This window comes from Pseudomonadota bacterium, from assembly GCA_026390555.1.
Classification (GTDB): Bacteria; Bdellovibrionota_C; UBA2361; order UBA2361; family OMII01; genus OMII01.
Window position 1 is genome coordinate 1 of record JAPLFS010000036.1, and the last position, 44,931, is coordinate 44,931.

General features: G+C 50.7%; 32 protein-coding genes and 2 pseudogenes. 14 read left to right on the forward strand and 20 right to left on the reverse strand.

Going from position 1 to position 44,931, the window contains the following annotated elements; translation table 11 throughout:
• Window positions 1–97: 97 nt before the first annotated feature.
• From NTV65_05395 to NTV65_05410, 4 genes and pseudogenes are all read right to left on the reverse strand, one after another.
• Entirely contained in the window at window positions 98–754 is a 657-nt protein-coding gene (locus tag NTV65_05395) for a hypothetical protein (GenBank protein ID MCX6114637.1), read from the reverse strand.
• A 1,008-nt stretch (window positions 755–1,762) separates the two neighbouring features.
• Window positions 1,763–2,017, reverse strand: a pseudogene (locus NTV65_05400) (acyltransferase).
• A 41-nt stretch (window positions 2,018–2,058) separates the two neighbouring features.
• Window positions 2,059–3,813 (reverse strand): hypothetical protein, encoded by a 1,755-nt coding sequence (locus tag NTV65_05405; protein MCX6114638.1) that lies wholly within the window; start codon window positions 3,811–3,813, stop codon window positions 2,059–2,061.
• Complete coding sequence (locus NTV65_05410; GenBank protein ID MCX6114639.1) at window positions 3,810–5,894, reverse strand: DUF2298 domain-containing protein; 2,085 nt, start codon at window positions 5,892–5,894, stop codon at window positions 3,810–3,812. Before NTV65_05410 ends, NTV65_05405 begins: the two co-directional genes overlap by 4 nt.
• Window positions 5,895–7,780: 1,886 nt before the next feature.
• Here NTV65_05410 and NTV65_05415 point away from each other — a divergent pair.
• Window positions 7,781–9,877 (forward strand): hypothetical protein, encoded by a 2,097-nt coding sequence (locus NTV65_05415; GenBank protein ID MCX6114640.1) that lies wholly within the window; start codon window positions 7,781–7,783, stop codon window positions 9,875–9,877.
• Between the two features lie 405 nt (window positions 9,878–10,282).
• Here NTV65_05415 and NTV65_05420 read toward each other — a convergent pair whose 3' ends face one another.
• A complete protein-coding gene (locus NTV65_05420; protein MCX6114641.1) occupies window positions 10,283–12,223 on the reverse strand; it encodes an acyltransferase family protein in 1,941 nt (646 codons plus the stop codon).
• A 539-nt stretch (window positions 12,224–12,762) separates the two neighbouring features.
• On the opposite strand from NTV65_05420, the gene NTV65_05425 reads away from it, so the two are divergent.
• From NTV65_05425 to NTV65_05435, 3 genes are all read left to right on the forward strand, one after another.
• Window positions 12,763–13,806 (forward strand): IS110 family transposase, encoded by a 1,044-nt coding sequence (locus tag NTV65_05425; GenBank protein ID MCX6114642.1) that lies wholly within the window; start codon window positions 12,763–12,765, stop codon window positions 13,804–13,806.
• 1,265 nt (window positions 13,807–15,071) lie between these two features.
• Window positions 15,072–16,349 (forward strand): SGNH/GDSL hydrolase family protein, encoded by a 1,278-nt coding sequence (locus NTV65_05430; protein MCX6114643.1) that lies wholly within the window; start codon window positions 15,072–15,074, stop codon window positions 16,347–16,349.
• A gap of 53 nt (window positions 16,350–16,402) precedes the next feature.
• Window positions 16,403–17,560: an AAA family ATPase gene (locus NTV65_05435; protein MCX6114644.1), complete on the forward strand. Its 1,158-nt coding sequence runs from the start codon at window positions 16,403–16,405 to the stop codon at window positions 17,558–17,560.
• Here the strand turns inward: NTV65_05435 and mnmG are convergent.
• Window positions 17,557–19,455: a tRNA uridine-5-carboxymethylaminomethyl(34) synthesis enzyme MnmG gene (gene mnmG / locus NTV65_05440; GenBank protein MCX6114645.1), complete on the reverse strand. Its 1,899-nt coding sequence runs from the start codon at window positions 19,453–19,455 to the stop codon at window positions 17,557–17,559. The two genes, NTV65_05435 and mnmG, sit on opposite strands and share 4 nt — an antisense overlap.
• 222 nt (window positions 19,456–19,677) lie before the next feature.
• Between mnmG and NTV65_05445 the strand changes: the two genes are divergently transcribed.
• The gene (locus NTV65_05445; protein ID MCX6114646.1) at window positions 19,678–20,439 is read left to right on the forward strand and encodes a transglycosylase SLT domain-containing protein; all 762 of its coding nucleotides are present in this window, start codon (window positions 19,678–19,680) and stop codon (window positions 20,437–20,439) included.
• A 52-nt stretch (window positions 20,440–20,491) separates the two neighbouring features.
• The gene (locus NTV65_05450) at window positions 20,492–21,223 is read left to right on the forward strand and encodes a pseudouridine synthase (GenBank protein MCX6114647.1); all 732 of its coding nucleotides are present in this window, start codon (window positions 20,492–20,494) and stop codon (window positions 21,221–21,223) included.
• Window positions 21,224–21,434: 211 nt separating this feature from the next.
• Here the strand turns inward: NTV65_05450 and NTV65_05455 are convergent.
• Window positions 21,435–22,760: pseudogene (locus tag NTV65_05455) on the reverse strand (ATP-grasp domain-containing protein).
• A gap of 47 nt (window positions 22,761–22,807) precedes the next feature.
• Between NTV65_05455 and trxB the strand changes: the two are divergent.
• Complete coding sequence (gene trxB, locus NTV65_05460) at window positions 22,808–23,758, forward strand: thioredoxin-disulfide reductase (protein ID MCX6114648.1); 951 nt, start codon at window positions 22,808–22,810, stop codon at window positions 23,756–23,758.
• 261 nt (window positions 23,759–24,019) lie between these two features.
• On the opposite strand, the gene NTV65_05465 is transcribed toward trxB, so the two are convergent.
• Complete coding sequence (locus tag NTV65_05465) at window positions 24,020–24,322, reverse strand: ATP synthase F0 subunit C (GenBank protein ID MCX6114649.1); 303 nt, start codon at window positions 24,320–24,322, stop codon at window positions 24,020–24,022.
• Between the two features lie 52 nt (window positions 24,323–24,374).
• Entirely contained in the window at window positions 24,375–25,106 is a 732-nt protein-coding gene (gene atpB, locus NTV65_05470; protein ID MCX6114650.1) for a F0F1 ATP synthase subunit A, read from the reverse strand.
• Between the two features lie 344 nt (window positions 25,107–25,450).
• Here atpB and dnaA point away from each other — a divergent pair, with 344 nt between their 5' ends.
• The 4 genes from dnaA to gyrB all read left to right on the forward strand — a co-directional run bounded on the left by dnaA (window position 25,451) and on the right by gyrB (window position 32,353).
• Complete coding sequence (dnaA, locus tag NTV65_05475; GenBank protein ID MCX6114651.1) at window positions 25,451–27,067, forward strand: chromosomal replication initiator protein DnaA; 1,617 nt, start codon at window positions 25,451–25,453, stop codon at window positions 27,065–27,067.
• A 387-nt stretch (window positions 27,068–27,454) separates the two neighbouring features.
• On the forward strand, window positions 27,455–28,615 hold the full coding sequence (gene dnaN, locus NTV65_05480; protein MCX6114652.1) for a DNA polymerase III subunit beta: 1,161 nt from the start codon (window positions 27,455–27,457) through the stop codon (window positions 28,613–28,615).
• 13 nt (window positions 28,616–28,628) lie between these two features.
• Complete coding sequence (gene recF / locus NTV65_05485; GenBank protein MCX6114653.1) at window positions 28,629–29,732, forward strand: DNA replication/repair protein RecF; 1,104 nt, start codon at window positions 28,629–28,631, stop codon at window positions 29,730–29,732.
• A gap of 179 nt (window positions 29,733–29,911) precedes the next feature.
• A complete protein-coding gene (gyrB, locus tag NTV65_05490) occupies window positions 29,912–32,353 on the forward strand; it encodes a DNA topoisomerase (ATP-hydrolyzing) subunit B (protein MCX6114654.1) in 2,442 nt (813 codons plus the stop codon).
• 248 nt (window positions 32,354–32,601) lie between these two features.
• Here gyrB and NTV65_05495 read toward each other — a convergent pair whose 3' ends face one another.
• The 3 genes from NTV65_05495 to NTV65_05505 form a co-directional block, all read right to left on the reverse strand.
• The gene (locus NTV65_05495) at window positions 32,602–33,702 is read right to left on the reverse strand and encodes an FAD-dependent monooxygenase (protein MCX6114655.1); all 1,101 of its coding nucleotides are present in this window, start codon (window positions 33,700–33,702) and stop codon (window positions 32,602–32,604) included.
• Window positions 33,703–33,714: 12 nt separating this feature from the next.
• Window positions 33,715–34,116: a VOC family protein gene (locus tag NTV65_05500; GenBank protein MCX6114656.1), complete on the reverse strand. Its 402-nt coding sequence runs from the start codon at window positions 34,114–34,116 to the stop codon at window positions 33,715–33,717.
• An 84-nt stretch (window positions 34,117–34,200) separates the two neighbouring features.
• Entirely contained in the window at window positions 34,201–35,046 is an 846-nt protein-coding gene (locus NTV65_05505) for a glycerophosphodiester phosphodiesterase family protein (protein MCX6114657.1), read from the reverse strand.
• A gap of 24 nt (window positions 35,047–35,070) precedes the next feature.
• On the opposite strand from NTV65_05505, the gene NTV65_05510 reads away from it, so the two are divergent.
• Window positions 35,071–36,528, forward strand: coding sequence for a hypothetical protein (locus NTV65_05510; GenBank protein MCX6114658.1), 1,458 nt, complete (start codon window positions 35,071–35,073; stop codon window positions 36,526–36,528).
• Window positions 36,529–36,572: 44 nt separating this feature from the next.
• Here NTV65_05510 and NTV65_05515 read toward each other — a convergent pair whose 3' ends face one another.
• Genes NTV65_05515 through NTV65_05545 form a run of 7 tightly spaced genes read right to left on the reverse strand, consistent with a single transcriptional unit; the run spans window position 36,573 to window position 41,774 of the window.
• On the reverse strand, window positions 36,573–37,889 hold the full coding sequence (locus NTV65_05515; GenBank protein MCX6114659.1) for an MFS transporter: 1,317 nt from the start codon (window positions 37,887–37,889) through the stop codon (window positions 36,573–36,575).
• 11 nt (window positions 37,890–37,900) lie between these two features.
• A complete protein-coding gene (locus tag NTV65_05520; protein MCX6114660.1) occupies window positions 37,901–38,383 on the reverse strand; it encodes a ribonuclease HI in 483 nt (160 codons plus the stop codon).
• Window positions 38,383–38,973, reverse strand: a complete 591-nt coding sequence (locus NTV65_05525) for an ABC transporter substrate-binding protein (protein ID MCX6114661.1) — start codon at window positions 38,971–38,973, stop codon at window positions 38,383–38,385. The genes NTV65_05520 and NTV65_05525 overlap by 1 nt, the downstream gene beginning before the upstream one ends.
• A 27-nt stretch (window positions 38,974–39,000) precedes the next feature.
• Window positions 39,001–39,537 (reverse strand): outer membrane lipid asymmetry maintenance protein MlaD, encoded by a 537-nt coding sequence (locus tag NTV65_05530; GenBank protein MCX6114662.1) that lies wholly within the window; start codon window positions 39,535–39,537, stop codon window positions 39,001–39,003.
• A complete protein-coding gene (locus NTV65_05535) occupies window positions 39,515–40,264 on the reverse strand; it encodes an ATP-binding cassette domain-containing protein (GenBank protein MCX6114663.1) in 750 nt (249 codons plus the stop codon). Before NTV65_05535 ends, NTV65_05530 begins: the two co-directional genes overlap by 23 nt.
• A 3-nt stretch (window positions 40,265–40,267) precedes the next feature.
• Entirely contained in the window at window positions 40,268–41,059 is a 792-nt protein-coding gene (locus NTV65_05540) for an MlaE family lipid ABC transporter permease subunit (GenBank protein ID MCX6114664.1), read from the reverse strand.
• Window positions 41,060–41,075: 16 nt separating this feature from the next.
• On the reverse strand, window positions 41,076–41,774 hold the full coding sequence (locus tag NTV65_05545; GenBank protein ID MCX6114665.1) for an RlmE family RNA methyltransferase: 699 nt from the start codon (window positions 41,772–41,774) through the stop codon (window positions 41,076–41,078).
• Between the two features lie 89 nt (window positions 41,775–41,863).
• Between NTV65_05545 and NTV65_05550 the strand changes: the two genes are divergently transcribed.
• Together NTV65_05550 and NTV65_05555 are read left to right on the forward strand one after the other, a co-directional pair.
• On the forward strand, window positions 41,864–42,037 hold the full coding sequence (locus tag NTV65_05550; protein ID MCX6114666.1) for a hypothetical protein: 174 nt from the start codon (window positions 41,864–41,866) through the stop codon (window positions 42,035–42,037).
• A gap of 209 nt (window positions 42,038–42,246) precedes the next feature.
• Window positions 42,247–44,604: a UvrD-helicase domain-containing protein gene (locus tag NTV65_05555; protein MCX6114667.1), complete on the forward strand. Its 2,358-nt coding sequence runs from the start codon at window positions 42,247–42,249 to the stop codon at window positions 44,602–44,604.
• A 72-nt stretch (window positions 44,605–44,676) separates the two neighbouring features.
• On the opposite strand, the gene NTV65_05560 is transcribed toward NTV65_05555, so the two are convergent.
• Window positions 44,677–44,931 (reverse strand): IS3 family transposase (locus NTV65_05560; protein ID MCX6114668.1); only part of this gene is annotated, 255 nt, incomplete at its 5' end.

The window sequence follows — 44,931 nt, forward strand, 5'->3', positions numbered from 1 at the left end:
ACGTGCTCGAATGAAGCTCACAACTTATCAACAAGTTATGAGTCTCCCCCCTCGAGCACCCCCCTCCAGCCCCTGCGGGGCTGAGGAACAGCCGATGCTACTGATTTAAGACTATGTGTTCAAAGAAAGGGGACCTTGACAGAAGTATAGACCCATTTTTAGCCACGCGTTCTCTACGAATTTTTGGTGGCAGATGATCGAGTTCGTGGCGAAGTACTTCAAATAATTCGAGTCGTTGGGCATCATAGGGTCGGCCGAGAACTCGAGCCTGGGAACGTGGCGAGGTAAGTTCACTTGTACGCGAGGACAGAAGCGTTCCTACCAATTTGTCGAGCTCTTTGAATTGCTTGGTAAGCTCCAGTACGCCGGCGATGCCGCGTGCTTCATCCCGAAGTCGATTAAGCTCAGTCGGGCCATGACGGGACAAAAGATCCTCTAGAAAATCTTCCATCTCCTGACGTCCAAGGGTTCTCGGTGTCGCCCCGTCGCGGGAACGTGACTCTCGAAAGTTCTCGAGGCAGGCTCGGGCAGAAGAGGAGAGCTTTAGTCCACCAACAAAATCGCGATCAGTCGCTAGTGCTGTTGCTCCGCGCCGGGGGCGGAGCACGATTCCCGGAAGTGTGAGTGGATTTTTTTTCCCCGAAATCAGAAACACTGAGCCGTCGGCGGCTGGTCTATTCTCAATCGCTGTCCGATCCGCAATTAAGGCCCCTGGAAATAGTGCCGCTACCAAAACCCAGAGATTTCGACGCACAATCGTCTCCGGTGCATCACTCAGATTTGTAGAGTAGACCCGGGAAGCCAATTTTCTGATGTTCCCCCGCTTAAATTCCCGGGCAACCAGGGACGCAATTTCTGAAGTGGACACAAATGCCTCCGGCAACGCCGAGGGCATTTTTTTGGGTGATAAGGCTCCGGTTTTTGTCTCTTTTGTCATTTTTCTGGGTTTAACGAGGTGTGGTTGTCATTTTTCTGGGTTTAAGGAGCAAACCATACACGGGGAATTGGGGCAACATTTTTGTGAGTCGCTATATAGGTAGGACTTTTGCACTTTTCCACAGGGTGACCGATTTTTCTGCGCGCAAGCATGAAACCAGGCTGATGCTTGATCTGCCCCGAGCAGCGCTATTTTTAGCGCTCTCTCAACTAGCTCTATCGAGTGCTCCGTCATTGACCTAAACACCGAGAACTTTTCGAGTAAAGCGTTCCATAACCGTTGCCAAGTCTGAAGGTCGTCTGCTAGACGTTTATGCCCGTAACCAGGATGCTTCAGCATCACCGCTTTAATGCTACGCCTGAGCGCTTCATCTTTGTCAGGCTGCTTGTGCCGGTAGTGCAGCATGCCACGAGATACGCCTAGCTCCCTAGCTAGTGCGCTCTTGTTTCCTCTGGGTGCCAACTATCCTTTAAACTCCTCCTAATGTTGCTAGGAGCCGGTAATAAGATCTGAGCTATAGCTGTCCTATACCTTAAGAGCTGCATCCGCTGTAAAACCCACGACCAAGAGCTTGGTAAATAGCAAAACTGGGGCGATAGATCGGCGGCCTTCATGTCTGAAATTATGAATTATGGTGGAAACGAGTTTGCGCGATGTTTTGCGCGGTTGATAGAGCAGGAGTGACCCCGTACCAATGATCCTAGAGAGTAATATTCTGAAAAAACAGGCCGGACGAAAAGATGTGCCAGCCGAGTAGCCGATATTCCTCCGGCCCAAGGAGAAGCCATCCAGCAACGAGGACCGCAATCAACAATCAACAATCAACACGGCTAACAGCGCTGGAAAAATTCGGCGAATACGGCGGTGATAGAATCGCAGGATGGAAAAGCGCTGCGAGTCGAAGTCATCGAGGATGATACGTGTAATTAAGAACCCCGAGATAACGAAGAAAACATCGACCCCAATGAAGCCACCCGGACACCACTCGGGAAAAGCATGAAAGGCGACGACGATAAGCACCGAGACAGCCCGAAGGCCGTCGATGTCCCTCCTATAGCTCGAAACCGATTCGTGTGACATGGCACCCTAAACACAACCTACCATATGCCCTGAGCCTCTCTCTATTGAGATGTGAGCTCCTCTGGGGTGGGCAGTCGAGTAAATGAGAACGCTGTGAGCGGCTGATTGGAGTTTGTTACCTGCGGCACTCGAATCACCTGCACTATCTCGATTCCCTCCGACAGAGGCTGTGCCCCAGAAATGATAGGCTCGACCTCTGAAGCGCCCCCCACAAACAACCCGAGAAACGGATCCGTTGGCTTGAACCATGGCGGAACAGTGGGCAGATCAGCGCGGGTCCACTTGGCTTCCGGGAAATAGTACGACGCGAAATCAGGGAATGTCTTCCGGGCTCGATCGACATTGAAAAAGCCACCAATTATGACGTGTTTTATATTTTTATCAGCCAACTGGGAGTAAATATGGTCCAATACTTCGGCATGAGGAAAGGTGGCTCGCTGCCGAACTGCGAGGTCCGGCGCAAAGCTCTTCGCCTGCGACGTTGCAAGAGAGAGGTGTAGCAGGAGCAATAATGAGCAGATTGCGGGAAAGATATACCTGGGCCCCTTGTTCCGCAGCGTCCCGAAACCGAAGAAGATGAGCAACCCGAGTACGGGGAAAACGGGTACGGCCCGATGTAGAGAAAAGGGGATGGGGGGAGCTGCATATCCCTTGGCATAGGCGGCCAATAGCACATGAGCGATGCTCCATGCGAAGGCGCACACTGCCATGATGACGATCTTGCTGTTTTTCAGCCGCAGCAGCAGAAAGAGCGCAATCAGGACACACGCCATTGAATATGCGCTGGCATGGACCGCTTTGGCGCCCCACGGCAGGTAGAAGATGGCCCGCAGAAGGGGAGCGATGGTTGATGGGGCATCAGGCAGTGGTGAGCTTGAAACCACTTTCGCCAGCTTAATGTCAAACCGATGCGCAAGGCTTAGCGCGAAGTGCACCAGAGACCAGGCGCTAACCGCCACGAATGCGACTATCCCCGATCGCCTTGTAGGCAGACAGTTAAGTGCGAGTAGGGCAAGCATTCCTGCAGCGAAAAAATACACCGATAATGCGGGCGTATAAGAGAAAAGGAGGTACTGAATCGAGAGAAGCGCAAGCCCAACGTTCCAGGCGGTGAAGGCGAATGAGGCTTGGAGAAGGATTCCGAGCGTCAAGAGCGTTAGGCAAAGGGGGAAGATAGATTGCTCATACACTGAGGTTAAGAAGAAGTAGAAAGTGGATTGTAGCGGCATGAGCAGCGCAGTGCAAAGAAGGACATATCCTCCATATCCTCGCGCCACTGCCTTTCCCAGGCCTACCGCGTACGCACCGAATCCCAGGGCCAAACAAAAGACGTACACGACATTAAGATTGAAGGTGCTCGGGCCAAAAAAACGCCATAGGAACGCCTGGGGTATGTATTGCCGAGTGTTATAGCCCAGGAAGCACCAGGAATAAGCAATTTCACCGAGGCCACCCTCCTTGAGCCACTTGCCGCTCGCGCATGCGGCTTGTCGGGCCGCTTCCGGATTCATGGTGCTTGGTCTGCCAAACTCAGAGAGCGGTGTGGCCAAAGCAAAGCCGATGATCGCTAAGACTGACAAACAGGTGAACAGATGTATGGGAGTCCAATACGAACGTCTTCGCAATGGCTCAATCAAGGACCACATGACCGAGCCGGTGACAATCATCAGGCTGAGTCCCCACAAGAAGAAGGCAAGAGAAGGCTTAACTGTCCATCGTGGGGTGAGCGAGGAGACTACCTGAATGACGTCGAGGGCGAATATGGAAATAGCGAGTGCAAGTGGCGTGTACCTCATGGGCTCTGAGGGGCATACAAGGCAGCCCCTCCCTCCCGATGAATTAGGGCGAATAGCTGTGGATTCACCTCAAATTTTTGAAAAGGTGTAGACGCGCTGACTTCAGGGTACGTGCGCCTCTCCGTCTCTGAAACAACAAAGAAATTAATTCCATTTACAACAAGAATTTCATGGGCGCGCATAGCGTCGTCCGTTCTGTAAAATTCGTTTATCAGCTCCTTGCGCCTCAAAATCTCTTGGTGAGGCACCCCACGCTTTACGGTGTGGGCCTCCCAGTGGGCAAAATCTGGAAAGCCCAGGTTCATCGTGACTCTCCCTAGCCCGCCGGCTCCCCAGGCGTCTAAGATGCGAGGAAATCCCTGAATGTTTGCGGACATCCATTGCAGCAGTTTTCCCATATCCCTCTCGGAGCTAAGCAGTGGCGCTATGCTGTCTAGGTTAGCCGCCCGCAGTCGCTTTGTGAAGTCGGGAAGTATTGATTTTATGAGAACAGCCCCGGATGCGAGAGAGACGCATACGATGCCAACCTGAGCGACCCGCATCAGCCGAGTGAAACGAGAGCCTTGGTTAGCAAGCCACATGAGCGCAGCAAGCCACAGCAGCACAGAGAGCTGAAAGAAGGTTTTAAAGAGAGTAATTGTGCGGTCAAAAATGACAACAAACTCAATGGCGAAGATAAGCAGGGCGCTCGCCAGAAGAATTTGTCGAGCGACAGGTGTCACCGACCAGTTTGTCACGACTATCGCAACAAGAAGTGCGGGAATGACCTGAGCAGCAAGCTCAAGCACCGAGAACGGGTTGCCAATCTGACGGTGGGCGAAGTATGCCAGGCCCATCATGAGAAAGAAAATCGACGCCGCCCAATACCGTCGCCTCGTTGAGATTCCGTCCTCAAGGCGAGCCAGTGCGCCACACAGCACTATCATGATCGGAAACCCAAAAAACAAAAGAACCTGATTGACCGACACCCACTCGCTTCGCAAAATCCCCACTGCCAGGGGCTTGGGACCAACGATGGAAGCAAAGAATGGGGCACATGTGCAGAGAGCTGCCGCTCCGGCAAGCGCAAGCTGAGGCCAGAGTGCAAGCGCACGACGGGGTTCCGTTAGAATCACAGCCACGAAGATGGCGATGATCATAAAGACATCCCAAGTGTTGGAGACAGGAGTGAGCCCGGCTGAAAAGCCAAGGAACGCCGCAAGTATCCACGAGGACGAGCGAGACTCGGAGCGCATCAGGGCCAGCAGGAAGAAAGCGCATGTTATACCAAGGGCGAGCCCGATATTGTGGGCATGCAGGTCAGCGAATAGGTACGTCCACAGGGGGAACTCACTGAAATGCCCGTGGGCAAAAACGCGGCTGCCTTTCCAAAAAAGATCGGAATTAATCGGAATGCGCTCAGCGAGGACAAGCCAAAGCGTCTGTGCATTTCCCGCAAGCACGCATACAAGCGCGCCCTGAAATGCCCGGGATTCACGCAGCCCACCTAGACGCAGCATTGCATAACATGCCGAGGCCAGGGTGGCCGCGTTCGTGGCGACCGCAAGGCCGTAACCCACCGCGGAGGGAATGCCGCCAAGGCGGTGCCACAAGGCATGAGCAAAGCTTCCAAAGTAGTAGTATTGCATTTGAACCCCCGCCGCCCAGGGGTCTTGGGGCGGGAGCTGATTGTTGCGGATAAAAAAATTCAGGAAGGTAAAGTTCATCGCCTTTTCTCCTCCTCCGAGGGAGCAGTGGAGGGACCAAATAAAGGTGAAGACGATGAAAACACTCAGGAAGAGGATCTCAGGAACGAGTATGGCTCGCCCGTGGGCTCGAAGGGACCGTCGCTGAAAACGAAATTGCTTGCCTAATAGAAATGCTCCCAACAGGGCAGCACCTACAAACACCGCTCGGATCCATTCGGTATGCAATTCGCACAAGCCGGCGGAGGCTGGGGCTGCGATAATCCAAGCGAAGCCAAACAACCCGAACACTTTCGCAAGTGCCCATGAAACATCATCAGGGATCTCTTTCGCCCTAAGGAGCATCGCATGAAACAGAAGAGCAGCCGGCAGGAATAGGCCTGACCAGAGAACCACATAAGTAATTTGCATGACAGGGGAAATAGGCGACGACTCCATCATAGCATCTCTATCACCCAGATCGAGTTTCTTCTATACCTAAAGGTTGCGGGGAGTCGCGGGGTATCGGGGTGAAAGCGGCGTACTTGGGGGCGTAGCAGCGCTTCCTGAGTGGGTATTAGGTACGGGAATGTATCGCTAGGAAGATCGATCGCTTTTCGCAAGTAGCTGATCTGCAGTAGGCAGGTAAGTCACGAGCTCGCGAGAGCGATTGGATTAGGGCAAAATGTGCAGTCGGTTGCTCCTGCGCCGCACCTCCAAGCGCTGGGGCGAGCCAAGGCAGGTGGGCTACGTAGCGAAAAAAGCTGTTTACATAATGGCTCCTCATCCCGTCACCGAGGAATCGGAGTTTAGAACTCATCAGGAGATGGTTCAACGTCGCTCTCCACAGGAGGCTCAAACGACTCGTACGATGGGCGTTCATCGATTGCGTGTGAGGTATCGATGAATTTGGAAATTGGAGGCGGTGCTCTGAAATCAGCGATCTCCTGTGACGTTATGATGTCCTTGATAGAGTGCGCGTCTTGAATGAAGGCGATGATGCCAATTTGCGCCTTGCACTTGCCTTCGACCCGAGCTCGACTCGACTGAGCTCGCCGAAGTCAGGCCGAAGGTGGGCACTCTAGGCGGTCAATCCCATAGTTGCGCTCTCTGCACGCGGCTCAACTACTTTTACGGAACTCTCGCCGATAGTCGCTCTTTGGTTCTTCAGCTGGGGAAGGAAAGAGCCTGACGCGATCACCTCGGCGCCTACACGAGTACCAGCCGTAGTATCTTGTGATGCTCTCGTAGGGCTTTGGTATATGACACGAGAGTTGAGCAATAAACTCCAGCGCGTCAAACTCTTCAGCCGCGCCGTCCTTGGTGGTATAGTTTGCGATGTCGTCTCGTATTGAGAGCTTCTCAAGTGAAGGGGGAGCGCGCTCGATGTCACGTGCGACAAACTGCTCAATCTCTTTGTCGTGAAAGGGGGCCTTATCCAGACGCCGAAGCCAGTGTGGTCTTGTGACAGTATCTGCGCCACGTCATCGTCAGAGATCAGCCCTCGCTTGTGTGTTTGAGGGAGTGCCCGTTCAGCGAAGGCTTCCTCGATTGCTTTGAGGGCCACTTGTGAGGACCTGGCGAAGACACCGTCTTTCCAGTAGCCGTCAGCGAGGAGTTCATGAAGGCGGGGGGTGGTTGTTTAGTGCCTCGCCAGCAACTGCTGCCCTGTGGGCAGCATGCCAGGGAGCGGATGGGCACTCCTGCTCAAGCCTCTCTGACAGACAGCAACTGGGAGGAGAGTTGGTGGTGCGAGACAACACAGTCTTTTGCCCATTAAAGGTGAAAGTAATCCATGATTCTATTTATAAGAGCAGGATTCGATTGAGCAAAGTGGCCTTTTCTGCTTTAGTTGTTTGTGATGAAACGCGGAAACAGGACTGTAAGTGCCCTCTACAGTTGAGAGAAGAGTTCTAAAACTTAAGGAGTCATTAGCCTGCAGAGCGTTATTTCTTTAGGCGGCCGGCAAAACCAACCCGTTGGGATAAAATATATGGATTTGTAGGGCGACTGAATTTTGGAAGTTAAAAATTCAACCTATATTTGCAAATCAGATGAGCCTGCTGAAGTCCGGGTGTGCGCGCGGGGTTTTCGTGTTTCGAAATTTAAAAGGTGTCTGAGGTCTAGCTTCGCAGCAGGTTGTTGATTTGCCGACCTCCTTCAAGGGGCGATTGGGAACAAGCAACAGACCTGCGGTAGGCTTACGCGGATTATTGATAGTCTAGGGCCTGCTTGCTCCCAATTCATATTTTCGTAAACAGGTTTAAATAGTCAGTCGTTTTTGCTGATTTTAAGAGGAGAAAATGAAGCAACTTGAACGACCTTATGTTCCTACCCTAGCACTCGTAGGGTTATTGCTGATAACCGTTCTGCACCACATCCTTGCCATACAAGCATGGCCCTGGCGAACAACTCTAGGGGAATTTGTTTTTGGCTATCCGGGTTGGCTCATTCCGTCGTTTTGTGTGTTCTTTCTATCAGGGCTGTCTGTGCGCGCTCTTAGGAATAACAACGAGTCAATTAGTTCTATACAACAACTGGCGTCCGCTGCGATTTGCGCAATCCTCCTGTGCCTTGCGTGGCACTTTAGAGGTTCTCCTGAGCGTGTGCCGCTTCAGCTAAGGCAGGGTTCGGATATCCGTTTTGTAATCATGCTGCTAGTTATATCACTGGTGGGATTGCCTATTTTCTTGTCGGCCAAAAGGCACAAAAATCTGCTTATTCAGGATAGGACCTGCAACGTTAACGACGCCGTTCTGCTATTTTTGTTAGTGTTGAATGTCTTATTGCTTGCCTTTTCGGAAGTCGTATTTTTGTCAGGAAGACCGGCTGCTTTTGATCAAATGGGGCCTTTAAGCTTCACTGTAAAATACTCGGATGTACCGAATGTCGTCGGCAATCCTCTGTTCGATATTCCCCGAATGTTTTTAACCTATGCAGGTGTGCGGTATTTCTCCGACGTGCTTATTTGCATGTACTATGGAGCGTTGTCGGTGACTTTGTTCAGCCTCGCGTTATCCACATTAGTTAGCCGGCAGGCTGCTTTTGCGGCTGCATTTTGTACTATTACGTTCAAGCATTTTTTAATGATTGTGTTCTCAGGCTCCAATGTGATTACTGCTCTGTTAGCAGTATCTGTCGGTACGTATTTGCTCTTTTGGATTGCGCCGGCTCTCGTAGCTCGGTGGTCCACTCGACGGCTTATTCTTGCTGGCTTATTTCTCGGTCTCTTCGGTATTGGATTGCTGTTCGGATATGCGGCGTCTCGCCTTCCAGCAATTGCTCTATCCGCGGTTATCGCTCTTTGTCTTGTCCTCTCTCTTTTTAAGTACGCTTACTCATCGTTTAGCCGAACATTCGTGTTGCTCGCTGTCTTCTTGGCGCCGTGCTTGTATTTGGCGCTAGTTTACAAATTCAATATCCAGAAATTTCAGCATGATTTTTTTGCCAGCACTATTCCCAATTTTGAAAGGATACTGCCGGAACGACCATCATACATACCACCCCATGTTGCTGGTTTGAGCCCCGATTTGCCGTTTGTTTATGGTGCTGCGAATGTGCGTTCGGAGACAGCTCCAGGTAAAGTCGAAGTTCGTACGTCAGTGTGGAGGCGCTCACTACCGGAGGCTCTCGGTGTTGCCGTGTTCCACACCAAGAACATATTCAAAGACTACACTTGGTTTCCGGGCGGTATTTTAATGTGGATGTGTCTGGCCGCTGGATTGTCGGCTATGCTGACTATGCGCTCATCGATCGCGGCTCGCGGATTGTGCCTTGTGATGTTTTGTGGTTTTGGAATCGTTTTCGTCCTACCGTTCTTTATAGTTACGTCACCGAACGAGTGGCGCAGGGGGTGTAGCGTGCTCCTGCTTTTTTGTGGCTTAGGAGGGATCGGGGTTTATACACTGTTGAGACTTCTCTTTCCCCGAGTGAGTGCCACATATATAGCTATGGCAACCGGTATGGTGTTCACTTCCCTTTCGGCACGAGCATCTCTAGCAAGTATTAATGCCCTCAGGGTGTACGATTTCGGAATGCAAAGAGCCTGCGAGTACAATCCCATACGAGCTTTGTTACGGGATGACGTTGCAACTCGTGATATCCAAATATACATAGCTGGCGAAAAAAAGAGCTATTGCTCAACCAGCATCACAGAAGCACTGCAAATGAAGCTGGGACGGGAGCGAGTTTTTCACCTTCCGATTTCCAGAGAAACATCGCTTGATCAGATGATTTCAGAAGTGCCGAAGGGAGCTACTGTGGCCGTAAACTGCGGGAAAGTGGGGGGAAGGAATAATGAGGATTTATGCGAGCGACTTATGCATGACCCTCGGGCGCGCTTGATCGATGAACTGAGCGACAAGTCGAATAATCTTTGGCTTTTGGAAAACCGAGAGTAATTCGTGATGTCGATAGGACATGGGTGATTGTAATCCGAGGACATCTGGGTGGGTGCTTCATGCGTGTTTCTGCTGATAGTGAATTAGGGTTGCTCAGGAACTTTTAAATAGAATTGTATCTACCACATGGATTTTCTATCCGGGAATCGCCTCGACAGCCATCTCTGCCTGTCCTCGGCTATCACCAACCTGGGCCAGACTTTAAGCTAATGCCCGGATTGGAGCACAGGGTTGCCACTTAAGACGGCAATCGGTGTTCGCCAAAGTGCTTAGCGAAATCCACCCCACAAAACGCTCCCTAGTTTCGCTAAATCATAAAAATCAGTCGTCCTCTCAATGATAGAGGATGAATATGCCCTGACATCTCCACTGCTTCCATAGAGGCAACTACCTATTGCTTCTATTTTATTGAGAGCCTGCAGATTCCCCCAACTCTAAAAGACGCGGTACGATCTTACTGGCACCCTCAAGTGACAGATGATTGGCATCGAAATACCAAGGGGCGCCATCTTTAACAGCGGCGCAATTTATTTCATCGCAGAAGATATCGGAAGGATCTACAACGCGAACTGACGGAGGGATGTCTTTAAGCCTCTCCGTGACGTATGCCGAGCGAAGAGCCCACCACTCCCTCGAAACACCGGCAATATTGCGCGGCGAAAGGCGGTTCTGGAAAACGAGGTCGGGCAAACTCTTGCGCACTTCGGGGGGTTGTAGCACCAATATCACTCTCTTGCCGCTGCTATTTAAACGATTGAGAACTTCAACATAGTTGTTCCAGATGTAAGCTCGACCCTCTGTCGAGCCCGCGGTCGGGAGATAGGGATAGTAAGGAAGGTGATCTTGAGAGAGATATCGATTAATTCGATAAATCACTACGACATTACGGATGTTAAGGTCGTCTACGATCTGATCTATGGCGTGCTCCGTCCAAGTCCTGCAGGTTTCTGCTCCCTTGCATGAATGATTAAACAAGGGCGCCTCCTTGGAGGAAAACTGTTTCAAAGCTTCGCCGCGTTCCTTGAGAGCAAGCCCTAGCATCATCGCGAGCTCGCTGGCATGACTATCTCCGAGAATCGCCCAGGAGGGGACTCCATCGTTATGGACGCAATGTGTCTTGGGTCGAGAGTCCCTCTCTTCATACAGACATTCGAGCCAGCGAGGACTTCGTCTAATTTGGCCCAGGACCTCACGCTGTTCAGTATTAACCCGCAACGCATCGAATCCATTGCTTACAACGCCATAGCAGCCAAAGGAGCCCACGCCAAATATACCTCCGATAGAAAAGACGAGGATTCCGATTCGGCTTACTCGGTGGGGGTCTCTAAACGGACGCTCAACAAATCGCCAACTAAGATATGCGAGACCGAAAGTCACGAGCGAAAGGAGGGAAAAGGCCCACTGCCCTGGGGCGGAAACACTAATGTGTCGGGCGAACGCGAAGAGCGGATAATGCCACAAGTAAGCGCTGTAGCTGATAAGGCCGAGTCCTACCAACAACCGCAGGGAGAGAAGAGAGGCGACGAAGGTACCGCGCACACAGAAAAGAATGAGAAGGCAGGTTCCAAGCGTTGGAGCTAATGTGTAGACACTGGGGAACGGAGTCTGTTTGCTAAAGGAGTAAATGCTGTAGGTAATGAGAGCTAGACCGGCTACGCTGGCAATATCATAGAGAGAGCGGATCCAGGGGTTATCCGGTAGGCGCACGGGACTAACTGAACGATACAATGCGACCGCTGCTCCGAGAAGGAGCTCCCAACCCCTCGTTGACAGAAGAAAGAACGCGCCATGCGGATAGTAAACTACTCCGATGTGAGCGGCCCCATAACTTGCGAAACCCAATACAACGACCACTGCCACCACCCACCTACGACCAAACGGCCATACAAGGGCAATTAGGATTGGGAAAAAGAGATAAAACTGCTCTTCAACAGCGAGGCTCCATGTGTGAAGAAGAGGCTTAAGCTCCGCGGATATATCGAAATAACCTGCTTCGGACCAAAACAGGAAATTCGAGCTGAAGAGAGAAAGAGTAAGCAGGCTTTTGCAAAACGAGACCATGTCTCTCGGGGGCAGCCAAAGCCAAGCCGGTATAAGACATGCCAACAACACAAGAAACAAAGCCGGCAGAATCCGCCGCGCCCGTCGTTCATAAAAGCGCGCTATTGATAAGTGGTTCGCCTCTTTGTCCGCAATGATTATGGAGGTAATGAGGTAGCCGCTTATAACGAAGAATACATCGACGCCAACAAAACCGCCCCCAAATGCAGGAAATCCAGCATGGAAGAGAATAACAGTGACAACAGCGATGGCTCGCAAGCCATCGATCTCAGCGCGATACTTCATATCCCCAGATCCACCATCTCAGTAAGCGCCAACACTTATTGGTGTCTTCTGATAGTTTTTTTCTAGCATATCCATCCATGGCTGTCTTGTAGGCAATCCGAGTAGTTGAGATCGCGAGAGAGTGATAGAGGCTTTCTTCGTTTTCCTCTCGTCGGTAAGCGTGGAGTTTATGTTGGACAGTGAGCATCGGGATACATAGCTCTTGCTTGAGACGCTCTGATCGCAAGGTGCCGTTCTAGGACTAGCATGCCCTTTCCTGAAGGCTGTGCCTGGCTCCATGAATGCCCGTCTCACTTGGTTGGCTTGTGCCAATTGGGAAACAGCTGCCGAGCGAATCACACCGCGCTTATGCAGGGGAAACTCGGTCTTGCGCGTGGGCGCTCGCTCGTAGTGCTTCTTAAGCCGCTCCGTGTTGAGCTGGGGCTTTGAAGCCATGTGGCTTGAAGGATAGTTGCTATGTAGACCCCTAAAAGAATCCCTCTCCGTCCGAAAGTAATCGAAGTAATTGAAATGACTAATTACTTTGAAAGGAGAGGGATATGGGAACACCCAGTTACGAAGGTAAGCAGGTGTATATGGGTTTGGATGTTCATCGTGAGTTTTTCGTTGCGAGTTGTATCTGTGATGGGGTTGTCGTCAAGCGGTGTCGCATGCCTGGGACGGCTGAGGCGGTTATCTCGCTGGTATCGAAGGAGTTTGGTGGCGCCAGCGTTCGCGCGGCATACGAGGCAGGGTACAGTGGTTTTTGGCTGTACCGAAAGCTCGTGGCGGCAGGGATTGACTGCATAGTGGTACACCCTGCGTCGATAGAGGTGTCCTCGCGTGACACCGTTAAGACGGACAAGCGGGATTCGTTGAAGATAGCGCAGCAGCTGGCCGCTGGGAGGTTGCGGGGCGTGAGGGTGCCGACCGAAGAAGAGGAACAGCGACGACTACTGACCCGTACTCGTGAGCAGCTCATGAGCAAGAAGCGTCGAGTGATGGTTCAGATACGGATGCGGTTGCATTATTTCGGGCTGTTCCCTGAGAGTATTCAGCGACGAATAAAGCTCCAAGATGTTGTGGATATGTTGGTCGGGCTTGAGGGAGAGTTGCAGCGTACGATAGGGATGCTGCGTGACGAATGGGTTGAGCTCGCAAAGAGAATCAAGGAGATCGATCGACTGCTCGTAGAGCAGGCAAAGGATGATCCGCTAGACGCGGTTTACCGGAGTGTCCCAGGAGTCGGCCCGCTTATATCGCGTATCCTCTCTGCAGAGCTTGGTGATATGAGTCAGTTCCGAAACGAGCGAGCGTTGTTCAGCTTTACTGGATTAACACCGAGTGAGTACTCAAGTGGTGGGCATATCTGTCGCGGGCACATCTCTCGCCAAGGTAACACCCGACTACGGCATATGTTAGTTGAAGCCTCGTGGAAAGCGGTAAGAAAAGACCCCGTTATTAAAGAGTATTACATCAAGCTCTCAGAGCGAATCGGCAAGAGGAAGGCGATCGTGGCGGTCGCTCGTAAGCTTGCCGGGCGCATCAGAGCTGCATTGAGGAAGCATGAGCATTATACGTTAGACTATAGAACAGCAGCGTAAGAGGTAGAGTTGTGGTAGTGGAAGGGAGCCAAGAGTAACGTAACTTTGATTTTCGGTGTGACCCCGTCGAACTTCCTGTGTCTGCGAAAGTATGCACGATTAATAGTTTGAGGCGCACCCCTTTTGTATTTTACGAAACAGCAACATGTGAGCGCTGCTTTGACAGTGACCACGAATAGCAGGTTGTTACGCGAAAGGTCTCCTTAGGTTTTTAAAGGCAACTCTACGCCAACGGTTTTAGTGAATACTTCGATTCTTTGGATCGGACGGGATTTTTTTGTCGTGACGTTGACAAGTCTCATAGCAGGAAGATCAATTCACTTTCCGCAAGTAGCTGATCTGCGGTCTCGACATTGCAACAGGACCCTTACAGGACCCTTGGTATGGCCGAAAGTTGTAGAAAAGTTGTTTATCGTCCCCAGATTACCGTTTTTGACCTAGCAGAAGAGCACGAGGGGACAGGCTAAGTAGCAAAAAATAGCATAACAGCTACACGTCCCCTACCCGGTCATCAAATGAAATGAAGCGGCGCTTAGAAGTCATCAGGTGACGGCTCAAAAGAGTCACAAGAGGAAAGCTCCTAGGTATCCTGCGAGGTATCTATAAACTTTGGGATAGCTGGCGGTACTCCGAAGTTTGGGAGACCCTCTGCCCTCATAATATCTGAAATTGTGGGCGCATCTTGAATAAACGCGATGATACGTATTTTGCGCGGTTGATGGAGCAGGAGTAACCCCGTAACAATTATTTACACCACTGATCAGCTCTCGCTTTAAGCTGTTTAAAAAGCTCTCCGCTACCGCGTTATCCCAGCAGTTGCCCCACCTACTCATACTCAGCGTCATCTTGTTACCTTGAGCTAATGGTATCCGTCCCCCCACCCCCATCCCATTTAGGTGGACCAAAAGTAACCCCGTGCCCACGGCCATTAAGTTAATGACTCAAGCTGATACAAGAGGTGTTTAGATGCCCCGAAATTAAGCCTATCCATACTGCGTCTGTACTGCCCACGCTCCTTAACTTAATGGCCGTAACCCCGTACCAATGATTAAGAAGATTGATTACGGGATGGGGAGGTGAGAGAGTTGTAATAGCAAAGCTAAGAATATCTATGTTAAGACCCTATGAAATTCTTGAATCATCTGCGCAGAGCTGAAGTATCGGCAATTATTTCTTTGCTTTGTGTCTCGGCGATTTTTGCACTAGTTTTAGCTCTCTATCATTGGCAGTACGGGCCTTCAGCTCCGTCTCAGGATGAATTTCATTTGGCACCAATTGAATCGATGCAGGGTGCGCTCGCTTTTGCTCTGCATATCTTCCCCATAATTGCGTTAGTGGGGTTTGGGCCGGTCACCTTATTGGGTGCTCCGGCTTACGCAATCTTGGTTTTGCTCAAATGCGATCGGTGGCCATTTGTTCTGTTACTTGGTGCTGCAGTGTGTGCGATCTCAATTCGCTATCCGATCTTTCCGATCATTCACCACCCGGGATGGCCTGGAACTGCTTGCATCATGGCGGTAGCATTACTGACTCATACCTTATTTTCAAGGCGGCTTGTTCCTCTGGCGTCTCTACTCTACTGGCTATTTATAGTGGCGTTGTGCATCGTTTTTGCAGAGGTCACCGTGCGCCTGTGGGGACTCTCTCCTCGTTATTCCCTTAAGGCTAAGGGGCTCGATTATGCCCTGCCCTTTGTGCTCGATGAGGATCTGCTCTATAGATTTCTGCCAGAACCTGCGCGCTCGATTAATACTCAGGGGTTTAGGGATCATGAGTTTCCGGCAAAATCACCTGATAAAAAACGGCTAGTCGTTCTAGGCGATTCATTTCCGATGGGGCTGATAGTTACCCCCTCAGACACATTCCCCAAAAAACTAGAGCAGCTCTTGCCAAACTATGAGGTGCTAAATCTCGGCGTTCAGGGCTACGGCCCCGATCAGGAGCTTAGGCTCTATTCTAAAATTGAGGCCACGCTCCAGCCTGATGAGGTTATCTGGTCCCTCTTTCCCAGTAACGATTATAACGATCTAATAAAAAACAACCTCCTATATCTAGAGTCGGGCGAGCTTGTTGCAACTAACCCCAATCCGATCTCTCAAAAGATGCCCCTACTTCATACCCCCCTTCTGATACGCTATCTCCTTAGCGGGCATTTCCTACCCCCTGAAGAGGAGGCCTCCCTGCACCCCATGCTGTTTCTTGATCACGAAAGCCCTCGCCCGGTTTCAACAGAGACCATTCGGCTGATGCATGAGATCGTAAAGAGTATGCAGACTCGCCTTAAGTCTAGTGGTGTAGCGCTCACCGCCGTAGTTATCCCCTCCTATGAGCAGGCGCAACTTCAGGCAACGGTCACCCATGAGTTAAACTTAAGGACCGTTCATATTCTCAATGAGCTTGGGGTTTCTACTATCGATCTCTCTCAAGCCTTTCGTAACCATCCGGAGTACTATACCGAGGAGGACCATCACCTTAGCGCTACTGGTCATCGGGCTGTGGCGGCAGCTATCGCTGCTGACCGCGTAAGTTCTCCTTTGCAGTAGCCCCTTCGGTATTATCTTGCACGTACTCAGAATATCGATTAGAATATCTGAGTATGGACAAGAGAATAATTAACATACTGCTATCACATAGCTTTTTCTTGTTTGGGGCTCGTGGAACGGGTAAAAGCACCCTCTTGCGGAGCATCATTCCTCAAAAAAACACACTCTGGATCGACCTCCTCTTGCCAGAAGAGGAGCAGTTCTATGCCGAGTCACCTCAGGGGCTCTCTCAAAGAATCTCTGAGATGCGGGTGCTTCCAGATTGGATCGTAATAGATGAGGTTCAAAAGGTCCCAAAACTTCTTGATGTCGCTCATTCTGAGATAGAGCTACGAAAATTAAAATTCGCCCTAACGGGATCTAGCGCACGAAAGTTAAAAAAGGGTGGCGCGAACCTTCTTGCAGGCAGAGCTTTTGTAAATCATCTCTACCCCCTCACCTTTACTGAGCTTGGTAGTGAGTTTAGATTCCTAGATGCCCTCTCTTGGGGCACGCTCCCTTTTGTCATAAACAATACAGAGGATGCGGCTCGCAGGGCCTATCTACAATCTTACGTCGATACGTACCTCAAAGAGGAGATCTTACAGGAGCAGATTATTCGAAACGTAGTGCCTTTTCGAAAGTTTTTGTCCATTGCGTCTCAACTAAGCGGCAGCATGCTCAACTACAATTCAATCGCCGCAGATTTAAAGGTTGATTGGGCAACCGTACGAAGTTATTTTGAAATCCTAGAGGATACTTTGTTGGGGTTTAATCTTCCTCCTTACGGCAGGTCTGTCAGAAAACAGCAGCTACAATCCAGTAAATTTTACCTATTCGACCTGGGAATTAAGCGCGCTCTCGACCGTACCCTTGCGCTTAAGCCATCTACGAGCCAGGCGATCGGGCCCCTATTTGAGCAGCTCGTGATCGCCGAGATCTATCGGCTTAATCACTACTACAAAAAAGACTTTGCGCTTTCCTATCTCGCAACACAGGGCGGACTGGAGGTCGATCTAGTAATCGAACGCCCCGGTGAAAAAACAGCGCTTGTGGAGATCAAGTCTAGCGAGTTGGTCACAGATAAACACATCCGCCACTTAGAAACACTTGTAGATGAATACGATGACTTTGAGGCCTTCTGTCTATGCAGAGAAACGCAGCCAAGAAGGGTTGGTAAGGTAAGGATACTGCCCTGGCAAATGGGGATCGGTGAACTCGGGCTAAGTTAAATAGGGGCCGTATCTGATACAAGCTCCCCAGCACGGTAGCGCTTTAGATACACCGCAAGGAGCGAGATTGCGCTGGGGGTCATACCAGATATGCGCAGCGCCTGCCCAATTGAGGCTGGCCTATGTTTCTTTAATTTATCGCGCGCCTCGGTCCGTAGCTGCTTAATAGCATCGTACGGAAAGTCGCTAGGAATCAGCTCTGACTCCATCTTTTTCAGACGCTGTACGTCACCCTCCTGTCGATCTAGGTAACCACTAAACTTGGTTTCGATCTCAAGTGCGGCTCTTAGATCGCTTGCAAGCTCGTGCTCATAGGGAAACTGCGCAAGGATATGCTCTAACGAGAGCTGCGGTCGCTTAAGGAGCTGCGATATCGTAACGCTATCCTTTAAGGCTGCGGTGCCAAGGGATTGCAGCCAGATGTTGTTCCGTTCTGTGGGCTTAATGCGTTGCGTTGTAAGCCAATTTGCGGCCTTTGCATGCGCCGTGCGCCTAGCCTCAAAACGCTCCTGCTGCTCAGCCGAAAGGAGCCCGTACTCAATTGCGAGCGGAGCGAGGCGCGCCGCTGCGTTATCCTCACGCAGGATAAGCCGATACTCAGCGCGCGAGGTAAACATGCGGTACGGCTCATCAACGCCGCTAACGGTAAGATCATCTGTCATCACCCCGATATAACCCTGGCCGCGGGTAATAATAAGCGACTCACGCTCAAGTATGCTAAGCGCTGCATTTGCGCCAGCAATAATCCCCTGCGCCGCCGCCTCCTCGTAACCGCTGGTGCCGTTTATCTGGCCGGCAAAATAAAGCCCTGCGATATCCTTTGTCTCGTAGCTTGGATTTAACTCACGCGGATCAACGAAGTCGTACTCAACTGCGTAACCTGGCGCTAGAAACTCAACGTTTTCAAGCCCCTTAATCTTGCGGATAAAGGCCTGCTGCACATCGAGGGGCAGGGAGGTTGAGATGCCGTTGGGATAAACGATATCAGAGCTAAAGCCCTCGGGTTCAAGAAACACGGTGTGGCTCGTCTTATCCGCAAAGCGAAATACCTTATCCTCAATCGATGGACAGTAACGGGGCCCACTCGACTGAATCTGCCCGTTAAACATCGGGCTGCGCTCTTTATTGGCGCGAATTAGATCGTGTACGGCTTCGTTTGTTGCTGTCATCCAGCACGAAATCTGGGGACGATTAATCGCGTCCGTCATAAATGAAAACGGCTGCGGTGGGGTATCTCCAGGCTGCTCCGTTAGTTGCGCGAGATCTATACTTGAACGACGCAGCCGCGGCGGAGTTCCGGTCTTTAAGCGACCGAGAGTAAAGCCAAGTGAGCGCAACGAATCACTCATACTATTAGATGCCTGATCGCCTAGCCGCCCGCCCTCGGTCTGGCTATCACCGGTGTGCATCAGCCCCCGTAAGAAGGTGCCGGTTGTAAGCACTACAGAGCGCGCATGAATTTGAGAGCCGTCGCGCAATTTAATTCCGGTGATGCGCCGATTGGAAACGATAAGCTCCGCGGCCTCGCCCTCAATGATAGTGAGGTTCGGCACCCCAGCTAGATAGCGCTGTATCCAACCCTTATAAAGATCCCTATCGGCCTGAGCTCGCGAAGCGCGCGCTGCCGCACCCTTACTAACGTTTAATATACGGAACTGAATTCCGGTGGCATCGATAGCGCGCCCCATCAGTCCACCGAGCGCATCTACCTCCTTAACGAGGTGCCCCTTACCAACTCCGCCGATAGCAGGGTTGCACGACATCTGTCCGATCCCTTCACGGCGCAGTGAAACCAGAACGGTTGGAACCCCAAGGCGTGCGGAGGCATAGGCAGCCTCAACTCCGGCATGCCCGCCCCCGATAACCACTACCTGTTTTAAAATATCACTACTCATCAGATTTTAATAAAGACTCGCAACTGCCTTATTCTACGAGGAGTTTCAGTCTTTCTCAACTAGTCCATTCAGCTACTTAGCATTTTTTATCTAGCCGATGCCTTTGTTTATAGCACCGAATTGGGGGTATCGTTCATCAATGCAGGTAAGAACCGCTTTCCCCGTCTAGTAGGCTAACTGATTGCCCTGACGAATATTTTACAAGTGTTCCCTGTTGTAGTTATGAAAAAGATACTGGCTTCGATAAAAAATTTTAGACTTCGCGGTACAGACACCGCCACTGCCACAGCTGCTACGCCTACTGCTGTGTTTTTTTGTGCCGCTATTCTCTCCTCGTACGCAACCGTTTTAACCCTCGTGTATCACCGTACCAACGGCTTTATGGCGGCTCCTGTAGTTAACGCGCCTAGTGCGGCTTCGCAGCTAGGTAGTGGCTCGGCCTCGTTCCGAAATCAGGTCGAGTTCGTCTCGAATATTATAAAAACCAACCTTCCTCTAAACCGCTCAAACGACGTGCTCGCTAAACTAATCGTTGAGGAGAGCCTGCGAGCCTCTATCGATCCCCTCTTTGTTGCTGCCGTTATCCGTTCAGAGAGCATGTTTCGTAGCGGGGTTGTCTCAATCCGTGGCGCCAAGGGATTAATGCAGATTATGCCGGAAACCGGGCGCTACGTCTCAGAGCGTGAGAATCTGCGCTGGGGTGGTAGCCATACCCTTAATGACCCAGCTCTTAACGTTCGTCTCGGAATCGCCTACCTTAAATATCTAGATCTAAAATTCAAGGGAGACCGTGAGCGCGTTCTAATCGCCTACAACTGGGGGCCGGGTAACTTATCGCAAGCCATTCGTTACCGCTCTAGCCCTCCCCGTCAGAGCGTCAACTATGCTCGTGGTATTATTAAACAGCACCATAATTGGCGAAAAAGCTTCGTGCAGGTTGCTGATGCTGCGCCGCTTTCCGCTGTGCGCCTGATGGTTGGATAAGCTGCTCTTCATTCCTTTTGTCCGAATGCCGAAGAGCGGCTAGAGTATCGACATGAGTGCTCTTCAATTCCTTTACGATGATGGTGATATCTTTGCGGTCTATAAGCCAGCCGGGTTGCACTCCGTGCGCCTTGCAAGCGGTAAAGGTGCCGCATCGATAGTCGATCTGCTCCTAGAGCATAACCCCTCACTGGTGCTGGCCGGAAAGGCCCCCGAAGACGGAGGGCTCGTGCACCGCGTCGATGCAAGTACGAGCGGCGTTCTAGTTGGAGCAGCAACTCGCAAGAGCTGGGAGCTCCTCTTTGCGCTCGTTCTAAGCGGCGCGCTCAAGAAGCACTACGTAGCATGCCTTGAAGGCAGCCTCTCTCAGCAGCAAGAGATAGAGGTCTCTTCCTTTATCGGCTCTCCGTACAGGGGCGCCAAAAAAATGCGTAGCTATAAAAGTGATCCAGGTGCTGCGTCACGCACCCTATTTGGCTCAACTAGTTATAAGCTTCTCTCCTACGACGAGACTCTTGCCGTATCGCTTGTTTGCGCCGATGCCTCTCCCGCTAGACGCCACCAGGTGCGAATACATGCAGCCGAGCTCGGGCATCCCCTCCTAGGTGATGCGCTCTACGGTTCAAGTAAACTACTAGGCGATATAGCGCTAACTCCACGCGAGTTTTTTTTACACTCTTGGCGTGTCTCGTTTAAGCATCCTCTCACCGACGCAGAGATAGAGCTTGAAAGCCCAATTACAAAGGAGATCCGATGGCACGCTCCACTGCCTCGCGCGAGTTAGAGCGCCGCCACGTTGTTATAGCGCAGCGTTTGCCATCAGCAGCTAGGGGTGCTGCCAAAAAGGTGCCGCCCTCCTCGCTTTCTATCTCAACCCTAAGCTCCTCTCCATTTATACCCCGCACTACTACGCGCTCAATCTGATTAGGGCCGTTATAGGCAGGGTCGGTCGTAAGAAGCTTAATTGCGAGATCTGCGTCCTCGCCCCTAAAGGTTCTCTCAACGTAGGCGATATCAATTCCCTCTTGCTGAAATTGCGGATTAGCTAGCAACCATGCGTGAAACGGTACGGTCGTTGGAACGCCCTTAATTTCATACCCCTTTAGAAACTGAAAAGCCTTAAAGAGAGCCTCAGCTCGACTGGCTCCGTGTACGATTACCTTACTTATAAGGGAATCATAGAAGGGTGGGATTGAGTTTCCCACAAGATATCCACACTCCTCTCGGACCTGAACATCTGAGCTTCTACTCCACTCAGTAATCGTTCCGGTAGCGGGCCGAAAGTGCTCGTGAACATCCTCGGCATTAATACGGAGTTCGATAGCGTGCCCAGAGAAGTTCACCTCCTGCTGCGTAAAGGGCAGCTCCTCGCCCATCGCTACCTTAATCTGAAGCTGAACTAGATCGACCCCCGTAATCATCTCGGTCACGGGGTGCTCGACCTGAATACGGGTGTTAATCTCAAGGAAATAAAATTCGCTCCCCTTTACCAGAAACTCCGCCGTACCGGCGTTATAGTATCCCACACTTCTGGCGGCTTGGAGCGCTGCTGCGTGAATTTTCTCACGAGTTTCAGGGTCTAAGAATGGCGCCGGTGCCTCCTCAACGAGCTTTTGGTGTCTACGCTGCGCGGAGCAATCGCGTGTTCCTAAATGTACGATATTTCCCTGCTGATCTCCAAAGAGCTGCACCTCAACATGCCGCGGCTCTACTATAAACTTCTCAATAAAAACGGCGTCACTCCCGAAGTTCTTAAGCGCCTCGGAGCGTGCCCGTTCGAGCGCCTCGCGCATCTCATGCATGTCGTGCACAATCCGCATTCCTCGACCCCCACCACCTGCGGCTGCTTTAATAATAACGGGTAATCCGATCTCGGTAGCGCTTTGCTCAAGCTCCGCATCACTACACCCTCCGCTACTGCCCGGCGTAATCGGAACCCCCACCCGCGCCACCGTCTCACGCGCTACGGTCTTGACCCCCAAGGCTCGAATGCTGTGCGGCGACGGGCCAACGAAGATTAATCCAGCAGCGCCCACCCGTTCGGCGAAGTCTCCATCTTCAGAGAGAAATCCATATCCAGGATGAATCGCCTGACAATTAGTTTTAAGGGCTGCTTGAATAATCTTCTCGCCGTCTAGGTAGGTATCGCGTGCGGTGCTGCCCCCAAGCTCTACTATCTGATTAACCTCCTGAGCAGCCGGCGAGTCTCTATCGGGGGTCGAAACTACCAGAACCGTTTCGATGCCAAGCTCTCTACAGGCCCTATTTATACGCCTGGCTATCTCGCCCCTATTTGCTATCAATAACTTTTTGATTCTAATATACCGTGACATGTTGTTTCGTACTTATACGGACGTTGAGGAGCTCTATGAACAATTCTACCGCACAGGCAAATCACCACAAGGTAATCATTCTTGGCTCTGGCCCTGCCGGGCTTACCGCCGCTATCTATACCTCACGCGCCAATCTCGCTCCACTGCTCCTGCACGGGCCGTTGGCCGGGGGGCAGCTTACAACCACAACCGATGTTGAGAACTTTCCCGGCTTTCCAGAGGGCATTATGGGCCCAGAGCTGATGCAGATGATGGAGAAGCAGGCGGTACGCTTCGGAACTACGCTGGGGGTAGACACTATAGTTCAGGTAGATCTCTCTTCTCGCCCCTTTCAGCTTAAGGGTCAATCTAAGTCATATAGCTGTGATGCGCTAATCGTATCCACCGGCGCAACGCCCAAGTATATTGGCGCAAAAAACGAGCGCGAGCTGCTCGGCTACGGCGTTTCAACCTGTGCAACCTGTGATGGAGCTTTCTTTAGAAATAAGGTTATAGCAGTCGTTGGTGGTGGAGATTCGGCTTGTGAGGAGGCCTCATTCCTTACCCGCTTTGCAAGCAAGCTTTATCTGATTCACCGTAGGGATGCCCTGCGTGCTTCAAAGATTATGCAGGACCGCGTCCTCTCTAACCCAAAGATCGAGCTAGTCTGGAATAAACATGTACTTGAGGTCGAGGGCGATAAGCAGGCCGGGGTAACTGCACTTACACTTGAGGATACCGTAACGAAGAATATCTCGACCCTGCCCGTAGATGCGCTCTTCGTGGCTATTGGACATACCCCTAATTCACACCTTTTTATGAATCAACTTGCTATGGACGAGGGCGGTTATCTTCTGCACAGCGCAGATTCCGCTGAAACCACCATCCCGGGCGTATTCGTGTGCGGCGATGTTCAGGACCATGTCTTTAGGCAGGCCGTTACCGCGGCAGGTTCTGGATGCATGGCTGCTATCGGCGCTGAGCGCTGGCTTGAAGCGCAGCATTAAGACCCTTAAATCACCCTAAATGTTATCCACACTATCCACAGGTAGCTGTGGATAACAATTCAAGTAACTTAAACAAGGGGGCTCAACTCGCCCACTAATACCGATCTAAGATCAGGTAGTTACCTATCTTTTCAACATCTTGTTAATAAACCTGTGGATAACGTGTCAATGGTTGTGGATAAGTCGGTATAGATACCATAAAAAAAGGGGCGTCTGTTACGACGCCCCTCTCCTTTTCTCTGACGAGCTGAATAGCTACGCCTATCCCTGCTTAATCGCTATTACGAAGGCCAGAATGACTAGCGACTCTATTAACGCCATACCGATTAACATCGGCGCGAGAAGCTTGCCACCTACCGATGGATTCCTTCCGAACGACTCAAGCATCGCAGCTACAGCCTTGCCCTGCCCGATTCCGCCGCCAATTACAGCTAAGCCGATAGCCAGACCAGCACCAACAGGACCAAACGCTGAGCCGCCTGTTGTGGCGTCCTCAGCTAGAGCTGCAGTTACCGGAACGAGGGTAGCTAGTGCAAAAGTTGATATCTTTCCTAGTGTTTTCATCTTCATCTCCTAGTTGTTAAAACTATATAACCTAAAAACTGACTGCTCTTTTTTAGTGCTGTTCGCTGCCCTCTTCTGCATGTTGAGTGGCGAGCATAATGTATATCATTGTGAGAACCGTTGGAACGAAGGCCTGCATAAAACAGACAAAAGTTCCTAGGGCATAAAATACAACCGGAACTACGACCGGTACAAGATCCGTAAAAATACCTAAAACCTGGTGATCCGCCGTTATATTCCAGAAGAGACGCAGGTTAAGGGTTAGGATTCTTAGGGCCGTTCCAAATAACTCAAGTGGTAGGATAAACCAGGCCAACCACCAAACTGGCCCAAGAAAGTGCTTGAGGTAATTAACTAGTCCGTGCTCCCGAATGCCGTAATAATTAAATGAGATAAATATTAGAAGCGCCACCGGTACGGTCGTCCAGACCGAGGTCGTGGCTGCTGGAACGCCTGGGATAAGCCCTAGTATATTCAGGATAAGGAGGTAAATAAATACGGTGCCAGTTAGGGGCAGATACTTACGGTTCTCTTTGCCAAGGATAGAGTCCTGAAAAGCTACGAAGCTCTCGATGAAAAAATCAAGCGCTCCTGCTATTGTTATCCGCTCCTCCGGAATAATCCCGTCGTGCTCGCCCCGGAGCGCCCTTCTTTTGGCAAGCTTACGCACACTCTGCGAGCCGATAAAAAGCAGCCCCGTCCCGAACACAACAGCGGTGATTAGTTTCTGCGTGTTGCCGTCGTGCAACCCGAATGAATTTAGGTAGGTATAGTGTTCTTGCATAGCCGCTTTTTAGGCGTCACTGTTGTATAAGATTTGCCCGATTAAGGCAAACACTAGGACTCTATACTGTTTAGTCTCCTAGCGGCGTAAGTGCCTGATTGCGGTAGCGCCGTTGATTTTTTGTTTAAATAACTTAAAGCCATCTTGGCTTGTATCCTGTCCTCGGCTACTAACAGGTCATTTAAAAAACCCTCATTAGATTCTTGTAAATTTCTCCCCTCGTACTATAACGCTCTTTCCATTAAGTGCGATTCCTAGTTTTCAAACCGTAGGGGTCCTGTGTCTTAATGGTAACTTGACGCAGAGTTTCGCTAGGTCGATCTCTTCGTATCAATTTGGGGAGTATGAGCGGTAACCTCTTTTTAGGTAGCCTCGCTTCAGAGGAAACAATCCCAACTATAAAAGAAGACGCCTCGGCGTCGTTGGTCTCTCGTTCTCTAATCTCCTCTGAAAACACCATACAAAACGATGCAAGCAGCTCTTCGACTACGATTGAGCAAGGCTGGGCGCTAGCTATCGCAGAGGTCTGCGGCAACACAAATCAACACATCGTAACCGCTTACATCGAACCACTTGAGATCGATACTACTGCCTCAACAAGGGAGATCGTGGTAGTTCGAGGCCCTTCGCGCCTGGTCTGTAACTACGTTATAACGAACTTTTCGGCGGCTCTACGCGAAAGGCTCTCCCATTTTCTTGAGTGCTCTGAGCTACTCCTTTCGATCATTCCTAGGGAGCAGCTCCCTGCCACACAACCAGGAGACGCCCCCTCTGGGCTCCGTAAGCCTGCAACACCGTTTATCGTAAAACGTGTGCGTACTAACCCAGGTGAATCTCTCCCTGGCGCACTCCCTGGTGCGCAAACTGGCGCGCAAACTAAGTCGCCCTCCTATAGCCCCTATGGCACGCCCGCCAAACTAGCTGCTCATGAGCCCGAGCTCCATAACAACATAACTCCGCGCTATACCTTCTCTGATTTCGTAGTTGGTAATAGTAATCAGTTCTGCCACGCCGCTGCGATGCGGGTAGCTGAAAAGCCTGGCCAGAGCTACAACCCGCTCTTTATCTACGGTGGAGTTGGTCTTGGAAAGACCCATCTTTTGCACGCTATAGGGAATGCCGTGCTGCAACGCTCCCCAGAAGCGCGCGTTCTCTATATGTCCTCTGAAACCTTTACAAACGAGCTTATTCTCGCTCTCCGATACGCCAAGATGGAGGAGTTTAAGCGCAGATTGAGAACGATTGAGGTTCTACTGATAGATGATATCCAGTTTATCAGCGGCAAGGAGCGTACTCAGGAGGAGTTCTTTCATACGTTTAACGCCCTCTATAGCGCCAAGCGCCAGATTGTAATCACCTCAGATAAGATTCCAACCGATATTCCTGGCATTGAGGAGCGACTACAGACGCGCTTCTTATGGGGGCTTACGGCCGATCTGCAGGCGCCTGATTTTGAAACCCGCGTTGCAATCTTAAAGCAAAAGGCCCTTAGTGAGGACTTTCACCTACCGGAGGAGGTTGCGCACCTTATCTCTGAGCGTATCTCCTCAAACGTTCGGGAGCTTGAGGGCGCTCTGACGCGACTATACGCCGTCAGCTCCATTCAAAACGTTCCGATCTCGATGGATATGGCGCGCGCCGCTCTCAAGCCACTTCTTCAACCTAAGGTTGTTAATATAACGGTTGAAGATATTAAGAAGGCCGTTGCTAATCACTTCAGCATTAAGGTTAGTGATATTATTTCAAAGCGTCGCACTAAGAACCTATCCTTTCCAAGGCATATCGCGATGTATCTTTGCCGCAAACATACGACCGCCTCTTACCCAGAGATAGGCGAGCGCTTCGGGGGGCGCGATCACTCTAGCGTTATTCACGCTGCTTCGGTCGTTTCAAGTAAGTTATCCACAGATGCTCAGACTAAGGTTTTTGTTGCGGATATAGAGAAGCGATTGTTTGGGTAAAAATTAGTTAATCCAGTTGGTTACTAATGTTACCAACAGCTTTTACAGCACTGTGGATTAGCTGTATTTTACCCAACTATTCAGATCTTTTTCCACAACATATACACAGGTGAAAAGCTGCTTTGGTATGATACGCAGGGCTGTCGCGTAAAATTCCCGGTGATTGTTTGTGGATAACTTGGTGCTCGCTGGTGGATAACTTTGGCTTTATGTTATGAACTTTTTAGGGTGTGGATATCTGATAAAGTTATACTGCCTGTTATGCGCCTGTTACCAACATGATATAACCAATTAAACCCACTATTTAAGTGTGTTTTCCACGGAAAATGGCATAGCCTACGTATTATTCACTATCTTTATATATCTAATACATAATAGGGACACAAAATGGAGTTAACGATATCGAAGCTTGAGCTCTCAAAGCTTCTCCACATCACCTTAGCAATAGCTGAGAAGAAATCGTCGATGCCGATCTTTGGTAATCTCTTACTTAGAGCCAGGGATAAAAGTTTTGAAGTTACGGCGAGCGATCTTGAGATAACGGCTATCGCCACATGTAACGCCCAGATAAAAACCCCAGGAGCGATAACCGTTAGCGCAAAAGTTTTTGGAGAGCTCGTACGAGAGATGCCCGACGGCGACGTAACCATTAAACTTGGCGATAGAGACCGCGTTGAAGTCTTAGCTACTAACTCAAAACTTAAGATCGTTGGAGTTAGCGCAGAAGAATACCCGGTTCCGGCTAGCCTAGCGCTTAAGGCCAATTGCAAACTTCCCGCTCCAATTTTAGCTGAGATGATTAACAAAACGCTCTACGCGGCCTCGCTTGATGAGGGCCGCTATAACATGAACGGAGTGTGTCTAGAGATCGTTAAAGAGGGGAAAACAACAGCTCTTAGAATGGTAGCAACGGATGGTCACCGGCTAGCCCTTGTAACCCGTCCCTTTGAGGGCGTTGCGTTTACCGGACTTGGTCTGAACGGCTCCAGTAAGAAAACAGAGATGACCGAACACGTGATAGTTCCCCGCAAAGGACTAGCCGAAGTGCGTAAGGCGCTTGAGGTTGTAGGGGATGTTTTGGTTGGGGTGGATGTAAGGGATGGCTTCCTGGTTGTTGAGGGAGAGACATGGAAGCTGGTTGTTCGATTAATGGACAGCGAATTTCCAAATTATCAACAGGCCGTTCCAAAAGGCCCAGGAACGAAGATTGCCGTACTAAGCTCACAATTAACACAGGCGCTAAAACGGGTTTCGCTGGTCGTAAGTGATAAAAACAAAGGGGTACGATTTGATTTTCTTTCTAACATGATAAAGATCTCTAGCTCTTCTCCGGAGGTTGGAGAGGCGCAGGAGGAGGTTGAGGTTCAATATAACGGCAGGGATATGTCGGTTGGATTTAATGCGCGATATATCATAGATGCGCTAGCAATAGTTGGTGAGAATCAACCTTTTATCATCGAGCTAAGCGGAGAAACTGGCCCAGGAAGGTTCTATGCTGAGTCAGATGAGTCGTGCCTCGGTATCGTCATGCCGCTTAGACTAGATTGATACCGGGAGCAGATTGTTCGTTTCTAAAGTTAAGCTCTATAAATTTAGAAATCTGGCAGACCAGCAGGTTGAGCTGTCAGAAGGCCCCGTATATATCTCTGGATTAAACGGCAACGGAAAAACAAATCTAATCGAGGCCGTTTATCTTCTGACCGGATCGCGCTCGTTTCGCACAAACTCAACAACCGAGTTGCTGCGCTTTGGGGAGCGCGAGTGTTCTGTCTTTGGTACAGTTACGCAGGCGAGCGGAACCGAGGAGCTAGGACTTATCTTTACCGCGAGCGGACGCACGGGCAGTTTAAACGGCGAGGCGCTTGATTCGATTACCGAGCTGCTCGGACGATTACGGGCGGTCTCGTTTTCCCCGGCAGATCTCTCCCTCGTAAAGGGGGCACCGGCTGGTCGCCGTAAGTTTCTAGACCGGCATATGGTCGATCTGCAGCCCGGATATCTTAAAACTTTGCTCGGATATCAACGTGCTTTAGCTAATAAAAGCGCGCTGTTAAAGCAACAAAACACAACTTATCCACAGCTGAAGGTTTGGAACGAGCTACTAGCAGAGCACGGTGGGAAAGTTGTTGATAACAGGCGTAACTTCATAGAATCATTATCAGATAAGTCGGCAAGCTTTCACTCTGAATATGCCCCAAGCGATGGCCCCCTTACACTTGAACTTGAAAGCGCCATGACGGAGGAGGGGCAAGGGGCGCGCGATTCACGAGATCAGCTCCTTGAGCAGCTTGAGAGGGCGGCCCCCCGTGAAATCGCCATGAGAAGCCCCGTGGTGGGCCCACACCGAGACGATATTAAGATCTCCATATCTGGGGTCGACTGCCGCTCATATGCATCTCAAGGGCAAACCAGAAGCGTTGTGCTCTCCATGAAGCTTGGGGTGATTGAACTTATCGAGTCACAAAACGGTGAAGCGCCTGTTATTCTCTTAGACGATGTTGATTCTGAACTAGACTCTGGCCGCTCAGAGCGGCTCTTTGCAGCGCTACTTAGAAAACCGAGGCAACTGATCATAACCGGGACGACGAGTCCTCCGGAGCAGCTAGGGAGGCACTCAGCTCTGCAGCTGCTGAGAGTTAAAAAAGGGATAGTAGGCCCAGCCTAGCGCGCATAAATGTCCTCCCTGGACAGTTATTTTTACCCTGATATATACCCTGATTTAACACCGCATTAATAAACTGTTTTATATCATATAGTTGCGGGCAAAATCTTCGCATTGTTTGATCTTTACCAAAGGCATCTAACTATCCTATAATATTGCAGTTATCCTGTTTTGGAGAAGTAATGAGTACCGCCCCTACTACCCAATCGACCGGACTGGTCTACGATGCTGGTCAAATTAAGGTTCTAGAGGGCCTTGAAGCAGTTCGTAAAAGACCCGCCATGTATATCGGCGATACGTCTTACCGCGGCTATCACCACCTGATCTGGGAGGTGCTTGATAACTCAGTAGATGAGGCATTGGCTGGATACTGCACAACGATTTCAGTTACCCTGCACACCAACGGATCCGTTACAGTTGAGGATAATGGGCGCGGTATTCCAACAAGTATTCACCCAACAGAGGGTGTTAGTGGAGTGCAGGTCGTTATGACCAAACTGCATGCCGGTGGAAAGTTCGAGAAGGAGGCTTACAAGGTCTCCGGTGGACTACACGGCGTAGGAATCTCAGTTGTGAACGCGCTCTCAGAGTGGCTAAGAGCAGAGATTAAGCAGAACGGAAAGCTGCACGCGATTGAGTTTGGTCGCGGAGATCCTGTTGAGCCTCTCAAGGTTATTGGAGAAGCTACCGGAACTGGAACCAAGGTAACCTTCTATCCTGATCATACGATCTTTCTCGAACAAAAAAGCTTTAACTACGACACCGTAGCGCACCGCGTACGAGAGATGGCGTTTCTTAACGCAGGACTTAGAATTAAGTTGATCGACGAGCGCTCTGACAAGGAGCAGGATTTCTACTTCGAGGGTGGAATCAGAAGCTTCGTTACCTTTATTAATAAAGCAAAGAGCCCGATCTTTCCTGAGCCTATATTTATCTCGGCTGAGCGTGATGGCGTCGGTATCGAAGTAGCGATGCAGTACAACACCGAATACCAAGAGAATATCTATACCTACGCAAACAATATCAACACCCCGGAGGGTGGCACGCATCTGATCGGATTTAAGGCGGCACTGACACGAACACTGAACAACTACGCCAATAAAAACGACCTTCTTAAGGGCTTTAGTGAGGGAATTCAGGGCGACGACACGCGTGAGGGCCTAGTAGCCGTTATTAGCGTTAAGGTTCCGGAGCCACAGTTTGAGGGACAAACTAAATCAAAGCTGGGAAACAGCGAGATTAAGGGCTTCGTAGAGCAGGTTGCTGGAGAGCACCTAGCAAAGTACTTTGAAGAGAACCCCGCTATCGCCAAGATGATAGTTAACAAATCGCTCGAAGCTGCGCGTGCGCGCGAGGCTGCACGCAAAGCACGCGAGCTAGTTCGTCGTAAGGGTGCGCTCGATAGCGCAGCACTACCAGGCAAGTTAGCTGATTGTCAGAATGAAAATCCGGAGGAGGCTGAGATCTTCCTAGTTGAGGGAGAGTCCGCCGGTGGTTCCGCTAAGCAGGGCCGCGACAAGAAGAATCAGGCTATTTTGCCGCTAAAGGGTAAGATCCTAAACGTAGAGAAGGCGCGCTTCGATAAGATGCTCTCGTTTGAAGAGATCCGGATTCTTATCACGGCGCTTGGAACTGGAATCGGATCGGGTGATTTCGACGTAGCGAAGCTGCGCTACCACAAGGTCGTTATTATGACCGATGCCGACGTTGACGGCAGCCATATTCGTACCCTGCTACTGACCTTCTTCTATCGCCAGATGAACGAAGTTATCTCACGCGGGCACCTCTACATAGCCCAGCCGCCGCTCTATAAGCTCAAGAAGGGCAAGATGGAGCGTTACATTAAAAACGAAAAGGAGTTCACTGAGATTATCATAGGTGGCGGCGTTGATGGCGTAACGATCGAAGCCAGTGATGGCAAAGTAACTAAGGCCGATTCCATTAAGGAGCTTCTTGTTCGCCTGATGGATATCCAGAAAGCTCTCAATGAGATTCAGCAGGAGCGGGTTGATAAGCGCGTAATTATAGCGCTATCAGAGTCTGTAATAGCGCTCAACGAGCGTTCTTGGAAGCGCGACGATCTAGAAAAGCTAGTGCCGCAGATACTGGCGGCAGTGAAGATTCGCGTTCCAATTGAGCCGACAGTTGAGGTTGTAGATGAACACGAGGGAGAGAGCAGCTTTAAGATAACAACCCGCTTTAGGGGGCTGACGTACGTAGCTACCATTACGCGACGTCTCTGGATCTCTGAGAAGATTGCCGAGGTTCGTAACGTTTATCACGAAGCGCTTGAGCAGATCGGCCAGGGACCGTTTACGATAACGACCAGCGGAGAGTCAAAGGAGCTTGAAAAGATCGATGCTGTTGAGGCGGTTGCCAACTGGATCGATCAACGGGGCCGCAAGGGGCTCGCCATTACCCGTTACAAGGGATTGGGCGAGATGAATCCTGAGCAGTTGTGGGAAACCACCATGGATCCTACCAACCGCCGAATGTTGCAAGTTACAATTGATGACGCGATCGATGCCGATCAGATCTTTACGGTGCTAATGGGCGACGAAGTTGAGCCACGTAGGAAGTTTATCGAGGATAACGCCCTCAAAATTAGGAATCTTGATATCTAACCAGCTGAAATAGCGCTAAAAAAAGCGCTAGCAGCCAAAAGTTGACCCGCTCGGTCATCTTCGATACGTTTAGGACCTGAAAAGTTAAGGAGTTTGTACCATGGCATCGCCTACTAAAAAGACCTGGAATAGAAGAAATGCTCGCGATGAGAAGAAGATCAAGAGCCGCAATAAGCGCACCCGTAGGGTGGCTAAGGCTGTTAGCTAGCGCGCTAATCCAAGGTCAGTTTTTATAGCGCCGCTGTGCTCTAGAGCTCCTCTTTCTCAATCCGGCGCTGCTCTTTATCTGCACCAAACCCTTGGCGTAATCCTTCATAGGTAAAGCGGGACCTGCTGGCTCGTACCTCATCAAGCCGCACACGAACCTCCTGTGCTCGCCCGTCATAGGACGAGAGCGAGGACTCGTTGCCGGTTTTTGAATAGAGACCAAAAAGGTTGGCCAAGATAGCAGCGTCTTCAATTGCAACGTTCATTCCCTGACCACCGTTTGGCGGAAAGAGGTGTGCGGCGTCCCCACAAAGAAACAGATGATCCTTAACAAACTTATCTGCAATACGGGCATGGATAGAGTAGGTTCTAAAGTCAGTCAGGTGCTCAAGCGTTAAACGCCCCTGGCCGTGCTTTAGAACGAGAGCCTGTACCTGCTCCTCTGGAGAGCCTGTAGCGTGGGGAGCCAAAGCTCCGCTAACCTTAAATAGCCCGCGAGTATTAAGAGGCACGAGAACTAACCTACTATCAGCCCCTACGAAGTAGTGCATATATCCAGCCTCTAGATCGCCCTGCACTAGCGCTTCGCACATAAACGAGCGCTCCTGATATGTTTCGCCAGGAAAAGAGATGTCGGCAGATTTGCGAACAATACTACGCCCTCCGTCGCATCCAACTACGAGGTTACATCTCCATTTTTCAAGCTCTTGATCTGGCCTTCTAACTGTAACCTCAACGTGATCCTCTGATGGCGCTAATTTTATCAGCGAGGTACCCCACTGGACCGCGGTACCTTGAGAATTTAATTGCTCTTCGAGTAAGCGCTCGATGCGCCACTGGTCGATTGAGAGCCCATGTTGCTGCGTCTTGGGATCGTAGAATGAGAAGCCGTAGCGTTGATCCCCATCAATGTAGATCTTGTTGCCGAGCAACTCGATCGCCTGACACCGCACCCGAGCAAGAACCCCTATCTGATCGAGTATGTCTAAGGTGCGGGGTTGAAGACCGCTCGCTCTTGAGGAGGCTTTATCATCCGGCAGATTGCTTGAGATAATAGTAACTGGAGTGTGAGGAAGGCTCAGATTGGCTAAGGTAAGCCCGGCGGGCCCCGCTCCAACAACGAGCAGATCTTTATGTAACATGACGTAATGCCCCTACCCCACTCCTGTAATTTCAACCTGATTGCCGTCTGGATCGAGCGCAACAAAGGAGCTACTAGGCGTAGTTGTTGTAAGCTCTCGGTGCATAGTAAAACCAGCCTTGGTAAGGGTTTCGTAGGTAGCTTTAAGATCTGTAACTGAAAAGCCTAAGCGCAACCCGTTTGATCTTAGTGCCTTGTCGGAGATAGGGTAAATTTCACAGACAACCCCTGCGGCAATCTCGAAAGAGTAGTGAATGGGGCCGGAGCCGTGCCGCTCCTCTTGTAGAGAGAGGCCAAGATTGCGGTAAAAGAGAGCAGTGCTGTCGATATCATGCGCTTTGATAACTATATAAGTTAGGCGCGGTGCGCGAGCATCTGAGAGATCTCCAGGATTATTTTGCGAGTAAGAGAACATCTAAATATTCATCCCAGTATAAACTTGTCGCTGGTCAAATCGGTACATAGCATCCTGCCCCAAAAAAAAGCTTTTTAAAAGCAGCTACCGGGGTGTATTGCCTAACGCCTGGTCGGCAAAGTCTGTCATAATCGTATCAACCCCCCGTGAGCGTAGGTATTTCCAGGTAGTGCGCTCATCAAGGCATGAGCCAGAGACGTTTATCAGCACCTTTGCATTGGCACCGTGCGCCAACAGAATCGCCTCAGATGAGATCCAGCGCTCAAGTTCCACAAACTCAACCCCGTAGTTAAGAGCCTCTTGCAGCTCCTGCATGTTCAAACAGCGGGCTAAAAGCCGGGCTTGAGGGAAGTGCTCTCGAACGACCTTCAGTCGCGCGGAGCTCCTGATCTGAAGAAGAACCTGATGGAGCTGATTCTCGGAGCGCGCAAGCTCTAGGGCTTGCAGAACCAGCGCGTCTGATTCGCCCTTAAAATCTAGCTGTAGGGTAGCAGAGCTGCCCTTCACAAGGTTTAGGGCCTCTAAGAGCGTAGGTATATGGTCGAGTGCCGTCCTAAACCCAAGCGAAATCTCGTTACGGGCCTTGATAGAGAGCCCCTGAACCCGAGCACCGCGCAGCTCCCTGGGGGCGTTCGAATTATGAAGGCTCAAGCTTCCATCATGAAAGAGAAAGAGATCCCCAGCATCGGAGCGCCGCACATCAACTTCAAGAAAGGAGACCCCGGATGTCATCGACTCTCTAAAAGCAGCCAGTGAATTATCCGGCAACTCCCTATGCACACTACCCCGATGGGCAACGGCTAGGTGGGCTGCGGGGGTTAGGGGCGTTAGTGGGCCGACCCCTGCCATGTAAAAACATGGGCAGCAGCCAGATACGGCCAAGACAAACAGAACAAGCAACTGATAGCGTAAGCACCGAAGGGTTAACACAGTAGTAGTATACCACCGGATCGAATGAACGCGCAGCGAGAAACATTGATAAAAACGGGGAGAGCTTCCCTACCCTGCATAGTTGCGATCTGCGCCGTTATAATCGCAACCATCCTTAGATCTCTGTGTGCTTCCGGGGAGCTGTGGTTAGATGAGCTGTGGTCAATAGTTCTTCTTCAGGACGTGCAGGATTCAAGCGATCTTCTGCTCAAGGTTCGCCACGATAATAATCACCTCTTAAATAGTTTGTGGATGTGGGTACTGGGGCCAACGGCTAGCCCCATAGCATATCGTATACCGTCAATTCTTTATGCGGCCATGACGCTTGCTTGCCTAGCAATTGCGCTAAACAGGAGTGGCTTTGGCTGGAGTGGTGCCATCTGGAGCGTGCTTATAGCGAGCTCTTATCCGCTCGTACTGCTTGGATCGGAGGCGCGTGGCTATGCGCTATCTTTACTATGCGCGATGATCTGCTTTCTTGTACTGGTTGAAGCAGCTAGCGGTAAGCAGCAGAGATATAAGGCGTACGTTTTTTCCGTAGCTGCCATACTTGGGATCCTATCGCACGGGGTCTTTATCCCCTTTTATATCTCCGCCCTAGCCTGGCTTTTATATCTCACACTTTTACAGAGGGGGCGTGTAGCCAGTTTGTTATGGATAGCCACAATCGCTCCAACGCTTATAGCTATTCTAATAGGCTTTTTTTTCTATCGGGAGATAGTTATAGGAGGCGGACCACAGGCCTCTTATCTGCAGGTGTTTCTCTCAACGTTGAGCGTCTCCTTTGGAGGAACGGAGCTTTCAGCCTTTAATCCGCAGGGGGCCGCAGTGGCGGCGCTGCTGGCAGTGCTAGTGGCTCTTATCATTATTATTGAACTGATACTCTGGGTGCGCGAGCGCGATCCGATTTCAATCCTTGTAGCAGTCAGTATTATCCTTCCCGTGGTAATAGTTTTAATCCTAAGGCCATCATTTATACTGAGCCGTTATTTTGCACTACCGATCCTACTAAGCTATCTAGTAGCGGCGAGATTTTTATGCCGCCTAGCCCGACAGGGGGCGCTAGGAGGGGCGATCGCAGTGCTTGCGATCGGGGGGTATCTTTGGGGTAACGGCCAGCACGTATTTGAACTTATGCGGTACCAGCGCTCGCACGCTGTACGAATATTTCAGGAGGCGCGCGCGAGTAGCGCCGAGCAGGGTGTATCGTTTGGTGGGGACCAGGACAATAGGAACGAGCTGCGCTTGCGCTACGGGCGCATGATTGACCCGGCGCTTAGTAGCATCGTGTATGTACCGGACTTTAGTAACGCGACCAGCGCGCCTGATTTTATCGTGCGCGAATGGCTTGAAAGGGGTGTAGAGATTCCGCAGAGCTTTACCGGGCCGCACGGAGATAGCTACACCCTGAGGCATCTCTATAAGGCGCCACTCCTTAGTGGAGCTACGGCCGGGGTGTATGCAAAGCAAGCATCACAGTAGAGAAACAGTAGAGAATTAGGGCACTAAGCAGACATGCGAGGGCCCTAAAGATTACCTACAGAGCGAACCTCTTCAGTCTCTTCCTCTGGGATGGAATTAGCTGGGCGCAGGAGCTCAAGAAAATTCAGATCTACAGCAAAGCTCTCTCTAAGCGAATACAACCCAATTGCTGCTAATGAGAAGCAAACTACTCCCACCAATTGAGTCGCCCCAACGGTGCCAAGATAGGGCTTTAGGGCCAGAAAGCTAAGCGAGATCGGGATCGTTGAGCCACGTACAAAATTGGGAACGGTCGAGGCAACGGTCGCGCGCAGGTTAGTTCCAAACTGCTCCGCAGCCGTTGTTACAAGCACACACCAATATCCGATGCTAAAACCGGCCAATAAGCAAAGGGTATAGAAATAAGAGGCTGACTGGCCGTGACCTAATAGGATCCCTGAGATCGTTACTAATGCGCAGGCTAGGAAAATAGCGAGGGAGCGTTTTCTGCTTTGAAGAGCTTGGCTAAGAAAGCCGCTTGCAAGGTCGCCTGCCGTAATTCCGATCGAATGACAGAGCAAGGCATTTACTGCGCTCACCTCCTCTTGTAACCCCAAGGCACGACCAAGCTCCGGAGCAAGGGTTACGATCAGAGTTATAAAGAAAAACATCGGAACACCAAGAAATATACACGAGAGGTATCTCCAGGCTCTTTCTGGAGTGAGCAACATCTTAAGATCTCCGCGTGCGATATCCTTGTTATTCTTTACAGAGTTAAAAAGCCCAGACTCGTAAACACCAACCCGCAGGGCCAAAAGCGAGAGGCCGCCGATACCGCCGATAATATAGGTCGTTCTCCAGTATACTATGTTGCCGATAACAGCAGCAGCGATAGCACCGGAGACCCCCACCGTTGCTACTATCATTGTTGCTAACCCACGTCGCTCCTTAGGCATCATCTCTGAGACAAGGGTAATGCCAGCTCCGATCTCGCCTGCCAGGCCGATCCCCGCTACTAATCTTAGCAGCGCGTAGCTAGGGACATCTTGAACAAAGGCGTTGAGAAGAGTTGCGATTGAATATAAGAGGATCGATCCAAAGAGTACCTGAACACGCCCAAGTTTATCGCCTAGAACTCCCCATAGAAGGCCGCCAAGAAGCATGCCTCCCATCTGCATATTGAGTAGATACACGCCAGAAGTAAGGAGACTCTCCTGGCTATTTAGACCGAGCTCTTTAAGACTATCGACGCGCACAATTCCAAAAAGAGCGATATCGTAAACATCTACAAAGTAACCAAGAGCGGCTACAAATATTGCGGCGCGCAGAGCGGTCTGAGTTGCTTGTTTGGGAGCCTGTGTCGTAGAGGCCTGTGTCGTCATAGGGAACCAGCCTATAAGATGGTTCTCGTCCAGGCGGTAGAAAGCGAGTCAGCGTATTCGTTCCATAGCCAGCCGTTATGCGCCTTAATCCACATAAGCTTAACACCGGGATGCGAGAGGCTTAGAGCATAGAGCTCCTGCACAAGATCAAGATTTGCAATGGGACCGGTGCTTCTCTTCCAGCCCCGCTTTTCCCAACTCGGAGCCCACTCGTTAACGGTCTTTACGCACAGTAGGCTATCTGAGTGCATCTCTACACGAGCGTCCTTAGGGAGCGCGGAGAGAGCTCGGATAAGGGCCGTAAGCTCCATGCGGTTGTTGGTTGTTTGTGGGGCATGGCCGTGCTCCTGGTGAAGGATCTCTCCATTCACTACGTGCACATAACCCCAGCCACCAGGGCCAGGATTAGGTTGGCAGCCACCATCGGTGAATATCCCCGTTTGTGGTCCGGCTGAATAGGAGCTTAGTACCTCTTCTAGTAACAGGGATGGCATTATCCGACCTTGGCCCGAAGTTTCTCCATAAGTCCGGAGAATTTGCTCTTACGAATAATGCCCGAGAACTCGTTTCTGTAGTTTGCAACGAGTCCGATATTCTCAATCACAACGTCATACACCTGCCAGCGACCATCTTGGAATGAGAGTCTATACTCAATCGGAAATGTGTCACCCTTACTGATAACGCTGGTTTTTACAGAGGCTCTGGAAAGTTCAACCGACTCGGACTCTACCTTTACCATACCAGGCTTAACCGTTTCTATCTTAGATAGGTAGGTACGCGCCAGGAGCTCAGAGAATACGGTGGTAAAGTCCTGCTGCTCTTCAATGCTAATATCGTTCCAGTTTGCCCCAAGAGAGCGCTTCGCCATCTCAGAGAAATTAAACTTCGGATTAATAACCGCGCGTAACTTTGCACGTCGCTCTGCCTTTTGGGACTCCTCTGGATAGATGGCGGCAATACGCACGATCTCATTGACCGTAGTTTGCATCTCTATTTTTGGCGAAGTAGCAACATCTGCCCAGACAGAATTAGTCGATAAGATCTGAGCAGCCACGGCGATAATTAGAGTAACGATACGAACCATGAAACATCCCTGTTCTTAAACTAAATACTACTTATTTGAGCCAGCGGCATCCTTTGGCTCATCATTGTCCCCACTAATGCTGTGAACGAGCTTGCCGATAACATCCTCAATATCCACAACCGATTCGGTCTCAAACAACGTGCCCCCCTCCTCGATGTACTTAGAGGAAGCTCCGCGTGAGATCTTTACGTAGCGATCTCCGATGATACCCTTAGTTCTGACCGAGGCGATATCATCGTCCTTAATCTTAATGGAGCGATTGAGCTTTAGGGTAATACGAGCCACGGGGTCTTTAAGAACTATCTCTGAAACAACGCCGATCGGAACCCCCCCGATCTCGACTGAGGCCCCGTACTTAAGGCCAGAGATGTTATCGAACTCTGCAAATATATTGTATTTGTCGCTGCTGCTAAATTCGAGACCAGCCAGGCCAACGGCGAGATAAGCGGCAGCGCTAACGCCAGCGATAGTAAAGAGTCCGACCATGAACTCAAGCGAAAACCCACGCTTGGGCACAGTGAGCTGTGCTGTCGAGGGTGGGTTATTGAATTTTGATTGGTCCATCCGTTCTCCCATTTAGAAACTGTTGCACTGCGGGGTTGGCTGATGCAATCAGCTCAGCCGGAGACCCCTCGATGATAATCTCGCCGTTCAATAGCATTACGACACGCTCAGAGACCTGAAACACCTCAGGTAGCTCGTGACTGATAACAAGGCCGGTAAAGCCCCACTGATTCTTGCACGCATTGATTAAATCATAAACCTCCTGACCATCAAGGGGGTCAAGGCCGGTATTGGGCTCATCAACCAGTAGCACCTTGGGTTCGGTAATTAGAGCGCGAGCCATACCGACGCGCTTTCTGATCCCTATAGAGACCTGCTCCGGAAAATTTCCCAAATACGGAATAAGGCTTAATGATTCCGAGATCTCTAGCACCTTGCGGCGCACCTTAGAGGCTGACAGATGAGGGCGCTCTAGTAGTGGGAAGGCGATATTCTCATAGATGGTGAGGGAGTCAAAGAGCGCAGCAGTTTGAAAGAGCACTCCGAGAGATCGTCGGATCTCATTTCGACGCCCCTCAGAACGCGCCGCGGTGATGTTCTCATTATCGATGTAAATTTCGCCCTGATCGGGGGTCATAATTCCCATGATTAACTTTAAAAGCACCGACTTTCCGACACCACTTGGCCCTACTACAGCGGTAATTTTACCCGGCTCTATATCTAGCGTAATGCCGCTTAGCACCTGCTGCTGACCAAAGCTCTTATAAACGTTCCTTACTGAGATCATCGATTACTTCATGAATAAGCGGGTCAGTACGCTGGTCAGGAAGTAATCAACGATTAGCACCGCAACCGAGGCGGTCACCACTGACTGAGTAGTTGCTTTGTTTACGCCGTGCGCACCAAAGCCGCAGGTGTAGCCCTTGTAACAGCTGATCCACCCGAAGATTAAACCAAAAACCGTAGCTTTAATAAATCCTGAGTAGATATCAACCAAACCAACTGCGGAGATGATCTGACTCATAAACGTTCCAGAGCTTAAGCCCAGTAATCCGACGCCAACGATGTATCCCCCAAAGATTCCAACTACGTTAAAGATGCCGCATAAGAGGGGCATGGCGATAATACCGGCCGCAAGACGGGGTGCCATAAGGTACTTAATCGGATCTACCGCCATGGAGCGCAGCGCGTCGATCTGCTCGGTTATGCGCATTATTCCGATCTCTGCGGTAATGGCGGAACCGGCCCGACCGATAACCATCAGGGCGGTCAAGACTGGGCCGAGCTCCCTAATAAGACTAAGCGCAACGGCTGGGCCGGTATAGGCGGTAGCGCCGAACTTTGAAAGGGTATACTCGCCCTGCACCGCCAGCACAGCACCGGTAAAGAGACCGATGAGGGCTATTACGAGCGTTGATCCTACCCCGATCTGTAGCATCTGGGTGAGGTATAAGTATGGCCTATACGGGGGCTTTAATAGCGCCACGGCTGTGCGGTAGAGGAAGATCCAGGAGCGGCCCCATTGCTCAGTAGTGTCTATGACGAAGGATCCGACCTGTTGTGTGCTGGTGACGACGTTCATGCAAGTTTAGCTAGGTTTAACGTTTAAATCCGAGACCGATTATATAGAATTCGTTCGAGGTGTTGCGCGATGACTTTAACTCTGACCGTACAAGCTTATTAAACATTGGCCTGGTTGATTTGACAAACCCCTCAACCTCCCCACCCTTAAATACCTTGACGACGAAGCTCCCCCCGCTCTTCAACATATTTTGAGCAACATAGAGAGCCAGCTCGGCAGACCCCACGGCGGCGGCCTGATCGGCCTCCTTAATCCCCGTTAGCTTTGCAGACATATCGGAGATAACGGCATCGAAGCGTGGCTCTGATGTACCTAGAAGCTCCCCTATGTCGCGCGCATCTCCAACCAGAAGGTTGCAGCGTGGATCGTCTAGCGGAGCAAGGGCCTGTAGATCTATTGCGGTAACGGTACCACGGGGGCCAACGAGCTCAAGCGCAACCTGTGTCCAGCCACCCGGCCAGGCGCCAACATCGAGCACATGCCCACCGTTTTGAATAATCTTAAGGGACTGTTGCAACTCTTTAAGCTTGTAGGCGGCGCGCGAGCGATAGCCCTCCTCCTTGGCTTTTAGATAGAGGGGATCCTTTCGATTGTACTCAGACGACATTCCCTTCACCTTAGCAGGATTTGGGGCGGAAAGCATAAAGGGAACGGCGTTTGCGTTGCCAACTATTTGAAAACTCGAACGACTCAGTGATTTCTGAGTGATTTTCACAGAAAAACATCTTGCATATAGAAAAAGACTTGAAGTATGGGGGTTATTCGGTATAGAAAAAGAGTAGAAGTAACCCAAGGAGGAACGTTATGATAAATGGAACATGGATAACCGGGCTAGATTTCGTATGCGCATCTCTGACCCTCGCGTACATCGCACGCCTTCTTTTGCACGCCGCGACGATGCACGATTCGATCGGAGTAATGTGTGGCGTTGCTAAGGTCTCGTTGCGTGGTCAACAGGTGGCGCGCAGGCTGCGGTAAATCAGGCCCCGCATCAGTCACGCATCAGGCCCCGCAATTGTTTGCCATGCCCGTTACGGGTATGGTCGGGTGGCGGATAAAGGGAGGGCGTGCGCCCTCCTTTTCTATTCTACCCACCTTTCATTTTAGCGGCTTTTGTTATGTTCGGAGATCAAAGTTCGCTGCCAATTAGCAACATTAATAACGATTTAACTGAACCAGTGCCTGGTATGCAGCACGATCTAATCGCCGGGTTAAATCCGCCGCAGCAGGACGCTGTTGTGCACGGGGATGGACCGATCCTAGTTTTAGCAGGGGCCGGTAGTGGGAAAACACGTGTCTTAACGCACCGTATTGCGCAGCTAATCGAAGCACGCGGTGTTCGTTCTGATCGGATCTTTGCCGTTACCTTTACGAATAAAGCCGCAGAGCAGATGCGTACGCGTCTTAAAGAGCTTCTTTCTGAGCGTGCTGATGGAATCTGGATCTCTACCTTTCACTCCGCTGGATTAAGGATTCTTAGACACAAAGCACAACTGCTTTCATACTCAAATCAGTTCGTTGTCTATGACGACCAGGACTCAAAGGGGGTACTAAAGCAGGTTCTTAAGGAGCTCAATATCAACGAGGATCGCTACCCCCTCGACACCTTCTCACGCGCGATCGATCGGGCAAAAAACAGTTATATCCTGCCAGAGGAGGTTGGAAAACAGGCCTTTAACATCGAAACCGATCTCCAGGCGCAGGTTTACGCACGCTACCAGCAGCTATTGTTAGCCGCGAATGCGATGGATTTTGGAGACCTGCTGGTCAACGCGGTTAGAATTTTGCGCGAATTTCCAGAGGAGCTTGAGTACTATCGTAGAACGTTACATTACATCTTAGTTGATGAGTTTCAGGATACGAACAAGGTTCAGTACATGTTTATTAGGCTCCTTGCTGAGCCTCGCAGAAACCTCTTCGTTGTAGGGGATGACGATCAATCTATCTACGGATTTCGTGGTGCAACGATTAGCAATATCCTTGAATTTGAGCGGGATTTTCCCAACACGCAGGTCGTTAAGCTTGAGCAGAACTATCGCTCTACCGGCACAATTCTAGATGCTGCGCACTCCGTTATCGAGAAGAATAAATCACGCAAGCCAAAGAAGCTCTGGACCGCTAGCGAGGCCGGGGAGCGTATCCGAACCTTTATCGGATATGATGAAAACATGGAGGCGGAGTTTATAGCGGCAGAGATTCAACGTCTTGCAACGCAGGGCAATAAGTACTCAGAGATAGCAATCATCTATCGCACCAATGCGCAGACCCGCGCACTTGAGGAAGCGCTTGTGCGGGCAAAGGTTCCATATCGGATCTTTGGAGGCTTAAAGTTCTTCGATCGTAAGGAGATTAAAGATATCCTGGCCTATGTGCGACTGCTGATGAATCCGGCCGATAATCAGGCCTTTCAGCGCGTCGTTAATACGCCACCCCGTGGTATCGGCGCACAGGCCATACAGGCCATCGCCGAAGAATCCCGCAGAACTTCAACTCCTTTTCTGCACTCATCTATCGCTATCGCTGAAGAGAACAAGAGCGTCAGGAAATTTATCGAGCTTATAGTAGAGCTTAAGACCGCCGCAGCAACGATGAAGCTCGGTCAGTTAATCAGCTTTATCATTGAGCGTAGCGAGTACGGTCCACGCCTCGCCACCATGAAGGACCCTGCTGCGCAGTCCCGCATTGAAAACTTACAGGAGCTCGTTTCCCTAGGGGGCACGATGGAGCGCGCAGGGGAGGACAACGAAGTTGTGATTAAGGACTTCCTTGATCGCATCTCACTTACCTCCAGTGCGGATATTCCGGTTAGCCAGGGTGTGACGCAACTACAGAACGAAAAACCAGAGACTATTTCGCTGATGACGCTGCACCTAGCCAAGGGGCTAGAGTTTCCTGTCGTATTTTTAAGTGGACTTGAGGAGGGGCTACTACCACACTACCGCTCCCTTGATGATCCGATAGGTCTCGAAGAGGAGAGGCGGCTGTGTTACGTAGGGATAACGCGCGCGATGCGAGTCCTTTATCTAACCCGCGCCTATTACCGAAGCATGTTCGCCTCGGGTGGAGGTGCCGGGGGTGCACGGATTGCTAGCCGCTTTGTTAAGGATATCGCACCCGATCGTACAATAGCCGTTGCAACCGAGCGCTCGCAGGGGGCGACCTTCCTGGATGGATACCCCCGCTTCTCATTTGAAGATCAGGAGGACGAATCAACTAGTAGCTGGAAGAGAAAGCAGGGTTATTCCAGCAGGGTTGAGGCACCTGAGCCGCGCGTCAATGTTACCCTTGATCAGATGCGCAAACTCCTAACTCCGGCTGATACGATTAAAAAGCAGATAGAGACCCCCAAGGAGTACTTTGAAAAGAGCTCAGCTGCTATTGAGCAGCTCGCCCCAGGTGTAGAGGTGATCCACCCTACGTTTGGTAAGGGGGTAGTGGATGTGGTTAACGGTAGCGGCAGCTCCGCCGCAGTTACGGTGCGCTTTGCAGCGTTCGATGAGCCAAAGAAGTTGGTGTACCGCTTTGCGAAGCTTGTGCTGGCGTAAGGAACATTTTTTGGCAGTCCCTAAGCGTAGGCGAAGCCATTGTCAAGGTCCCCTTTCTTTGAACACATAGTCTTAAATCAGTAGCCTCGGCTGTTCCTCAGCCCCGCAGGGGCTGGAGGGGGGTGCTCGAGGGGGGAGACTCATAACTTGTTGATAAGTTGTTAGTTGAGCTTGAGCACGTTTTCTGGCAATTGCTGGAGGCGCCCTATGAGCGGAATGGATCCGTTCGGTGTTGTAGTAGCCGATGTAGCAGTAGATAGCCTCCATCAGCTCGGATAGCGATGAGAACCGCTCAGGGTCTCCGAACTCGACTTTAAATCGTCCGAA

Excerpts from the sequence above, each read along its gene's own strand:
- NTV65_05405 (MCX6114638.1), bottom strand. The coding sequence starts at position 3,813 with ATGAGGTACACGCCACTTGCACTCGCTATTTCCATATTCGCCCTCGAC.
- NTV65_05415 (MCX6114640.1), top strand. The coding sequence starts at position 7,781 with ATGAAGCAACTTGAACGACCTTATGTTCCTACCCTAGCACTCGTAGGG.
- NTV65_05420 (MCX6114641.1), bottom strand. The coding sequence starts at position 12,223 with ATGAAGTATCGCGCTGAGATCGATGGCTTGCGAGCCATCGCTGTTGTC.
- NTV65_05425 (MCX6114642.1), top strand. The coding sequence starts at position 12,763 with ATGGGAACACCCAGTTACGAAGGTAAGCAGGTGTATATGGGTTTGGAT.
- NTV65_05435 (MCX6114644.1), top strand. The coding sequence starts at position 16,403 with ATGGACAAGAGAATAATTAACATACTGCTATCACATAGCTTTTTCTTG.
- mnmG (MCX6114645.1), bottom strand. The coding sequence starts at position 19,455 with ATGAGTAGTGATATTTTAAAACAGGTAGTGGTTATCGGGGGCGGGCAT.
- NTV65_05445 (MCX6114646.1), top strand. The coding sequence starts at position 19,678 with ATGAAAAAGATACTGGCTTCGATAAAAAATTTTAGACTTCGCGGTACA.
- NTV65_05450 (MCX6114647.1), top strand. The coding sequence starts at position 20,492 with ATGAGTGCTCTTCAATTCCTTTACGATGATGGTGATATCTTTGCGGTC.
- trxB (MCX6114648.1), top strand. The coding sequence starts at position 22,808 with ATGAACAATTCTACCGCACAGGCAAATCACCACAAGGTAATCATTCTT.
- NTV65_05465 (MCX6114649.1), bottom strand. The coding sequence starts at position 24,322 with ATGAAAACACTAGGAAAGATATCAACTTTTGCACTAGCTACCCTCGTT.
- atpB (MCX6114650.1), bottom strand. The coding sequence starts at position 25,106 with ATGCAAGAACACTATACCTACCTAAATTCATTCGGGTTGCACGACGGC.
- dnaA (MCX6114651.1), top strand. The coding sequence starts at position 25,451 with ATGAGCGGTAACCTCTTTTTAGGTAGCCTCGCTTCAGAGGAAACAATC.
- dnaN (MCX6114652.1), top strand. The coding sequence starts at position 27,455 with ATGGAGTTAACGATATCGAAGCTTGAGCTCTCAAAGCTTCTCCACATC.
- gyrB (MCX6114654.1), top strand. The coding sequence starts at position 29,912 with ATGAGTACCGCCCCTACTACCCAATCGACCGGACTGGTCTACGATGCT.
- NTV65_05495 (MCX6114655.1), bottom strand. The coding sequence starts at position 33,702 with ATGTTACATAAAGATCTGCTCGTTGTTGGAGCGGGGCCCGCCGGGCTT.
- NTV65_05500 (MCX6114656.1), bottom strand. The coding sequence starts at position 34,116 with ATGTTCTCTTACTCGCAAAATAATCCTGGAGATCTCTCAGATGCTCGC.
- NTV65_05510 (MCX6114658.1), top strand. The coding sequence starts at position 35,071 with ATGAACGCGCAGCGAGAAACATTGATAAAAACGGGGAGAGCTTCCCTA.
- NTV65_05515 (MCX6114659.1), bottom strand. The coding sequence starts at position 37,889 with ATGACGACACAGGCCTCTACGACACAGGCTCCCAAACAAGCAACTCAG.
- NTV65_05520 (MCX6114660.1), bottom strand. The coding sequence starts at position 38,383 with ATGCCATCCCTGTTACTAGAAGAGGTACTAAGCTCCTATTCAGCCGGA.
- NTV65_05525 (MCX6114661.1), bottom strand. The coding sequence starts at position 38,973 with ATGGTTCGTATCGTTACTCTAATTATCGCCGTGGCTGCTCAGATCTTA.
- NTV65_05530 (MCX6114662.1), bottom strand. The coding sequence starts at position 39,537 with ATGGACCAATCAAAATTCAATAACCCACCCTCGACAGCACAGCTCACT.
- NTV65_05535 (MCX6114663.1), bottom strand. The coding sequence starts at position 40,264 with ATGATCTCAGTAAGGAACGTTTATAAGAGCTTTGGTCAGCAGCAGGTG.
- NTV65_05540 (MCX6114664.1), bottom strand. The coding sequence starts at position 41,059 with ATGAACGTCGTCACCAGCACACAACAGGTCGGATCCTTCGTCATAGAC.
- NTV65_05550 (MCX6114666.1), top strand. The coding sequence starts at position 41,864 with ATGATAAATGGAACATGGATAACCGGGCTAGATTTCGTATGCGCATCT.
- NTV65_05555 (MCX6114667.1), top strand. The coding sequence starts at position 42,247 with ATGCAGCACGATCTAATCGCCGGGTTAAATCCGCCGCAGCAGGACGCT.